The organism is Bacillus cereus group sp. Bce041, from assembly GCF_052646455.1.
Genome location: NZ_JBQXON010000023.1, coordinates 1 through 47,542, shown reverse-complemented (window position 1 = coordinate 47,542; position 47,542 = coordinate 1). Strand labels below are relative to the sequence as shown.

Below are 47,542 nucleotides of genomic sequence, written 5' to 3'. Positions count from 1 at the left end.
TATTCGAAAGGTTATCCACTACTATAACTTCGTAACCGCTATTTAGTAATTCTACACATGTATGACTACCAATATATCCTGCTCCACCTGTTACAAGTATTGCCATAATTATAGTCCTCCATATTTCATTCATTATAAACTTCTCAAAGTATATCACATATTTCTTATCCTATGTTTAACATGCGAACACAGAAACTTACATTTTATCCCATAATAATTTTATAACATATACGATTCTAATCAGGTAATAAAAAAACGCCACATAATTTTTATTATGTGGCGTTTTTTTATTAAATTACATAACAATATACACTTAGAAAATGCGCAAGACTACCTAATAATACAAAAACATGAAAAATTTCATGATGCCCCATATATTTAAACTCTAACCATTTTGGCTTTGTTCCATAAATAAATCCACCAATTGTATAAAAAATGCCCCCAAGTACTAAGAAAATAATGCCTCCTGTACTTAAATTCTCAGCTAACGGTGCAAAGAATAACACAATTAACCAACCCATCGTAATATAAATTGCTGTCGATAACCATCTTGGACAATTAAACCAAAACATTTTAAATACAATGCCACAAATCGCAGTTGCATAGACTAAACAAAATAATAGTAAACCACTTGCTGAATTTAATGTAATTAAGCAAAAGGGTGCATATGTACCTGCAATTAATATAAAAATCATAGAATGATCTAGCTTCCTAAAGAAGTAAATAACACGTGCATTGGCCACAACACTATGATACACAGCTGACGCCGTATAAAGGACCATCATTCCAATACCAAACAAAATAACAGCTGTAATTGCAGCAAATGATGGCATCTTGATAGAAACTTTCACAAGCATAGCTAATAAGGCAATAAATGATAATATCGCTCCACCTAAGTGAGTAAATGCATTAACTGGTTCCCTTACATAAGTATTCATAATAACACCCCTCATATAATTACATGTAGTTTTAATAACTACATGTAATTATATACACATTTCTTTTTAAGGTCAACATTTACAATTCATTTGTTTCGTAATACCATATTTAAAGATATATTAAACATTAAGTTCCACTAAGTTATAAAAGTGAGGGATTCTACGTGGAAAATATAAATGAATTACTTGAGACATTGCATTTAGAAAAAAACATTAAACTTGAGGATATTCCAAATGTTGACTTATATGTAGATCAAGTTGTTCAACTATTTGAGAATACTTATGCAGATACAACGAGAACTGATGATGAAAAAGTATTAACCAAAACGATGATTAATAATTACGCAAAAGGGAAACTATTCATCCCCATCAAAAATAAAAAGTATTCAAAAGAGCATATGATTTTAATTAGCCTAATTTATCAATTAAAGGGAGCTCTCTCCATTAACGACATAAAAAGTTCATTAGAAACTATAAATGACTCCTTATTAAATGATGATTCATTCGAATTAAATACGTTATACAAAAATTATCTTGCTCTTACTGAAAGCAATGTCGAAAGCTTTAAACAAGACGTAAATAACCGTGTTACAGAAGTAAATGAGATTTCTTCCTTAGAAGATACAAAGCTAGAAAAATTTCTACTACTAACATCCTTCGTGACTATGAGTAATATGTATAGACGTTTAGCGGAGCAACTAGTGGATGATTTAAAAGAATCATAAATAAAAAACTATCCACCTATTAAAGTGGATAGTTTTTTATTTACTTAATTGCTTCATGAACTTTTAGTTGTTTCCCTTTAATCGTTGTAGTCTTCATGACTTTCAAGACAAGTGGTCCTTTTCCATTTAATATTTCAACGTAAGAAACATTATCTTGTATCGTAATAATGCCTATATCTTCTGCTGTAACACCTTTAATTTTAGCAATTGTACCGACGAAATCTACCGCCCTAATTTTCTTTTTCTTCCCGCCATTAAAGTACAGCTTCATAATGCCTTTGTTGATGTCTGCATTTTTATCTTTCTTTATAATTGGTTTAGCATGTATCTTTTCTTCAAATGCAGCTTTCTCTTTCATAACTTCTTCTTTTGAAGGTCCAATTGCCTTTGGAATTTCAAATCCAATATACTCCTCAATCTCTTCTAAAAATCTATTTTCATATGGTGTTATAAATGTAATAGCTTTTCCACTATTTCCAGCTCGTCCCGTTCTTCCAGTACGATGTACATAGCTTTCTTTTTCAAGTGGAATATCATAATTAATAACATGTGTAATATTATCAATATCAATTCCTCTCGCAGCTACATCTGTTGCTACTAAATAACGGAATTTTCCTTTTCTAAAATCATCCATGACTTCAAAACGATCTTCTTGTACCATACCACCATGTATTTTGTCACAAGGATAGTTAGCTCGTTTTAATTGTCTATATACATGATCTACATTTTCTTGTGTACGGCAGAAAATAATACAGCTATCAGGATTCTCAATCGTTGTTACATCTTTAAGTAGTGAAAGCTTCTCGTCTTCTATCACCTCAAAAAGAGTATGTTCAATTTTATCCGTCGTAATCCCAGCCGCTTTAATTTCAATATGAGTTGGTGAATTCATATATGTACGAGACAATTTCTCAACATCTTCTGGAAGTGTTGCTGAAAATAACATTGTCATTCTTTTTGTAGGTAATTCATCAATAATTGCCTCTACTTGATCGATAAAGCCCATATTTAGCATCTCATCTGCTTCATCAATAACTAAATACTTCAAACACTCTAAAGAAAGGGTACCCTTCTCAATATGATCCAACACACGACCAGGAGTCCCAACTACAATATGTGTCTTTTGCTTTAATTCTAATTTTTGACGTGCAAATGGAGATTTCCCATAAACTGCCGCAGCCTTAATCCTTTTGAATCGACCTATATTTGTAATATCTTCTTTTACCTGTACCGCAAGCTCTCTCGTTGGTGTTAAAACTAATGCTTGTGGTTTATTCTCTTCCCACTCCACCATTTCACAAAGTGGAATACCAAATGAAGCTGTTTTTCCACTTCCAGTCTGGGATTTCACAACAAGATCCTTCTTTTGTAATGCAACTGGAATAACCTCACCTTGTACTTCCGTTGGATGATCATACCCTAACCCAGTAAGTGCCCTTACAATTTCCTTACATAATTTATAATCAGAAAAACTTTTTTTACTCATATATTAACCTCATTTTATTCTGTATTATTTTCTTTTTTATCTTTTGTATACGTTACTATCACCCTACTTATTATACTTGAAACCTCACATAAAAGGTGAATCATGCCAGATTCATCTTTTTATATAGAAATAAACCTTTTCATTTCATATATTGTTCAACTACTTGATAACATCTTTTGCTCGTATTGTTAGCATTAACCTTTTTATAGTATCCTACATCCACTCAAAAAAATAAAAAGAATACATACAACCTTGTATAATTATCTTAATTTTTCAACCCTTCCCATAAACGAACAATAAAAACAAAAAAACGTTTTAAATTCGTTTTTAACGTTTTTTTTCAGATGTAAAATCTACTTTTTTAAAAAATGTTAAGAAATCCTTTGACTTCTTAATAAAAATAATGTAAATTATCCTATGGACGAACATTTTTGATTAATAAAAATAAAATATTCGTATTTTAGGGGTGTAAATGATGGAAAACGTATTTGACTATGAAGATATTCAATTAATTCCTGCAAAATGCATTGTAAATAGCCGCTCTGAATGTGATACAACTGTCACTTTAGGAAAACATAAATTTAAATTACCTGTCGTGCCTGCAAATATGCAAACGATTATTGATGAAAGAATTGCAACTTATTTAGCTGAGAACAACTACTTTTATATCATGCATCGTTTCCAACCAGAGAAACGAATCTCATTCATTAGAGATATGCAATCACGTGGATTAATCGCTTCTATCAGCGTTGGTGTAAAAGAGGACGAATATGAATTCGTACAACAATTAGCTGCTGAGCAACTTACACCTGAATATATCACGATTGATATCGCACACGGTCATTCTAATGCTGTGATCAACATGATTCAACATATTAAAAAACATTTACCAGAGAGCTTCGTTATCGCTGGAAACGTTGGAACTCCAGAAGCAGTAAGAGAATTAGAAAATGCTGGTGCCGATGCAACAAAAGTTGGTATTGGACCTGGTAAAGTTTGTATTACTAAAATTAAAACAGGCTTCGGAACTGGTGGTTGGCAGCTAGCTGCACTTCGCTGGTGTGCAAAAGCTGCAAGTAAGCCAATTATCGCTGATGGTGGTATTCGTACACACGGCGACGTAGCTAAATCTATTCGATTTGGGGCAACTATGGTCATGATCGGTTCTCTATTCGCTGGTCACGAAGAGTCTCCAGGGGAAACAATTGAAAGAGATGGCAAACTTTATAAAGAATACTTCGGTTCTGCTTCTGAATTCCAAAAGGGTGAGAAGAAAAACGTTGAAGGTAAGAAAATGTTCGTTGAGCATAAAGGTTCTTTAGAAGATACGTTAATCGAAATGGAACAAGATCTTCAATCTTCTATCTCTTACGCTGGCGGAACAAAATTAGACGCTATTCGTACTGTAGATTATGTTGTCGTGAAAAACTCGATTTTCAATGGTGACAAAGTATATTAATTCTTAAATTAACTCGAAGGACAAGCATTTTCATGCTTGTCCTTCTTTTTTGTATATAAAAATGTAAAATATTTTAATTTAACTGAATTTTCTAGTATTATGTGTTTAGATAGTCTTAATAAGGAGGAGATACGACTTGAAAAATGTAATGGAAAATCGCCTTAATCGCGCAGAGGTACCTGCTGAACTAACATGGGATTTATCCGATTTGTATAATTCTGATGCCGAATGGCATGCTGCATTAAACGCATTGGAAAATGATATACAGAAACTTGATTCATTTAAAGGGCATTTACATACTAGCTCCCACACTTTATTAAATTGCCTACTTTTAGAAGAAGAGCTTTTAATGACGTTAACAAAACTATACTCATATGCAAATTTAAAAGAATCTACTGATCGTACAAATCCAAGTATTCAAGCGAACTCTTCCAAAATTTCTGCTTTATGGACGAAAGTACATACTGCACTATCCTTTATTCATAATGAAATCCTCTCATTCGACGAAGGAACAATTGAAAAATATTTAACTGAAGAAACAAAACTCGAACCTTTCCGTAAATCGTTACTAGAAATACTACAAAAAAGACAGCACACACTCTCTCCTGAAACAGAAGAAGCACTTGCTGCACTTGGCGAAGTTCATAGTTCTCCATACAAAATTTACGGCATGACTAAATTGGCCGATATGGATTTCACTTCTATACAAGACGAACAAGGAAACGAACTTCCTGTTTCATTCTCATTAGTTGAAAGCAAATATGAATTTTCTCCAAGCACATATATACGTCGAAAAGCATATTCATCATTTGTTTCCACACTAAAACGATATAAAAATACAATTGCCACAACATATGCTACTGAAGTAAAAAAACAAGTAACACTTTCTTGTTTACGTAAATATGAATCCGTTACCCATATGCTATTAGAACCACAAAAGGTTCCACTTGAAATGTATAACAACCAACTTGATATTATTTATAAAGAACTAGCACCTCATATGCGCCGTTTTGCAGATTTAAAAAGGAAAGTATTAGGACTCGATCAAATGCTTTTCTGTGACTTACATGCACCTTTAGATCCCGAATTTAATCCGTCGATTACTTATGAAGACGCAGGCACGCTCATTCAAGATTCTTTAAAAATATTAGGCGATGAATATAGTTCCATAATCGAAAAAGGATTCAAAGAAAGATGGGTAGATCTTGCAGATAACGTAGGTAAATCAACAGGAGCATTTTGCTCAAGTCCATACGGCTCTCATCCCTATATTTTAATTACATGGCAAAATACGATGCGCGGATGCTTTACATTAGCACATGAATTTGGACATGCTGGTCATTTTTATTTAGCAAATAAAAATCAACGTATTATGAACGTACGCCCATCTATGTACTTTGTTGAAGCACCATCAACTATGAATGAATTACTATTAGCTCAGCATTTACTAGCGACTACTGACGATAAGAGAATGCGCAGATGGGTTATTCTGCAACTACTTGGCACATATTATCACAACTTTGTTACTCACTTACTTGAGGGTGAATATCAACGTAGAGTATATGCTCTAGCAGAAGAAGGACAGGCCCTTACAGCTACAACTTTAACTGAAATCAAAACGAATGTCCTATCGACATTCTGGGGAGATTCTGTAGAAATCGATGAAGGTGCAGGCTTAACTTGGATGCGTCAACCTCATTATTATATGGGTCTATATGCTTATACATATTCCGCAGGCCTCACTGCATCCACTGCAGTAGCTCAAATGATTAAAGAGGAAAGACAACCTGCTATTGATCGCTGGTTAGATGTGCTTCGTGCTGGTGGTACAATGAAACCACTTGAACTAATGAAACATGCCGGAGTAGATATGTCAAAACCAGATGCAATCCGTAAAGCTGTTTCTTACGTTGGTTCATTAATTGATGAATTAGAGCATTCTTATCAAGAATAAAAAAATAAGCCCTCGCTTTAATGAGGGCTTATTTCATATTTACTTCCCAAACCGTTTGCGATATCCACATTTCCTGCAAAGTTCTTCAACCGCAACTCTTTTCGAAAATCCATCGACAATGTTTGTTGCTCTTTCACCTTCAATAATGTTAGAAAATGAATCATTATTAATATTCCCAAGGTTAATAATCCCTTCACCATCTAAACAACAAGGAATAACTGTTCCATTCGCTAAAATACCCGCTTGATTACGAAGTCCATGACAGAATCCTTTCCCATCATCCTCTTCCTCATGTAATGCTGGCCACTGGAATTCATAGTCTTGATTAATAAAGACACGTTCTGCAATTTTTATACCTTTTCCTGGTGTAAGCTTCTCTTCAATTTGATAAGATAGATTAAATTCATTTTCAATTATAGATAATAACTCTCTATTTTTCTGGATTTCAGCATTTGTTTTATTATCCTGAGTTAAATTCCATAACCTTAACGATACAATTAAATCTGATTGACTTGTCGCTTCCCTAATGAAGGAAAGTATACTCCTTACATAGCCCTCTTTATCTTGCGAACCTGGATGTCCATCAAAACTATGCAGTGAAAAATTCATTTGTCTTAACGCAGGCTTATTTAACAGCCTATGTCTTCTCTTATTAATTAACGTTCCGTTCGTTGTAATATTAACTTTAAACCCTTTTTCATGACTTAAGTCTAATAGTTGATCTATTTTCGGATGGAGCAACGGCTCACCCTTCACGTGCAAATAAATGTAGTCTGTGTGAGGTTTAATTTGGTCTAATCTTTTAGCAAAATCCTCCACAGAAATGAATTGCTTCTGCCTTTCCGTCGGCGGACAAAAGCTACACGCAAGATTACATACACTCGTAATCTCCAAGTAAAACTTCTTAAACTTCTTCACCTTTAATTCCTCACTTCTCTAACTACTTATACTTTTTCCTCTTCATATTACAGCATATTTTTATGGAAATAGAAACATACTTATTTTAGGAAATCTATATACCATCTAATAATATTTAAAAGACCATCGGTAATTTTTGTCCAATGGTCTTTTTATCCTTTTATATACAAAGAATAAATTTATTTATGATACGGTTCATCGTAACTATTCTAAATAAGGTTATTTTTTATTATTTTCATAATTAAATTTAACAAAAAAGGTAGTGCCTTCCGATCCTGTTTGAATTTCTATTTTTGCATTATGGCGGGCAGCAATGGCATAACATACACCTAACCCCAATCCAGTTCCATTATCTTTGGTCGTGTAAAACGGCGTACCCAGTTTCTCTAATACTTCAGGCCTGATACCTTTTCCTTGATCCCGCACTGCAAGCACCACACAATTTTGACCTTCCTTGTAAGTGCTAATGGTTAGAACTTTCCCTGTATTCATCGCTTCTAAGCCATTACGATATAGATTCATTAATAATTGCCGTATCTCATTACGATTTAAAAGTAATTCTGGAATGTCATTTGTATCGACTTGAATATATTTATTTTGATTGTACGTATCAATCTTTATTAAAGGAATAATATCGCGGATAATTGAATTTAAATCTAACATCTGCAAATCCAATTTCCTTGTATTACCCATTGAGAGAAATTCAGTAATAATAGAATTGGCACGGTTAAGTTCTTCAATCATTAAATGAAAGTACTTATTATGTTTCTCATAGGTATTCTCTTCTTTTAATAACTGTAAAAATCCCAGTACTGTTGTCATTGGATTTCTAATTTCATGGCTGATACCTGCTGCCATTTGCCCTATTAAATCTATATTGGATAATCTTTTCAATTCCTGTTCATATTTCTTTTTTTCCGTTATATTTTTAAAAATACAACAAATACCATCATCATATGGGTATGCAATAACTTCGTGCCAATATTCATCTGCAGTAGAAAGAAATTCGAAATGAACTGTAGTTCGCTCTGACATCGCACGATGAAATTCCTTATACATAACTGTGTCAATTTCACTCGGGAAAACATTCCATATATTCTTTCCTAATACATCTTTTGCTGTTTTTCTTTGCGGAAAATATTGGTGCTTATTTACGTACGTAAATTCCCATTTATTATTTAAAATAAAAAATCCATCCGTAATACATTCAATCACACTTGTAACTTTTTCATTAGCAGCAGCTAGCTCTCTCGTTCGCTCTTCCACTATGCTCTCTAGTTGATCCATATACAACAAATTCGAAAACGTAGGGGCTGTGGCATCAACGATAGATTTTGCTAGTTGAAGTTGGGAATCATCATAATTGTGAGCTTTTCCTTCTTTGCCAACGACGATTACCCCTAATACTTCTCCCATTGAAACCAATGGAATCATCAATAGACCCTTACTATCTATATTTTTTGTTTGAATAACCTCTTGGATCTTGGCTTCATAGCTTTTCTCTGTCCAATCCGCTTCTGTCCAATGACAGTCCTTACTTAATTTCGTTGTTTTAATTGTTGTTTTGTCTAGCGGATCTAGAAGATGAGCAGTCATATTTTTACTCTCTAAAATCTGTTCTAGGTAAAAAAAGCATTTATCAAAACTCTCCTGTATCGAGGAACACATCGATAAATCACGTGTAACATTTAGTAACAGTTGTTTCTCAGCAATAAGGTTTTCCTTTTGTTTTAAATTATTTGCGTTTTGAATTGCAACCGCAGCCATATTTACATAAGCTTCAACACTTTGAATTTCTGAATCTGTTAAGTTCATCGGAATTCCATAATCAAATAAAAAAACCAGACCAAATAACTCTTGCCCAAATGAGATAGGCAGAGCTAATAAGGACTTAATTTTGAATGCATTAACCGGTCTCGGATCTGGTCGATGATCCTTTGAGGTATCAGGAATATAGATGGTTCTTTTCGTTTCAATAACTTCTTTTGCCAGTAAGTCTATTTCAGGATCAATTACTTGCGTATCGAGCGTTACACCATTTATAGTCTCTGGTTTTCCTGCAAACCCTCTAAATGTTCCATCTTCCTGGGGTAAATAAATTCCAACAGCGTCGCACCTAACAATCTCCTCTGATATCGCCATTGTCACACGCTGCAATACGTCACGTAGTTCTAATTTCGTATTTATTATTTTTGTTATATTCGCGAGCCTAGAATATCTCGTCTGATCACTTACCATTCACATAGCCTCCAGTTATAGGCATAATAAAATAAATATGATAATATCAGTGTTTTATATAGAATACATCACTTATGATACGGCTCACCACGATTAATCCGAAACGCTCTATACACTTGCTCAAGCAACACTAATCGCATTAATTGGTGTGGTAATGTCATCTTTGAAAAAGAAAGTGATTCATTTGAACGCTTCATCACTTCTGAGCTTAGTCCAAGTGATCCACCAATTACAAATGCGACTTTACTCTTTCCGTATGTAGCAAGGCGATCTAGACTTATCGCGAATTCTTCTGATGACTTTTGCTTTCCTTCTATAGCTAATGCAATCACATGCGTGTCATCAGAAATTTTATCCAGTATACGTATACCTTCTTTTTCCTTTACAATTAACATTTCTGCTTCACTTAAATTTTCTGGCGCCTTTTCATCAGGCAATTCAATTACTTCTACTTTTGCGTATGCAGATAATCGTTTTAAGTATTCTGCTATACCTTGTTTCAAATATTTTTCTTTTAATTTCCCAATTGAAATAATCGAGATATTCACACGTATCCTCCACCTTACAAACATGTTATCCACAAAACTTATCCACATATCCACAAACACTACCCACATATTGTGTGAGAATCTGTGTTCGATACAACATATGTCGCCTCATTTTGACAAAATTCACATGTTTTTTTCTCTTTTTCCGAGTTATCCACACTGTTGATAACTGGCGCAACTTCACACTCATCCACAATAATATCTAACGCTAATTCAACATGCTCTAAACAACAAGGTAAATTCATTTTCTTCACCTCACTTTTCTACAATAGAAAACAGGAGGTAGGCCCTCCTGTTTTTAATACTTTTGAATGCCTAATTTCACTGTTGTTGTTACTCTTTTTGTGCCACGATAAAACGTAAGAGTCATTTTATCATTAATTTCCTTATCATATAAGGCCGTACGGAATCCAATAATATCGCGAATCGGTTTTCCATCTACCGCCACAATAACATCATGTTCTCTTAAACCAGCATCCGCACCTGGCGAAGGACTTTTCACATCCAAAATACAAACTCCCTCTGTTACAGTACCTGGTAAATGTAATGTTTTTGACCAATAATAGTTTGGAATTTCATTTAATGACCTAAGTTCAATCCCAACATATGGTCTTCTTACTTTTCCATACTTCTCAAGTTCATTCATAATCGGAACAGCTCTAGTCACCGGAATAGCAAGGCCGATTCCTTCTACTTCTTTTGCAGCAATTTTCATTGAATTAATACCAATTAATTGTCCTGCTGCATTTACAAGCGCACCGCCACTATTCCCGGGATTAATCGCTGCATCTGTTTGTAACACTTCTACTTGCCAATCATAATGTCCATCTTGATCTAAATCTACAGGGACAATACGTTCATTAGCTGAAATAATGCCTTGTGTAACTGTTCCAGAAAATTGCAGTCCAAGCGGGTTTCCAATCGCAATAACTGGCTCTCCTCTGCGAACAGTATTAGAATCGCCAATTTCAATTATTTTTTTCACATGCTTTGCATCTATTTCTAATACAGCTAAGTCTGTGACTACATCGGTTCCTAATACTTTTCCAGGAACCTTCTTACCGTCACTTAGACTTACTTCAATACGATTCGCTCCAGCTACAACATGATTATTCGTTACAATATAAGCTTGACCATCTGTCTTTTTATAAATTACTCCTGATCCTGTACCGGCCTCTGAATCTGCCTCTGAAAAGTTATCTCGTTGAATGTTAATAACACCCACAACAGCTTCAGATGCACGATCAACAGCATCTACAAAGCTAATCTGTTTAATCCCTTGAGCTTCGGCCATATTACTTCCGCTTGCTTCAGCTTGCGGAAGCGTATCAGCAGAATTTGAAAATAAAGGCGCTCCAAACGCGAATAAAGAAGCTCCTACAATTGTTCCCGCTATACTAGAAAGAACTATACCTTTGTGCTTCTTTTTTCCTGCACGTTTCATACGATAATTTTCTTCATCAATAAAGGACATATTTGTTCACCTATCTTCCTGAAAACAACTATATTCACCTTTATTGTTTACTAAAATGAAGAATTATACGTATTGAATTTTTGTAGGCATTTTTGGATCTGTATCGTGAATTTCAAAGGATTCACCCACTCCAAATCCTTTTTCCTCTAGTACTTGTGATACTGACATACGCGCTAGTTCTTTCATGTTATTATCTAAGCTTAAATGGGCTAAATAAATATGCTTTGTCTCATCTGTAATTACATCTGCCATCGCTAATGCAGCATCCTCATTACAAACATGCCCAACGTCACTTAAAATACGTCGTTTAATGCTCCATGGATAACGTCCCATACGAAGCATTTCTACATCATGATTACTTTCAAATACGAAAGCATTAGCTCCCTTAATAACGCCTTTCATACGGTCACTTACGTATCCCGTATCTGTAATAAGCGCTAACTTCCTATTATTGTTATGGAAAGCATAAAACATCGGTTCTGCCGCATCATGAGAAACTCCAAATGACTCGACTTCAATATCACCAAAGGTTTTCACATCACCAACTGAGAAAATAAACTTTTGTTCAGTTGGGATATTTCCTATTAAATGTTCCATTGCATTCCATGTTTTCTCATTCGCATAAACAGGTAAATCATATTTACGTGCCAGTACACCTAAACCTTTAATATGATCACTATGCTCATGCGTTACAAGAATACCTGATACATCATTTATATTCAGTTCTGCTTGTTTAAATAAAGCCTCTGTTGCTTTACCACTTAAACCTGCGTCGACTAGTAATTTTTTTTCATCGGTTCCTACGTATAGCATATTTCCTGTACTTCCACTTGCAAGTACGCTAAAATGCAACCCCATTCTTTCTCACTCCAGTATGTTCATCAACCACTTGATTTTCCTTTTCTCCTAATTCCATAACTTGTCCTTCAATTGCATTCACAAAGAAGTCCTGCTTCTGCTCCGTTTTCAAATTCCACGTTGGAGCCAGTACTTGGTTATTAGAAGTAGATGCGGTAAGAGTGGCATAACCAATTTGCGCTTCTTTAACATGCGTATTTCCATGAATTTTATTTTTTAAATACAAATTTTCTAAAGCTGTTTGAGCCGTAATAATTTCTTGCTCTTTCGTTTTTTCACCTTCGCCCATTTCTTTTAAATCAGTTAGCATTGTCTGCGTATATGAAACAAGTTCATTTTTTTCATTTAATTCCACAACAATCATCGCCTGATTATTATAGAAAATAGGCTTATCTTTATATTTTTGGAAGAAATAAATTTTAGAGTCTTTCACCGCTCCAAATTCATACTTTTGTCCATCCAATACATAGTTCTTCAAAAATTCATTATACTTATCTTTTGATAATGATTTCGTATTTAAAAAAGGCTCTTTTAGCTTACTTTCTATCTTGTACATATTTTGTATATGCACTGTTTGATTTTTCAAAGACTGTATATCTTCTTCTTTAAAAGCTTTATTTTCTGCTCTAATAAATGACTCTTTTTTCGGTTCTTTAGGGATATTTCCCATCGTAATTTTGTTTGCTTTTAATTCTTGATCTATCTTTGTTTCTGCAATAAGCTCCAATTGATTACTATCTTGCTTTTGAATGAATTGGAAAATGAGAAAGAGGTCCAAAACAAAAAAGGTCACAATAAATATGGTTTTAATCCGATCCCAATCCATTTAGTCCTCCCTCACTCCACTCATAGATTTTCTGTTTACCTGTTTCATCTTCAACAAGCTTTACATACCAAATTGGTTGTAATCGAACTACTTGTCCATCTAGTGATAACTTGTATCCAATACCAATATCCTTAATTACTTGTTTCTTTATCTCTGGATTATTTTCTAGAGATGCTATTACAACATGCCCTGACGGAAGAGTAACCTTCTGTTCTATACCTTTAGTATTTAAAGACAGCAACGGTCTTTCATATTCCATTACTTCTTCTGATCCCCATATTTGTCTCAATTCAGCTAATCCATCTTCATTGAATACTGAATATCCATCTTCATTTAAACGAAATACTGTCTCTCCTTTATTCATATAGTCCAAACGATATGAATCCAAACTTCCACTGTGACCACTTACGAATTCAAAGCTTTTTTGTAAAAGCATTAAATTATCTATCGTTTTCTCAGTTAAGACAGAAGAGTTTTTATACTTTAGCATGTGACGATCGTTTTCAATTTCCATGGATCTAATACCATCTGTAAATGTTTCTTTCGACATCTCGGTAATCGGACTTAAATAACGAGGATCACTAAACAGAGCATTCTTAAACGTATCAACTGCTAAATTAGATGAAATATATGTTATATTGTTTAACTCTGTCGTTCCATCTGGTAAAAATAACTTTTTCATATCATTAAGTTGATAATCAAAATAAGGCTTTGCTGATACTATAAATTGATTTTGGGCATTTACAATATCTTTTAAATACACGCCACTTAATTTTGCCTCGTATATTTTAAAGTTATCACCATCAGAAACAAAGTTAATTTTAATTTCTTGATCCTTACTTCGAGAAGGATCGAGGAGAATACGATTAAAATGTTTAGGCTTATCTGTACTCTTCTCTTTCATGTTAAACATGGACTTTACTGCATCAAATGGGATATCGGTAGGGAAAACAAGTTCAACTTTCCCTTCACCATGCACATATGAAAGGAAATCACCCTTAGTGATTGATATCTCTTTAAAATCATGTAGTTCCCCTACTTCCAGAGGCTTATAGATTGATTCTATATCTGCCTCTCTTCTGCTCCCATAATGATTTTTATCTTTATGCACGATGATAGAAGTAGGACGGACAACATCGGAAATTTTAGTTTGGTTCATTCCTTCATTTCCCTGCACAAATTTCGCGTTTTGCATGGATGTAGAATCTGGCACATACGTCCATAGGTTAAAAGTAAGAAATAGGCTAATTACAACTAGGTTAATTAAAACTATTGTTTTAAAGTTTTCCATACTCATTCCCAATCGTCCTCTTCATCTGCTGCCATTGGTAACGTGAAATAAATAGTTGTCCCTTTTCCTTCTTCACTCTTCGCCCAAATAGAGCCACCATGTGCCTCAATCATTTCTTTTGCAATTGCTAATCCAAGCCCAGTACCACCCATTTGTCTTGAACGAGCTTTATCTACGCGATAAAAACGTTCAAAGATTTTATCAACGTTTTCTTTTGGAATACCCATTCCTTGGTCACTTACACTAATTTCTAATAAATCACCGCGATCACGTAAACGATATGTTACTGTTCCACCTTCTGGTGAATACTTTAATGCGTTAGAAATAATGTTATACAGCACTTGAGTAATTTTGTCAGTATCCATATCAATAAATCTAGATTTCTTAGAGAAAGATCGTTTGAAACTTACATTTTGCTCTTTAGACATTTCAAAGCGATCAATAATATTATTAAAGAAATCAGTAAAGTCGACCCATTCTTTCATTAAACGATGCTCTGTACTATCAAGTTTAGATAGCTGTAACAACGCATTTACAAGTCTAATCATTCTTTCTGTTTCTTCTTGTGTAACCGTTAAAAATTGTGGTGCAATATTTGGATCCTGCCATGCTCCATCTGTAAGTGCCTCTAAATAACTGCGCATCGTCGTTAATGGCGTCCTTAATTCATGAGAGACATTCGCCACAAACTCACGGCGTTCCCGTTCTATACGCTCCTGCTCTGTTACATCATATAGTACAGCAATTAAGCCGTTTGCCTTCCCTGTTTCTTTTTGAATAACAGAGAAACTAGCACGTAAAATATATGGTTCGTTTCTCGTACTAAAATCTAATAAAACAGAATCTGGCTCTTCATATAAATGATCGAGCGTAAATTCTTCCTGTATCCCTAATACCTCTAAAACAGATTGATCGAGCGCTGTTTCACGAGAAACATTTAACATCTTTTCCGCAGGATCATTTAGTAAAATAATATCCCCTTTTCGGTCAGTAGCAATTACTCCATCTGTCATATGTGATAAAACAGATGATAATTTACGCCTTTCACTTTCTGTAGAAGAACGAGCTTGTTGTAATTTTTTTGATAAATTATTGAAGGATAATGCCAGTTGTCCAATTTCATCATGGCTATGCACTTTTACTTTTCTCGAATAATTTCCTTTTGCCATTTCGATTGCTTGTCTCCGCATATCTGAAATTGGTCTTGTAATTGTTTGAGCCAATAAAATCCCAAGTACGGCCGTTACTAATAAAGCAATTACTGTTCCCGTAGCAAAAATTTGATTTATATCCTTCATTTGTTTATATACATCTTCCATAGATGCCACAATGTAAATAACACCAAGCGCATCCTTACCGTTATCATCTAGAATCGGAGTAAGCATAACTTGAACACGATGACCTGTACTACCATCCTTCTCAATTTTCACTTCCGGCTTTTTTTGTACTAACACTCGCTGAACAGCTATATCAGTTGATGTTCGATTCACCTTATTCTGCTTTGATTCATCTGAAATAGCCAGTAACTTTCTGTGCGAATCAAATACACTTACCTCTTGTATAACTTTCTTCTGATCAGAGGCAAATTTTCGAATTGAAGTTTTAATCGTTTCATCTGTTGACTCTGTTTCTGCTTTTGTATAACTTTTTTTAAACTCTTGCTTCAAATTATATGATAATAAGTTTGTTTGCTGCGTTAAAGAATCCCTAAAACCTTGTACTAAGCTCTTCTCTAATTCCCTTACGAAATATACTCCAATAACTTGCATCGCTATTAATATTAATAGCATATATATAAGCACAAATTTTAAATGAATAGATTGAAAAAAACCAACTTTCTTCATATACTATTCCTGCTCTGGGTCACGCAAGTAATACCCTACTCCACGTCTAGTTACAATTAAAGTAGGATGGCTTGGATTATCTTCAATTTTTTCACGCAAACGACGTACTGTAACGTCTACTGTGCGCACATCTCCAAAATAGTCATAACCCCAAACTGTTTGTAATAAATGTTCGCGTGTCATAACTTGTCCTAAATGTTTCGCTAAATAATGTAGCAACTCAAATTCACGATGTGTAAGCTCGATATTTTCCTCGCGCTTCGTTACACTATATGCATTTGGATTAATCACAATTGGTCCAATAACCATTTCTGTATTTTCTTCTTTTTCCGCAGCACCACCTTGTTGATGGCGGCGTAAATTCGCCTTCACACGAGCAAGTAATTCCCTCGTACTAAATGGCTTCGTTACATAATCATCTGCCCCAAGCTCGAGCCCTAATACTTTATCAATCTCAGAGTCCTTTGCTGTAAGCATAATAATCGGCATTTCTGAGCTTTTACGTATTTCACGGCAAACCTCTAAGCCATCTTTACCTGGTAGCATAATATCTAATAAAACCATATCTGGTTGCTCTTCATTAGCCTTTTCAATTGCTTCATCACCATCATGCGCCATTACTATTTCAAAACCTTCTTTTTCTAGGTTAAACTTCAAAATATCTGCAATCGGCTTTTCATCATCAACTACTAAAATTTTCTTTCCCATCATCGTCTATTTCCTCCTTATAAAAATATGGTCAATAATCCCTAAACATATTGATGTTTACATAGTATGTCCTATATGACCGCATCCTTTGTTTAAGTATTTTCTCCTCTATTCTCATAGACTCATGTATGATCCACTTTTACACGGCATCCTATACGATCTATAGAAAAACCTCTAGCTTCAACTGCTAGAGGCTCCTCGTTCTATTTTAAAATAACTACTCAGTTTTGTAAAATTACATAAATAAAAAGGATATTAAGTGGGCCCACTTAATATCCTGAGAGTGGCTCGGGACGGAATCGAACCGCCGACACGAGGATTTTCAGTCCTCTGCTCTACCGACTGAGCTACCGAGCCAAAACTATATATAAAACCACTAATGGTGGTATAAACAAAAGTGGCGGTCCCGACCGGGGTCGAACCGGCGATCTCCTGCGTGACAGGCAGGCATGTTAACCACTACACCACGGGACCAAAAATAAGCAAAAAAAAACATGACCCGTACGGGATTCGAACCCGTGTTACCGCCGTGAAAGGGCGGTGTCTTAACCACTTGACCAACGGGCCACGAAAAATAAAATGGTGAGCCATGAAGGACTCGAACCTTCGACCCTCTGATTAAAAGTCAGATGCTCTACCAACTGAGCTAATGGCTCATACTCACCAACGTCATATTTTCGTGACGACAAGATGTATCATAACATGTATTCTGTATTTATTGCAATACTTTTTTTGTTTTTTTATAAAGGAATAAGAAAAAAACTCATGCAGACATGAGTTTTTTTCAAAAAATGTTAATTAAGCTTCGTATACGTTACGTACAATATTTGTTTGGTTACGATCTGGTCCAACTGAGAACATAGATATTTGAATTCCTGTTAACTCAGAAACACGTTCTACGTATTTTCGTGCATTTTCAGGAAGTTCATCTAATGATTTTACACCAGTAATATCTTCTTCCCAACCTGGAAGCTCTTCATATACAGGCTCACATTTCGCTAAAATGTTTAAGTTAGCTGGAACTTCATCAATAACTTCGCCATTGTATTTGTAAGCTACACAAATTTTAAGAGTTGGAATACCTGTTAAAACGTCGATAGAATTTAATGATAGATCCGTTAAACCACTAACACGACGTGCATGTCTTACAACAACGCTATCGAACCAACCTACGCGGCGTGGACGACCAGTTGTCGTTCCATACTCGCGACCAACTTCGCGAATTTGATGACCAATTTCATCATGAAGCTCAGTAGGGAATGGACCATCACCAACGCGGCTTGTATATGCTTTACATACACCTACAACGCGAGTAACTTTCGCAGGACCAACTCCAGTTCCAACTGTTACACCACCAGCAATTGGGTTAGAAGATGTAACGAACGGGTACGTACCGTGGTCAATATCAAGCATAACACCTTGCGCACCTTCAAATAATACACGGTGATTATTATCTAATGCATCATTTAATACAACAGACGTATCACATACATATTGCGCGATTTGTTGCCCGTACTCGAAGTACTCTTCGAAAATTTCTTCTACAGTGAAACCTTCTGTATCGTACATTTTTTCAAATAAACGATTTTTTTCTACTAAATTGCGCTCAAGCTTCTCTTTAAATGCTTCACGGTCTAAAAGATCAGCCATACGAATACCAATACGAGCAGCTTTATCCATATATGCAGGACCGATACCTTTTTTCGTTGTACCGATTTTGTTATCACCTTTACTTGCTTCTTCTAACTCATCTTGTTTTAAGTGGTAAGGTAAAATAACATGTGCACGGTTACTTACACGTAAATTATCAGTACTTACACCACGATCGTGTAAGTATTTTAACTCTTCAAGTAATGCTTTTGGATCTACTACTAATCCGTTTCCGATTACACAAATTTTCTCTTTATAGAAAATACCAGATGGAATTAAGTGTAATTTATATTTAACTCCGCCGAAAACAATTGTATGTCCCGCGTTATTTCCACCTTGATATCTTGCAACTACTTCCGCATGCTCAGAAAGAAAATCAGTGATTTTACCTTTTCCTTCGTCGCCCCATTGTGTTCCTACAACTACTACTGAAGACATTATTAAAGCACCTCCGCAATTTTCAAACGATCTATTCAAACAATATAATTGTACCAAAACCGAAAGAGAAGTCAACCGAAAAGCGAACATTTTTTCACAAAAAAACATTTTCGTTCGTAAGAATTATATATTTAACTTATGAAAGCCTTATCTTTCTTATAAAAAAAAAGAAACACATCTTATTATAAGAAATGTGTTTCTTTTTTATACTGCCTTTATGCCGGTGGAGCATGTCCATCCTCAAAACGACGTTCTAAGTTAACGAACTTATTGAACTCTTTGACGAATGCAAGTTCCACTGAACCTACTGGACCGTTACGTTGTTTTGCAATAATAATTTCAATTGTATTTTTGTTTTCCGTTTCTCGATCATAGTAGTCTTCACGATATAGGAAAGCTACAATATCAGCATCCTGCTCAATACTTCCAGATTCACGAATATCAGACATCATCGGGCGTTTATCTTGACGAGATTCTACACCACGAGATAACTGTGATAAAGCAATAACAGGCACTTGCAATTCACGCGCAATCCCTTTTAAGGTACGAGAAATCTCAGATACTTCCTGCTGACGGTTTTCTCCTGATTTCCCACTTCCTTGAATAAGCTGCAAATAGTCAATCAAAATCATACCAAGACCTTGTTCTTGCTTTAATCTACGGCATTTTGCTCGAATCTCATTTACTTTAATACCTGGCGTATCATCAATATATATACCAGCATTTGAGAGACTCCCCATTGCCATTGTTAATTTTGCCCAATCATCGGAAGTTAATGAACCAGTACGAAGTCTTTGTGCATCAATATTCCCTTCTGCACAAAGCATACGCACAACAAGCTGATCAGCACCCATCTCCAAACTAAAAATCGCTACATTTTCATCCGTTTTCGTCGCTACGTTTTGTGCAATATTTAATGAAAATGCCGTTTTCCCTACTGATGGACGTGCTGCCACGATAATTAAATCATTTCGTTGGAAACCTGCTGTCATCTTATCTAATTCAGTAAACCCAGTTGGTATCCCAGTAACTTCACCCTTTTGATTATGCAAAAGTTCAATTTTGTCATAAGCATCTACAAGAACATCTTTAATGTTTTGGAATGCTTTTGCATTCGTTTGATGGGATACTTCTAATATTTTTTTCTCAGCCTCGTTTAAAAGACCATCCACATCATCTTCTCTCTCGTATCCATCCGATACAATATGAGTCGCCGTGCGAATTAAACGACGTAAAAGCGCCTTTTCAGCGATGATGCGTGCGTAATATTCTACGTTAGCTGCAGTTGGCACAACTTCTGCTAACTCTGCTAAGTAAGAAACCCCACCAACCTCTTCTAGTAATCCTTGATCAGCCATTGCTGATGTCATCATTACTAAGTCAATCGGCTCTCCCTTATCAGATAGCCCAAGCATGACTTCAAAAATCTTTTGATGTTTCGTTCGATAGAACGAATCAGGTACCAATAACTCTGATGCTGAAGTTAACGCATCTTGATCAATCAATATGGCCCCTAAAACCGCCTGCTCAGCCTCTATATTATGCGGAGGGGTACGATCAGCAAGTACATCACTCATACGCAATCCTCCTTGCTTAATTTATTTTTATTGTTCACTAACATGAACTTTTACTGTTGCTGTTACTTGTGGATGCAATTTCACAGTAACGTTTGTATAACCTAACGCGCGGATTGCATCGTCCATTTCAAATTTACGTTTATCAAGTTTAATCTTGTGTGATTTTTGCATTGCATCTACGATTTGTTTGCTTGTGATAGAACCAAATAAACGGCCACCTTCTCCAGATTTCGCCTTTAATTCTACAGTTAATTTCTCTAAAGTCTCTTTTAACTCTTTTGCATTTTCAAGCTCTGCTGCTGCATCTTTTTCTTCTTTACGCTTTTGAGCTTCTAAAGTTTTCATACTGCTATTTGTTGCTTCAGCAGCTAATCCTTGTTTTAGTAAGAAGTTATTTGCATAGCCATCTGGTACGTTTTTTACTTCTCCTTTTTTACCTTTACCTTTTACGTCTTTTAGAAAAATTACTTTCATGATTGTGTGCCTCCCTGTAAATAGTCATCAATAACAAATCGAAGCTTCTCCTCAGCTTCATCTACTGTAACATTTTTCATCTGTGTGGCTGCATTCGTCAAATGCCCGCCACCGCCTAAGTTTTCCATAATTAGCTGCACATTCACTTCACCTAAAGACCTGCTGCTAATTCCAATGAGATTCTCGCCACGTTTCGCAACAACAAATGATGCAATAATCCCTGTCATCGTTAATAACGTGTCTGCCGATTGCGCAATAAGCACTTGATCGTAGTAATCATCACTATCAACTTTAGCAATCGCAATTCCATTTTTATAAATGTACGCATTTTTTATAGCTTTTGCAACCCGTAAATACTGATCCATATCTTCCTTTAAAAGTTCTTGTACAAGTACAGTATCTGCACCATGTGAGCGTAAATAAGAAGCAGCATCAAATGTACGAGCCCCTGTCCGGAATGTGAAACTTTTCGTGTCGACAATAATACCCGCTAACAATGCCGTCGCTTCTAACATTGTCATCTTTAAATTTTTAGGTTGATACTCAAGTAATTCTGTAACCAATTCTGCCGTTGAAGAAGCATATGGTTCCATATAAACTAGCAATGGGTCTTCAATAAAATCTTCTCCACGGCGATGATGATCAATAACTACCACATTTTCAATTTTATGTAACAGTTTTTGCTCCATCACCATAGAAGGTTTATGCGTATCGACAACAACAAGTAACGACTCATCATTTGCAAATTCCATCGCTTGCTCTGGAGTAATAAAATGAGACCATAACTCCTCATTTTGTTTCACTTTGTCCATCAAACGCTTAATTCCTTTATCGGAATCATTTTCATCTAACACAATATATCCTTTACGCTCATTTAATTGAGCCACTTTTAAAATACCAATCGCAGCACCAATTGCGTCCATATCGGGAGCCCTATGCCCCATAATAATGACATTACTACTTTCTAATACTAAATCCTTTAACGCATGCGAAATGACCCTGGCGCGTACACGGGTACGTTTTTCAACCGGATTTGTCTTACCTCCATAGAACTTAACTTTACCTGTCGCTTGTTTAATAGCTACTTGGTCTCCCCCACGCCCAAGCGCAAGATCTAAACCAGATTGAGCCATTGCTCCAAGCTCTGATAAAGGTAAATCACCTGATCCGACACCCACACTTAATGTAAGTGGTATATTCCTTTTAGATGTTTCTTCACGCACCTGATCTAAAATGCTAAATTTCCCTTTCTCCATCTGCGTCAAAATACTTTCATTTAGCACAACGAAGAATCTTTCTGAAGATGCACGTTTTAAATAAGCACCATACTTAAGTGCCCATTCATTTAGTCGCGATGTCACAAGACTTGTTATATTCGTACGTAATTGATCATCTAATCCTTGTGTAACTTCATCATAATTATCCAAATAGATGACAGCTAAAACAGTCCTTTGATCCTCGTACATCTTTTCAATTTCTGTTTGTTCCGTTACATCAAAGAAATAAATTAACTTTTCTTCTTTCCTTACAAAAACGCGAAACTTTCGATTATTTAAAGAGACTATATCATCAGAAGTTTCTCCTTTAATGAAAAGAAGTAATGTTTCTGATACATCGTAAAGGTGCCATCCAGCTAATGCGTGCTGTCCCAGACATGAAGATAAATAAGGATTTGCCCAATCAATCCCATAATCCTTATTGTATAACAAAATACCAATCGGCATTTGGTTAAATGCTTCATTACTTACTTTCTTTACTCTTGTAATCATATCTGTCGTATGCTTTTCGAAATTCCTTTGAAAATTAAGTTCAAATCGTATAACGATAAAGAATACGATACAAAAAATGACAAAAGCAGCTATACCCATAATTAAATGAAAATAACAGAGAATTAAAATGAGCACAAACACAAAAAATGCCAATACATAAACAGGATATAAAAACCACTGTTTCTTATCAAATTCAGGCATGTATACAACTCCTATAAAGTAAAACTAACTTACCTTCCAGTTAGTTAAACAGATTAAAATAGTATAAGGAATATTATTTTATCCCCCTATTTTAGAACGCAATGAAATCCCTAAGTCAATTATACCTAAGATTGTCACAAGAGGAAACAGCATCGGAATAAACATGCATGCAATAAAACTAATAATAGGAACCCCTTTAGTAAAACCTTTTCTATACGCTAAAAAGGCGATAAATGTCAGACCTTGCAGTACAAGCAATAGTGCAAATATGACATTTAGGTTAGAAAATACCATATGTAAATATGATGTTGGTTCTACTTTTATAAAAGTTGCTAACAAAATAAATATAACGTAATACCAAATGATACTCTTTGGTAATTGTATATCTTTAAATTTAGGCCAAGATATAACTTCATGTTTTAACTTTTTCAAAACACTACCTGATATTATCACTGTAATCCAAGAAAAACATACTGAAACTAGCACAAGTATACTTGGAAGTAACGATTGTAATATATCATTCATTTGTGCAAGTAACTCTTTTTGTTCCTTACTAATCGGCATGCCAGTAGCACTTACTATCTTTTCGCTTTTCGCCATACTTTCACTAAACATACTTTGCATTTGCTTCATTATATCTATGTTGAAAAACTTTATACTCGCAACATAAATAATTACAAAACCAATTAAGTATGCAAGCGTCCCCGCTATTAAGATTTCCACTGGCTTTTTTCTTGTTTTATACATATATCCTAAAACAATCCCTATCAATCCAAACATAATTGTCTTCACTAAATTCAGCGGTTGACTCACAATAATAGTAACAAAAAGTGCTGCTACAAAAACCACGAGCACATTAGATAGTTTATGTCTTATCATTAATAGTATAAATGGTAACGGCAACGCAAAAGTTACAACTGTACCCAAAATCGGAACATACATAGATATAAGCAATAAAATTGCATATATAGCTAATAATGCTGCACCTTCTGTAATAAACTTTGTTTGTTTCACATTTTAACCTCTCTTTCAAAAAGAAAAGCATAGCAAAATGCACAGTAGAGTCCCACTCTACTGTGCATTTCATACGCTATTATTCACCAACATATGGTAAAAGTGCCATTTGACGAGCACGTTTAATTGCAACTGTAAGTTTGCGTTGGTATTTTGCGCTTGTTCCTGTTACACGACGAGGTAAAATTTTACCACGCTCAGAAACGAAACGTTTTAATAAATCAACATCTTTATAGTCAATGCGAGTGATGCCGTTAGCTGTGAAGAAACACACCTTACGACGTTTCGCACGTCCACCTTTGCGTCCTGCCATGTCTATTTCCCTCCATTCTTTGTTAAAACTAACAAATTTACTGTATTAGAACGGTAAATCGTCGTCGGAAATGTCGATCGGTTGACCTACATTTGAAAATGGATCGTCATTCTTCGTAAATCCAGAGTTACCTTGGTTACCTGAATTACTAGATTGACCAAATGGGTTAGAGCCTTGGTTACCGAAACCAGCTCCTGATGGTTGCTGATTAAATGAACCACGTTGCTCCCCACCGCCATTACGCGGCTCTAAAAATTGCACGCTTTCCGCAAGAACTTCTGTTACGTATACACGTTTACCATCTTGTCCCTCGTAATTACGAGTTTGAAGACGTCCATCTACGCCTGCTAAGCTACCTTTTTTCAAATAATTTGCTACGTTTTCTGCTTGTTTACGCCATATTACACAATTAATAAAGTCAGCTTCACGCTCACCTTGCTGATTGGCAAATGCGCGATTCACAGCTAACGTAAAAGTAGCTACTGCGACACCATTGGGCGTGTAACGTAAGTCAGGGTCCTTAGTTAAACGACCAACGAGGATAACACGATTCATCAATCGAACCACTCTCCCTTATATATCAATTATTTTTCTTCTTCTTTAACAACGATATGACGAAGGATGTCTTCGTTGATCTTAGCTAAACGGTCGAATTCGTTAATCGCTTCTGCGTTAGATTTCACGTTTAAGATCATGTAGAAACCTTCACGTAAGTCGTTGATTTCGTAAGCTAAACGACGCTTACCCCACTCTTTCGTGTTAATGATTTCTGCACCATTGTTTGTTAAAACACCTGCAAAACGTTCAACTAAAGCTTTTTGAGCTTCTTCTTCAACGCCAGGACGAATGATGTACATAATTTCGTACTTTCTCATTACACTTTCACCTCCTTTTGGTCTAAACGGCCCGTAATGGGCAAGGAGCAATTAATTTATAGTAATTACTCACGAGTTTAGATTATATCATAGTAAGTTATATGAATCAACTCACCAATACATAAAAAACTTGGCAAACATATAATATATTTGCCAAGTTCATATCTTTATTTTTCCTAGGAAATATTAAATTAAACGTTAAAACGGAAGTGCATAACATCTCCGTCTTTTACGATATATTCTTTTCCTTCTAAACGTACTTTTCCAGCTTCTTTTGCAGCTGTCATAGAACCGTTTGTCATTAAATCATCGTAAGAAACTGTTTCTGCACGAATAAATCCACGCTCAAAGTCTGTATGAATAACACCAGCACATTGTGGTGCCTTCATTCCTTGTTTAAATGTCCAAGCACGTACTTCTTGAACGCCAGCTGTAAAGTACGTAGCAAGTCCTAATAGGTCATATGCTGCACGAATTAATTGATCTAAACCAGACTCTTCAATTCCTAATTCTTCAAGGAATACTTTTTTCTCTTCTTCGTCTAATTCAGCGATTTCTGATTCAATTTTTGCACATACAACGATTACTTGAGAATTTTCATTTGTTGCAAATTCTTTTACCATTTGTACGTATTTATTTTCCGAAGGATCGATAATATCGTCTTCACTTACATTCGCTACGTATAACATTTCTTTTGTTGTAAGTAAATGAAGGCCTTTAACAATCTTCATCTGCTCTTCTGTAAATTCAACAGTACGAGCTGGTTTTCCCTCTTCAAAAGCTTCTTTTAAACGAACTAAAATTTCATGCTCATATACCGCTTCTTTATCTTTTTGTCTTGCTAATTTCGCAACACGCTCGATACGCTTATCAACAGACTCTAAATCCGCTAAAATTAGCTCTAAATTGATTGTTTCAATATCATCAATTGGATCTACTTTCCCTGAAACGTGCGTAATATTTTCGTCTTCAAAACAACGAACAACTTGGCAAATTGCATCTACTTGACGAATGTGAGATAAGAATTTATTTCCTAAACCTTCACCTTTACTAGCACCTTTTACGATACCTGCAATATCAGTAAACTCGAATACAGTCGGAACAGTCTTTTTCGGTTCTACTAATTCCGTTAATTTATTTAAACGCTCATCTGGTACTTCTACAATCCCTACGTTTGGATCAATTGTACAGAATGGATAGTTCGCAGATTCTGCTCCTGCTTGTGTAATTGCATTAAATAAAGTGGACTTCCCTACGTTAGGTAATCCAACAATCCCAGCCGTTAATCCCATATTTTTCACTCCTATGTCTCAATCTTTCATCATTATAGATAGTAACGAAAAAAATGACAAGTTTCCGCCAAACGAAAAAAAGTAACAGTTACCTACTGTAACTGTTACTCTCCCTCTATTCTTCGTGCTTCACAAGTATTTTTTTCACCTTACGATCAAACTCTCTTCGAGGAATCATTACTGAATGGTCACACCCCTCGCACTTAATGCGGATATCCATTCCCATACGAATAATTTTCCAACGATTCTCGCCACATGGATGGGCTTTCTTCATTTCCACAACATCATACAAGTTATATTCCTTTTGCTCCATTCTCCAAACTCCTCTCCATACTAAATTGCTTTTCCACTAACTAATTCTTCACGATTATATAAAACCATACGTGGATATGGAATTTCAATTCCATGTAAATCAAGACGATTTTTAATCTCTTTACGAAGTGCCCTTGCAATAACTGCATGTTGCATCGGTTCTACTTCAGCAATAACACGTAATATAACTTCTGATGCAGCTAATGTTTGCACACCTAATAATTGAGGCGTTGTTACCATTTTTTCGTACTTTGAAGGTAATTCTACTAATAAATCTTCAATAACTTGCTCTGCTTTCGCAATATCAGCCTCATATGAAATAGATACATCAACAAACGCTACACTATTACTAACTGAGTAGTTAGTAACTTGAATAATACTTCCATTTGGTAAAGTATGAATTTCACCTGTCCAACTCTTTACTTTCGTTGTACGAAGTCCAATTTCTAAAACGACTCCTTCAAATTGACCGATTTTAACATAATCGCCAACTGAAAACTGATCCTCTAACAAAATAAATAAACCTGTAATAACGTCTTTCACTAAACTTTGAGCACCAAATCCGACTGCTAAACCAATTACCCCAGCACCCGCTAATAAACCTGATGCATTAATATCAAACACACCTAAAATCGCAATTAGCATAATGAACATAACAACGTACGCTACAATATTTTCAAGTAATTTCGCTACTGTAACTGTACGACGTTCTGAAATTTGAATTGGAGAACGACTCCCCATACGAAACGCATTTCGTACAACCGCCCTTGCAATTCGCACAACAACTGCACCAATTGTTAAAATAATACATATTTTTAATGTCGCAACTCCAATATGAGCCCAACGATCAGCATCTAATAAATACTGTTTCATAGAATTAAACCACTTCGCTAATAAATCCATGTACCTCTACCTCTCTAGCTAAAATTTCTTTTTAGTTACCCTTATTATTGTATCAGAAGTCCCCTAATTGCTGAAAAAATTTTATGATTTTAATCCTATTTTATCCCCGACATCCAGGTATAAAATGGAACGAATATATATATACTAGTACTATTATTTCCGTTTTCATTCACATTTTGCAAAAATTACGCACTTATAACTTTCCATTTTCCTCACCATATAACATATATTGAAAATTTATTAAAAGGATGGGTGCTTCATGAATATTGGAAGTTTTCGCTTACCATTTTTTGAGAAAGAAACTCAAAACGTTATGCACCAAGATCTAGAAGCCTCTGAGATAATCAGTAATTTCTTACTTACCCATATTCCTATTAAAACTAATATACCACTCATTCTCGTTTGTATCGGCACAGATCGCTCTACAGGTGACGCACTCGGCCCATTAGTTGGTACAAAACTTGAACAAATAGACATCCAAAACCTCCAAGTATTCGGTACACTAGATGAGCCAGTACATGCGCTAAATTTAGAGGAGAAAATTCAGAATATACAGAAAGAATATCCTACTGCATTTATAATTGCTGTTGATGCATGTTTAGGAAAGTCCCAAAATATCGGATCAATCACTACTGGAAAGGGACCTAGTAAACCTGGAGCTGCTATGAATAAGAAATTACCTGCAGTTGGTGATTTGCACATACACGGTATCGTCAATCTAAATGGGTTTATGGAGTTTTTCGTTCTTCAAAATACAAGATTAAGTTTAGTCATGAAAATGGCTGATGTAATCGCAAAAAGTATAAAAGAGACGGATCAAAAATTATCCGCATTAAAAAAAGCAAACCATCTATAAATAATAAGATGGTTTGCTTTTTAATTTTTCTGTGCTAATAGTTCTAAAATACGATTTAAATCTTCTTTATTAAAAAATTCAATTTCGATTTTACCTTTTTCTTTTTTCGTCTCTTTAATTTTCACATCTGTGCCAAACTTTTCTCTTAAGAACGTTTCACGTTCTACGAAAAATATATTTCGCTCTTTTTTCACTTTTTTTGTTTCACGTGAAACGTGTTGATTAATCTCTTGGACGATTTTCTCTAATTGACGAACATTTAATCCTTCTTTTTCAATGCGTTTCAATAAGGACTTCAATTGTTCTTCATCTTTTATCGTAAGTAAAGTTCTCCCATGAGCCATTGAAAGTTGACCATTTGCAATCATATCTTGTACGAAAGAAGGTAGGCTTAATAACCGAGTATAATTTGCAATGTAAGGTCTGCTTTTACCAAGACGCTTCGCTAATTGTTCTTGCGTTACATTTAGCTCATTCATTAACATCTGGTATGCCATTGCCTCTTCCATAGGATTTAAATCTTCTCGTTGTAAGTTTTCTAACAAAGCAAATTCCATCATTTGCTGTTCAGTTAATTGTCTTACAACCGCAGGTACTTTTTCTAAACCAGCCTCTTTTGCAGCACGAAATCGTCTTTCACCTGCAACAATTTCATATCCTTTAATACTCTTCCTAGCAATTAATGGTTGTAGAATACCGTGTTCCTTAATCGAAATTGCTAATTCCTGAATCGCCTCTTTATTAAAGTGTTTACGCGGTTGATATGGATTCGGCCTTAATTCAGTTACAAGAATCTCCTGAATTGTTTCCTCTTCTTTCACATCTAAATCAGGAAAAAACACATTAATTCCTCTTCCTAATCCTTTAGCCACCTGCAATCACTTCCTCTGCTAAATCTATATACACTTCTGCTCCTCTTGATTTAGCGTCATACTGCATAATAGGTTTCCCATGACTTGGAGCCTCGCTCAAGCGTACATTACGCGGAATAATCGAGCGATATACTTTATCCCTAAAATACTTTTTCACTTCATCTATAACTTGAATCCCTAAATTTGTACGGGCATCCAACATTGTTAACAATACACCTTGAATTGCTAAATTTTTATTTAAATGTTTTTGTACAAGTCTAACTGTATTTAATAGCTGACTTAACCCTTCTAGTGCGTAATATTCACACTGTACAGGAATAATAACAGAATCTGCTGCTGTTAATGCATTAATCGTTAATAACCCTAAAGATGGGGGACAGTCGATAATAATATAGTCATATTCATCACGAACTGGCTGTAATGCTCTTTGCAAACGTACTTCCCGGGAAATAGTCGGTACCAATTCAATTTCAGCACCAGCCAATTGAATTGTAGCGGGTAGAACATCTAAGTTTTCAGTTGCGGTTTTCTGTATAACCCCTTGAACATCTGCATCTTCCACAAGAACGTTGTAAATACATTGATCTAATTCAGATTTTTCAATTCCCACACCAGTCGTTGCATTTCCTTGAGCATCAATATCTACAAGAAGGACTTTTTTACCTACTTGCGCCAATCCAGCCCCTAAATTAACAGATGTTGTTGTTTTTCCAACACCGCCTTTTTGATTAGCAATAGCAATGATTTTTCCCATGATGTCACCTACTTTCAACCTTTCTATCTTATTCTAGTAACAATTACGTTTATTGTAACATGAAATAAAACTTTTTCTTTTACGTCCTTTATTAAACTTCAAAATTTATTTCTAAACTCCTTCTTCATTTAACAAGAAAATATAGTAAAAGAGACCTCTCCAATAGGATAAGGTCTCTAGCACGTCATTATTATTTTTTCTTTGGAATTTTAATTGTAATTTGATAGTACTCATCAAATTCTTCTTCCTCAGAATTAACATTCAAACCACTTTCAGTAACCATTTGTAAAGATTGTCTAATTGTATTCATAGCAATCCTCGTATCTCGACTTACTGCTTTTTGCTTTGCCTTACGCTTCGGTTTCGCTTCCTCTAGTAACTTCGCAATTCGTTCTTCTGTTTGCTTTACATTTAGTTGTTTCTCAACAATTTCCTGTAAAACCTTCAGTTGTAATTCCTCATTTTTTAAAGGAATGAGAGCGCGGGCATGACGTTCTGTAATGCTTTTTTCTAATAATGCACTTTTTATTTCTTCAGGCAACTTTAACAAGCGCAACTTATTTGCGATTGTAGATTGTCCTTTTCCAAGTCGTTGTGCCAATGCTTCTTGTGTTAAATTATGTAACTCAATCAGCTTTTGATATGCCACAGCTTCCTCGATTGCCGTTAGTTCCTCACGTTGCAAGTTTTCAATTAAAGCTACAGAAGCTGTCTCTGTATCATTTAAATTCTTTATAATTGCAGGAACCTTTTCCCAACCTAACTTTGTTGCCGCGCGAAAACGTCTTTCTCCAGCAATAATCTCGTACTTATCATCCTCATATTGCCTTACAACAATCGGTTGAATAAGTCCATGTGTACGAATTGTTAATGCTAGCTCATCAATACGCGCATCATCAAAAACTGTTCTTGGTTGATAACGGTTAGGGGTAATATTTATTATCGGAATTTCTTGTATTTCTTCATATACCTTTTTATCTATCTCTTCATGGCTTTCGTCTTGTAATTCGAATTCGCTCTCTTTATCTCCAAAGCCAAATAAACGAGAAAACGTATTTTTCATACATATTCCACCACCTTTTAGGCCTATTGACTATTCTCCATAAAATGTTTCCTATGAAACATTTACGTTTTCATTTATATAATTTAATCTTACGTCTAATAAGATTTATTTTTCAATAGGTAATTTATTGGGTGTTCCCGGTTTGCGTGGATATTTCTTTGGTGTCTTGCGCTTTTTCTCGATTAATAAAATATTACGTTCACTCTCTTCAAACGGCAATTGGAACGTAGACATCTCTTTTAACTCTCCGCCTAGCACCTCTAAAGCATACTTGCCATTTTCAATTTCTTCGTTTGCTGCTGCACCTTTCATTGCAATGAATGTTCCTCCAACTTTTACAAGTGGTAAACATAGCTCACTTAATACAGAAAGACGCGCAACTGCACGTGCCATTACAATATCGTATGATTCACGTACACCTTCTTTTTTCCCAAATGTTTCAGCACGATCGTGACAAAATGCAACATCACTTAATTCTAACTTTTGGGCTAAGTGATTTAAGAAATTAATACGTTTTTGCAATGAATCTACAATTGTTACTTTTAAGTGCGGGAAACAGATTTTTAAAGGAATACTTGGGAATCCAGCCCCTGCACCAACATCACAAATTGAGAATGGTTTTGAAAAATCATAATAAAAAGCAGCTGTAATGGAATCAAAAAAGTGTTTTAAATATACTTCTTCTTTTTCTGTAATAGCCGTTAAGTTCATTTTTTCATTCCACTCTACTAATGTTTCAAAGTAGATTTTGAACTGCTCTAACTGTCTAGAAGAGAGGGTGATTCCCTTCTCTTCTAGCATAGATTGAAATTGTTCTATGTTCATCTAGCAATATCTCCTTACTATTTATTGGTTCGATACGCGTGCAATTTTTCCTTGTTCTATATACACAAGTAAAATGGAAATATCCGCTGGATTTACGCCAGAAATACGTGAAGCCTGCCCCATTGAAAGTGGACGAACATCTTTCAATTTCTGTCTAGCTTCTGAAGCAAGGCTAGAAATCGCATCATAATCAATATCTACAGGGATTTTTTTACTCTCCATTTTCTTCATACGCTCTACTTGCTGTAAAGATTTTTCAATATACCCTTCATACTTAATCTGAATTTCAACTTGTTCTTTAACTTCATCACTTAATTCTACTTCACTTGGTACTAAAAGATGAATATGCTCATATGTCATCTCTGGACGACGTAATAAGTCACTTGCACGTATTCCATCTTTCAATTCACTTCCGCCAATATTGCGAATTAATTCTTGAACTTCAGGACGTGGTTTAATAATAATGCTGCTTAAACGTTCCTTTTCCTGTTCAATTTGTAATTTTTTATTTGTAAATCGCTCATAGCGCTCTTCTTTAATTAATCCAATTTCACGACCAACTTCAGTTAAACGAAGATCAGCATTATCGTGGCGTAATAATAGACGGTATTCTGCACGAGACGTTAATAAACGATATGGTTCATTTGTACCTTTCGTTACAAGATCATCAATTAAGACGCCAATATAAGCATCCTCGCGACCTAAAACAACTTCTTTTTTACCTAAAGAACGGCATGCTGCATTAATTCCAGCCATAAGCCCTTGTCCGGCCGCCTCTTCGTAACCAGAAGTTCCATTAATTTGTCCTGCTGTATATAAATTTTTAATCTTTTTCGTTTCAAGTGTTGGCCATAGTTGTGTTGGCACAATTGCATCATATTCAATTGCATAACCTGTACGCATCATTTCAACATTTTCTAGGCCTGGAATTGTTCTAAGCATGTCACGTTGTACATCTTCTGGTAAGCTTGTGGATAAACCTTGTACATATACTTCTTGTGTATTACGCCCTTCTGGCTCTAAGAAAATTTGATGGCGTGGTTTATCATTAAATCTTACTACTTTGTCTTCAATAGAAGGACAGTATCTAGGGCCTGTTCCTTTAATCATACCAGAATACATAGCTGAACGATGTAAATTTTCATCTATTAAACGGTGTGTTTCTGTACTTGTATATGTCAACCAACATGGAATTTGATCCATAATAAATTTCGTTGTTTCAAAAGAGAACGCACGTGGCTTATCATCACCTGGTTGAATTTCTGTTTTACTGTAGTCAATTGTATTACTGTTTACACGCGGAGGTGTCCCTGTTTTAAATCTAACAAGATCAAATCCAAGTTCCTCTAAATGCTCAGATAATGTAATAGACGGTTGCTGATTATTTGGACCGCTTGAATATTTTAAGTCGCCCATGATAATCTCGCCGCGTAAAAATGTTCCAGTTGTAATTACAACAGTTTTTGCTGTATATTCTGCACCAGCTTGTGTAACTACCCCTTTACATACACCTTCTTCAACGATTAAACGCTCTACCATTCCTTGGAACAACGTTAAGTTTGGTGTTTCTTCAATTGTTTTCTTTAATTCATGTTGGTAAGCGAATTTATCAGCTTGCGCTCGAAGTGCACGTACGGCTGGTCCCTTACCTGTATTTAGCATACGCATTTGAATATGAGTTTTATCAATATTACGTCCCATTTCTCCGCCTAATGCATCAATTTCACGAACAACAATCCCTTTTGCTGGTCCACCAACAGAAGGGTTACATGGCATGAATGCTACCATATCCAAATTAATTGTTAACATTAATGTTTTTGAGCCCATTCGTGCTGCCGCAAGACCAGCTTCACATCCTGCATGACCTGCACCGATTACTATGACATCGTATGAACCGGCATTGTATCCCATTGTTTATTCCTCCTAATAATCTCTATCTTTCTACAACTTCACTATATTATTTTCCTAAACAAAATTGAGAGAACAACTGGTCAATTAAGCTTTCATGCACTGTGTCCCCAGTAATTTCACCAAGTATTTCCCACGTTCTTGTTAAATCAATTTGTACCATATCAATTGGTACACCATTTTCAATCGCCTCAACTGCATCACCGATTGTTTTTCCTGCTTGTGTTAATAATCCAATATGTCTCGCATTAGAAACATATGTCATATCTGCAGAATCGATTGTTCCTTCAAAGAATAAATCAGCTATTGCCTTTTCTAGTTCATCTATTCCTTGTTCCTCAATTAAGGATGTTGTAATAACACGATTTCCCGCGGCTAACTCTGTAACACGTTCCATATCAATCGCTTGCGGTAAATCAGTCTTATTCACAATAACAATAAAGTCTTTTTCTTGTACCGCACGGAATAGATCTTCATCCTCATTTGTTAAAGCCTCGCTATAGTTGACAACAACTAATACTAAATCCGCTTGGCTCATCATTTCTTTTGAACGTTCCACACCAATTCGTTCAACAACATCTTCTGTCTCCCGAATACCGGCTGTATCTATAAGTTTAAGAGGTACACCACGCACGTTAACGTACTCTTCAATAACATCACGAGTTGTTCCTGCAATATCAGTTACAATTGCCTTTTTCTCCTGAACAAGACTATTTAATAACGATGATTTCCCAACGTTAGGTCTACCGATAATTGCTGTAGCAATACCTTCACGTAAAATTTTCCCCTGTTTTGATGTTTCTAATATTTTTTCGATTTCCGAACGAACATGCGTCGCTTTCTCAATTAAAATATTATGTGTCATCTCTTCTACATCATCGTATTCTGGATAATCTATATTTACCTCAACATGAGCTAATGTTTCTAATATTTCTTGACGCAAAAGACCAATTAATTTAGATAATCGCCCTTCCATTTGATTAATTGCTACATTCATCGCACGATCTGTTTTTGCTCGAATCAAATCCATAACAGCTTCTGCTTGTGATAAGTCGATACGTCCATTTAAAAAAGCACGTTTTGTAAATTCGCCCGGTTCTGCCAATCGTACTCCTTGTGCTAGAATAAGTTGCAATACTTTATTTACTGAAACAAGTCCACCGTGACAGTTAATTTCCACTATATTTTCACGTGTAAAAGTCCTTGGTGCGCGCATAATAGACACCATAACTTCTTCAATAACTTGATTTGTATCTAAATCAACAATATGACCATAATGAATAGTGTGAGAAGGAACCTCTGTTAAATCCTTCCCCTTAAAAATACGATCAACTTTCTCAACCGCATCATCCCCACTTACTCGAACAATGGCAATTGCACCCTCTCCAAGCGCTGTGGAAATCGCAGCAATTGTATCAAATTCCATGTCCTTTCACCTCACTTGCTTATTTATCTCTATTTCAACATGATTATTTCTTTCACTAAATTATTAGGATACCATAACGAACCTATCTACAAAAGAAGAATAACTCATTTTATTATATCCCCATGTAAAAAACACTAAACTTATTCACAGTGGATAAGTTTAGTGTTTTTTAGTTATCCACATCTATTTTCCGCTCAAAAAAACCGGCACTCATTTGAGCAACCGGTCATTTAGGAGATATTACAACATGCCGATGTGGTTCATTTCCTTCAGAAGTTGTATTGATACCTTGATGATTTGATAATGCCTGATGAATAATTTTTCGTTCAAAAGATGGCATCGGTTCTAAAATAACTCTTTTTTTCGTATTAAATACTTGTTTCGCTAATCGATAAGAAAGTGATTCTAACGTACTTTTTCTTTTACTACGATAATTTTCAGCATCTAGTGTAATACCGATATACTGCTTCGTGTTACGATTCGCGACAAGTTTTGTTAAATACTGTAAAGAGTTCAATGTATTACCTCTTTTCCCAATTAAAACACCTACATTATCACCAGAAATTGTAAATTCGATTTCGCGTCCTTTTACAATTTTACTAATCTCGACTTCCACACCCATATCGTGAATAACATTTCTTAAATATTCTTCACATTCTTGAATTGGATCTTTCTTCAATACAACTTCTACTACTGCAGGGCGATTCCCAAATAAACCTAAGAATCCCCTTTTACCCTCATCGACAATATTTATATCTACTCGATCTTTTGATGTATTTAATTGCCTTAAAGCATCCTCTACTGCCAGCTCGACTGTTTGTCCTTTAGCAGTAATTACACTCACTTGCTTGAGCCTCCAGCCTTACCAGCCTTACTAGCCTTAATCTCTGGCCCTTTAATAAAGTACATTTGAGCAATACCAAAGATATTACCAACAACCCAGTAAAGTGATAATGCAGCTGGGAAGTTAATTGCAAAGATTAAAATCATAATCGGCATAAGCCAAAGCATCATTGCCATTTGTGGATTTTGACCAGCTGTTCCTGCCATTGCAAGCTTTTGCTGAATAAATGTCGTAATTGCTGCAACGACTGGTAAGATATAGAACGGGTCTGCATGTCCTAAATCGAACCATAAGAAACTATGTTGTTTAATTTCAGCTGTTCTCATAATCGCATGATAAAACGCGAATAAAATAGGCATCTGAACAAATATCGGTAAACATCCTGCCAATGGATTTACACCATTCTTTTGATATAACTGCATCATTTCTTGTTGTAGTTTTTGCTGTGTTGCTTGATCTTTAGAACTATATTTCTCTTTTAACTTCACCATTTCTGGTTGTAACGCTTGCATTGCCTTTGTACTCTTTGTTTGTTTAATCATTAATGGTAATAATGCAAAACGAATGATAAGAGTTGTAATAACAATTGCTAAACCGTAATTACTGTTAAATAAGTCGGCAAAATACGTGATTAACTGAGAAAGCGGATATACGAAATATTCATTCCAAATCCCAGTACTTTTCGATGTAATCGGCTGACCCGTTTCACTACAACCGGTGGCAATCGCCATTAATGCAACGACCATGGCTAGTAAACCTAATTTCTTTTTCAAAGCCTACTCCTCCTTGTATCGGTATGTATATAGTGTAATTCATTTCCTTACGCTACTTTTTTATTCTTTTCATACCAGAGCGTTTAAAGACATGAATTAAGCTTTTCTTTACTTCTTCATATGTCATCTCTGCACAAGGCTTCCTTGCTATTATAACAAAATCTTTTCCAGAAGCTATCTCATCTTTTAACTCTGTAATAGCCTGACGGACCATGCGCTTAATTCGATTACGAACTACTGCATTTCCTATTTTCTTGCTAACAGAAAGGCCGATGCGAAAGTTTGGCTGTTCTTCTTTATCTAATTGGTATACAACAAACTGACGATTTGCATTTGATTTTCCTTTTTGAAAAACCGCCTGGAATTCATCATTCTTCTTTATACGATGTTTTTTCTTCATATCAATTGACACTCCTGTATTTCATCAGCGGAAATTCACTATTATTAGAAAAAAAGACCACTGAACGATCAGTGGTCTACGCAGATAATACTTTTCTTCCTTTACGACGACGAGCTGCTAGCACTTTACGTCCGTTCGCTGTGCTCATACGGCTGCGGAAACCATGTACTTTGCTGCGCTTACGTTTATTTGGTTGGTAAGTTCTTTTCATTATATGACACCTCCCTGAGGAATATCTGTTAAAGACAGTCCTATAAATTATAGTTAATTAACTAGGAAAATGTCAATGGTTCTAGAAATTTTCATCAAATATTCATTTTGAACCTATTCACATACTTTTTCACAGCACCTATATTTCCTTGTGGATAAATATTTTTTCGCGCTTTTTATATCCACAAACTTTTTTCGCACTTTTACACAGTATATCGTGTTGTGGACAAGTTTATTCCACAAGGTATTGATTTTGTGGATAACTTTCTTAAATTCATTGCTATAGCCACTTTTTTTTGATATTATAGTTGTGTTTTCACTTTGAATAAGTTTTCCACATCTTTATCTTATCCACAATTTGTGTATAACATGTGGACAGTTTTAATCACATGTGGGTAAATAGTTGTCCACATTTGCTTTTTTTGTCGAAAACCCTATCTCATATACAAACGACGTTTTTAGGTTTTAAAATACGTTTCGTATAAATATACATTTTATATTTATTAGGTTGTACATTTGTTGCACAACCTTATTCTTTTACCAACTTAGTAAAGGAGGGACACCTTTGGAAAATATCTCTGATTTATGGAATAGTGCCTTAAAAGAATTAGAAAAAAAGGTAAGCAAGCCTAGTTATGAGACATGGTTAAAATCCACAACGGCTCATAACTTGAAGAAAGACGTATTAACGATTACAGCTCCGAATGAATTTGCTCGTGACTGGCTAGAATCTCATTACTCCGAACTAATTTCAGAAACACTATACGATTTAACAGGGGCAAAATTAGCAATTCGCTTTATTATTCCCCAAAGTCAAGCTGAAGAGGACATTGATCTGCCTCCAGTTAAGCCGAATCCAGCACAAGATGATTCAGCTCATTTACCACAGAGCATGTTAAATCCAAAATATACATTCGATACATTTGTTATTGGCTCTGGTAACCGTTTTGCCCATGCAGCTTCATTAGCTGTAGCTGAGGCGCCAGCTAAAGCGTATAATCCACTCTTTATTTACGGGGGAGTTGGACTTGGAAAGACACATTTAATGCACGCAATTGGTCATTATGTAATTGAACATAATCCAAATGCAAAAGTTGTATATTTATCATCAGAAAAATTTACAAATGAATTTATTAACTCTATTCGTGATAATAAAGCTGTTGATTTTCGTAATAAATATCGTAACGTAGATGTTTTATTGATAGATGATATTCAATTTCTTGCTGGAAAAGAACAGACTCAAGAAGAGTTTTTCCATACATTTAACGCATTACACGAAGAAAGTAAACAAATTGTAATTTCTAGTGACCGACCACCAAAAGAAATTCCAACTTTAGAAGATCGTCTTCGTTCCCGCTTTGAATGGGGACTTATTACAGACATTACGCCGCCAGATTTAGAGACACGAATTGCGATTTTACGCAAAAAAGCAAAAGCTGAAGGGCTTGATATACCAAATGAAGTTATGCTTTATATCGCAAATCAAATTGATTCAAATATTCGTGAATTAGAAGGTGCACTTATCCGAGTTGTAGCTTATTCATCTTTAATTAATAAAGATATTAATGCTGATTTAGCAGCTGAAGCACTTAAAGATATTATTCCAAATTCTAAGCCGAAAATTATCTCTATTTATGATATTCAAAAAGCTGTCGGGGACGTTTATCAAGTGAAATTAGAAGATTTTAAAGCGAAAAAACGTACAAAATCAGTTGCGTTTCCTCGCCAAATTGCAATGTATTTATCGCGCGAGCTTACAGATTCCTCTTTACCAAAAATAGGTGAAGAATTTGGTGGACGTGATCATACAACAGTTATCCATGCCCATGAAAAAATCTCTAAACTACTAAAAACCGATACGCAATTACAAAAGCAAGTTGAAGAAATTAATGGTATTTTAAAGTAGTAGCTGAATAGTGTGAATAACTTACCTTGTTTTACGCACAGTCTATCCACATGTAGATAGACTGTTTTTACATCCTTTAGCGGGGTTATCCACATATCCACAAGCCCTATTACTATTACTACTATTTTTTATCTTTATTAATTAAATAAAATCTTATACTTACCGGAGGTTTTTCTTTATGCGTTTTACAATACAAAAAGACTATCTTGTAAGAGGTGTACAAGATGTAATGAAGGCAGTTTCTTCTCGTACAACAATCCCAATTCTTACGGGAATTAAAGTTGTAGCAACTGAAGAAGGAGTTACATTAACAGGAAGCGATGCTGATATTTCTATTGAATCGTTTATTCCAGTCGAAGAAGATGGAAAAGAAATCGTAGAAATAGCTCAATCAGGAAGCATTGTTTTACAGGCAAAATATTTTAGTGAGATTGTAAAAAAACTACCTAAAGACACTGTCGAAATTTCTGTAGAAAATCATTTTATGACAAAAATAAAATCTGGAAAATCAGAGTTTAACCTAAATGGTTTAGATTCTGCAGAATATCCGTTATTGCCACAGATTGAAGAACATCATGTATTTAAGATACCAACAGATTTACTTAAACATATGATCAGACAAACTGTATTTGCAGTTTCTACTTCTGAAACAAGACCAATCTTGACAGGTGTAAACTGGAAGGTATATAACAGCGAGTTAACTTGTATTGCAACAGATAGTCATAGGTTGGCACTTCGAAAAGCAAAAATTGAAGGACATAATATTGCAGATGAATTCCAAGCTAATGTTGTTATCCCAGGTAAGAGCTTAAATGAATTAAGTAAAATTTTAGATGAGTCTGAAGAAATGGTAGATATCGTTATTACGGAGTATCAAGTATTATTCCGTACAAAACATTTATTATTCTTCTCAAGATTGTTAGAAGGGAATTATCCTGATACGACACGTTTAATTCCGGCAGAGAGTAAAACGGATATTTTTGTGAATACAAAAGAATTCCTACAAGCAATTGATCGCGCTTCACTATTAGCAAGAGATGGCCGCAATAACGTTGTTAAATTATCAACTTTAGAGCAAGAAATGCTAGAGATTTCTTCGAATTCACCAGAAATCGGAAAAGTTGTCGAAGAAGTACAATGCGAAAAAGTAGATGGAGAAGAGTTAAAAATATCTTTTAGTGCAAAATATATGATGGATGCATTGAAAGCTTTGGATAGTACAGAGATTAAAGTTAGCTTTACTGGGGCGATGAGACCGTTCTTAATTCGTACAGTAAATGATGATTCAATTATTCAATTAATTTTACCGGTTCGTACTTACTAGGTAAGGAATAAGGGTTGCTAGTTTAAAGATGCTAGTGGCCCTTATTTGATTTTTGGGTATTACTTTCCTAATGCTAGTTTATTTAGTACAATGAAAGAATGAACACTTTCAGAAAGTGAGCGATTTTATGAAACGTATTAAAATTTCAACAGAGTATATTACACTAGGACAATTTTTAAAGTTAGCTGATGTAATTGATACAGGTGGCGCTGTAAAATGGTTTTTACAAGAATATGAAGTGTACGTGAACAACGAACTTGAAAATAGAAGAGGTCGCAAACTATATGCGAATGATGTTATTGAAATTCCAGGAAGCGGAACTTTCCAAGTTCAGGCATAAAGGGGGAGCCCTTTGTTTATTTCAGAAATACAATTAAAAAACTATCGCAATTATGAAAAATTAGAGCTTTCCTTTGAAGATAAGGTAAATGTAATTATCGGCGAAAATGCGCAAGGGAAAACAAATTTGATGGAAGCTATTTATGTTTTAGCGATGGCGAAATCTCATAGAACCTCTAATGATCGCGAACTTATCCGCTGGGATGAAGATTTTGGTCAAATAAAAGGGAGATTACAAAAAAGAAACAGTTCTTTGTCTTTGGAATTAAATATTTCGAAAAAAGGTAAAAAGGCAAAATTAAATCAACTTGAACAACAAAAGTTAAGTCAATATATTGGCGTGATGAACGTTGTCATGTTTGCCCCAGAAGATTTAAATCTTGTAAAAGGAAGCCCTCAAGTAAGAAGACGCTTTTTAGATATGGAATTAGGACAAATAGCTCCTGTATATTTGTATGAATTAAGTCAATATCAAAAGGTGCTCACGCAACGAAATCACTTGTTGAAAAAAATGCAAGGGAATAGTAAGAATGAGGAAACGATGTTGGATGTATTTACACTTCAACTAATTGAGCATGGTGCGAAAATACTGCAAAAACGTTTTGAGTTTTTGCATTTGCTACAGGAATGGGCAGCTCCAATTCATCGAGGTATAAGCCGTGGATTAGAAGAGTTAGAAATTGTCTATAAACCAAGTGTAGATGTATCAGAATCAATGGATTTGTCGAAAATAAAAGAAGTATACTATGAAAGTTTTCAATCTGTGAAACAACGTGAAATTTTCCGTGGTACGACTTTAATTGGTCCTCATCGTGACGATTTACAATTCTTCGTTAATAGTAAAAATGTTCAAGTCTTTGGTTCGCAAGGACAACAACGAACGACCGCACTATCCCTAAAATTAGCTGAAATTGAATTGATTTATTCAGAGGTTAAAGAATATCCAATCCTTTTGTTGGATGATGTTTTATCAGAATTAGATGATTATCGTCAATCACATCTTTTAAATACAATTCAAGGAAAAGTGCAAACATTTGTTACAACGACGAGTGTCGACGGAATTGAACACGAAACATTAAAAGAAGCGAAAACAATTCATGTAACGAACGGCACTGTAGATTGTGAAATAGATAGGGAATAACCCCTGTTTAAATGGAAAAGTAGGTGATCTTTGTGTCAATGGAACAAAAGCAAATGCAAGAAAATGCATATGATGAAAGTCAGATACAGGTGCTTGAAGGACTAGAGGCAGTTCGGAAACGCCCTGGTATGTATATTGGATCTACAAGTGGAAAAGGGCTTCACCATCTTGTTTGGGAAATCGTAGATAATAGTATTGATGAAGCACTTGCAGGTTATTGTGATGAAATTAATGTTAGTATCGAAGAAGATAATAGTATTCGTGTAACGGATAATGGGCGTGGTATTCCGGTTGGTATACAAGAAAAAATGGGACGTCCAGCTGTAGAAGTTATTATGACTGTTCTCCACGCCGGTGGTAAATTTGGCGGTGGCGGTTATAAAGTTTCTGGTGGTTTACATGGTGTTGGGGCATCGGTTGTAAATGCTCTATCAACAGAATTAGAAGTATTTGTACATCGTGAAGGTAAAATCCATTACCAAAAATACGAAAGAGGTATTCCGGTTGCGGATTTAAAAGTCATTGGTGACACCGATCAAACAGGAACAATAACTCGATTTAAACCAGATCCGGAAATTTTCCAAGAAACAACAGTATACGATTTTGATACGCTAGCAACTCGTATGCGTGAATTAGCGTTTTTAAATCGTAATATTAAATTAACAATTGAAGATAAACGTGAACATAAGCAAAAGAAAGAATTCCATTACGAAGGTGGAATTAAATCATACGTTGAGCATTTAAATCGCTCAAAACAACCGATTCATGAAGAGCCTGTGTACGTAGAAGGTTCAAAAGATGGTATTCAGGTTGAGGTTTCTCTTCAATATAACGAAGGATACACAAATAATATTTACTCATTTACGAATAACATCCATACGTATGAAGGTGGTACACATGAGGTAGGTTTTAAAACAGCTTTAACTCGTGTAATCAACGACTATGGTCGTAAAAATAGCATTTTAAAAGATGCGGACAGTAATTTAACTGGTGAGGATGTTCGTGAAGGTTTAACAGCAATTGTATCAATCAAGCATCCAAATCCACAATTTGAAGGACAAACGAAGACAAAACTTGGGAATAGTGAAGCGAGAACAATTACAGAGTCTGTATTCTCAGAGGCATTTGAAAAGTTCTTACTAGAAAATCCTAATGTAGCGCGAAAAATTGTAGAAAAAGGTACGATGGCTGCACGTGCACGTGTAGCTGCGAAAAAAGCGCGTGAATTGACACGTCGAAAGAGTGCGTTAGAAGTTTCAAGTTTACCTGGTAAATTAGCTGATTGCTCTTCGAAAGATCCAGCAATTAGTGAAATTTACATCGTAGAGGGTGACTCTGCGGGTGGATCTGCAAAACAAGGACGCGATCGTCATTTCCAAGCAATTTTACCGCTGAAGGGTAAAATTATTAATGTGGAAAAGGCGCGCTTAGATAAGATTTTATCAAATGATGAAGTTCGTACAATTATTACGGCAATCGGTACAAATATTGGTGGAGACTTCGATATTGAAAAAGCACGCTATCATAAAGTTATTATTATGACCGATGCCGATGTTGATGGTGCACATATTCGTACCCTATTATTAACGTTCTTCTATCGTTATATGCGTCAAATAATTGAGTGTGGTTATATCTATATTGCACAGCCGCCATTGTTTAAAATACAACAAGGTAAAAAAATTCAATATGCTTACAACGATAAGGAACTTGAAAAAATCTTAGCTGAGCTACCAGCCCAGCCGAAACCAGGAATTCAACGTTATAAAGGTCTTGGGGAGATGAATCCAACTCAGCTATGGGAGACGACAATGGATCCAGAAGTACGTTCGTTACTTCAAGTTTCTCTTCAAGATGCAATAGAAGCAGACGAAACGTTTGAAATTTTAATGGGTGATAAAGTAGAACCGCGTCGTAACTTTATCCAAGAAAATGCAAAATACGTGAAGAACCTTGATATTTAAATGAGTAATGACAGGAATCTAAGTATTCCTGTCTTCTACATATAAATCAATGTATGTGTAACGGAAATGTAAGAGGAGGTGCTCGTTGATGTCAGACAATCAACAACAAGCACGAATTCGAGAAATTAATATTAGTCATGAAATGCGTACCTCATTTTTAGATTACGCAATGAGTGTTATCGTATCTCGTGCATTACCAGATGTTCGTGATGGATTAAAACCTGTGCATCGTAGGGTTTTATATGCGATGAATGATTTAGGAATTACAGCTGATAAAGCGTATAAGAAATCAGCACGTATTGTCGGTGAAGTAATCGGTAAGTATCACCCTCATGGTGATTCAGCCGTTTATGAAACAATGGTACGTATGGCGCAAGATTTTAGTCAACGTTATATGCTTGTAGATGGGCATGGTAACTTCGGTTCTGTAGATGGAGATTCAGCAGCAGCAATGCGTTATACAGAGGCAAGAATGTCTAAGATTTCTATGGAATTAATACGTGATATTTCAAAAAATACAATTGATTATCAAGATAACTATGATGGTTCCGAAAGAGAACCGATAGTACTACCAGCGCGTTTCCCTAATTTATTAGTAAACGGTACAACAGGTATTGCTGTTGGTATGGCAACAAATATACCGCCGCATCAGCTTGGCGAAGTAATTGATGGTGTGCTGGCATTAAGTCATAATCCTGATATTACTATCGCAGAATTGATGGAATATATTCCTGGTCCAGACTTTCCGACGGCAGGTTTAATTTTAGGAAGAAGTGGAATTCGAAGAGCTTATGAAACAGGTCGCGGTTCCATTATGCTTCGTGCTAAGGTTGAAATTGAAGAGAAGTCAAACGGTAAACAATCTATTATCGTAACTGAACTACCTTATCAAGTTAATAAGGCGAGATTAATTGAAAAAATCGCAGAATTAGTTCGCGATAAGAAAATTGAAGGTATTACAGATTTACGTGATGAATCAGATCGTAATGGTATGCGTATTGTCATGGAAGTACGTCGTGATGCTAATGCAAACGTACTATTAAACAATCTATATAAACATACAGCGCTTCAAACAAGTTTCGGTATTAATATGTTGTCTCTTGTAAATGGGGAGCCACAAGTACTAAATTTAAAACAAAATCTATATCATTATTTAGAGCATCAGAAGGTAGTAATTCGTAGACGTACTGCTTATGAATTAGAAAAAGCAGAAGCACGTGCTCATATTTTAGAAGGATTACGAATTGCTTTAGATCATCTTGATGAAGTTATTACGTTAATTCGTAGTTCAAAAACAGCAGATATTGCAAAGCAAGGCTTAATGGAACGTTTTGGTTTAAGTGAGAAACAAGCGCAAGCGATTTTAGATATGCGTCTGCAACGCTTAACTGGATTAGAACGTGAAAAAATTGAGCAAGAATATCAAGACTTAATGAAGTTAATTGCTGAATTAAAAGCGATTTTAGCAGATGAAGAAAAAGTTCTTGAGATTATTCGTGAAGAATTAACAGAAGTAAAAGAGCGTTTCAATGATAAGAGACGAACAGAAATTACAATTGGCGGTATGGAATTTATTGAAGATGAAGATTTAATTCCTGAACAAAACATTGCGATTACGTTAACTCATAACGGTTATATTAAGAGGTTACCAGCTTCTACGTACAAAACACAGAACCGTGGGGGACGTGGTGTGCAAGGAATGGGTACGAATGATGATGACTTTGTTGAACATTTATTAACAACGTCTACTCATGATCATATTTTATTCTTTACAAACAAGGGTAAAGTATACCGTACGAAAGGATATGAAATTCCAGAGTATAGTCGTACTGCAAAAGGACTACCAATTATTAACCTATTAGGGGTAGATAAGGGTGAGTGGATTAACGCTATTATTCCGATTCGTGAATTTGGTGACGATCAGTTCTTATTCTTTACGACAAAACAAGGGGTTTCTAAGAGAACGCCACTTTCATCATTTGCAAATATACGTACAAATGGTTTAATTGCAATTTCTCTTCGTGAAGAGGATGAAGTAATATCTGTACGTTTAACATCGGGTGATAAGGATATTATTGTCGGGACAAGTAACGGTATGCTAATTCGTTTCAATGAACAAGATGTTCGTTCTATGGGACGTAATGCTGCAGGTGTTAAAGCTATTACGTTGGGCGATGAAGACCAAGTTGTAGGTATGGAAATTGTCGAAGAGGATGTAAATGTTCTAATTGTAACGAAAAATGGTTACGGAAAGCGTACACCGATTGATGAATACCGTCTGCAAAGTCGCGGTGGTAAAGGTCTGAAAACTTGTAACATTACAGATAAGAACGGTAAATTAGTAGCTGTTAAGTCTGTTACAGGTGAAGAAGATATTATGTTAATTACAGCGGCAGGCGTTATTATTCGTATGCCAGTTGATCAAATCTCTCAAATGGGACGTAATACACAAGGTGTTCGTCTAATTCGATTAGAGGAAGACCAAGAGGTAGCGACGGTAGCAAAAGCACAAAAAGATGAAGAGGAAGAAACGAGTGAAGAGGTTTCTTCAGAAGAATAAGAGAGGGGATTTTCCCTCTCTTTATTTTTTTATAATAATACTTGCATAGGGAAGAGAAAGCCTATATAATAGGCAGAGTCAGCAAATGAGAGATACAACTTATCAAAAAAACTTGTTGACGAAAATAATATAGTATGATATATTATAAAAGTCGCTGAAACGCGATGTTGAACTTTGAAAACTAAACGAAACAAACAACGTGAAACGTCAATTTTTATTTTAGATGCTAGACAAACTAACTTTATTGGAGAGTTTGATCCTGGCTCAGGATGAACGCTGGCGGCGTGCCTAATAC

Annotated in this window: 44 protein-coding genes and 4 tRNA genes; 10 read left to right on the top strand and 38 right to left on the bottom strand. The window is 35.4% G+C overall.

From position 1 onward, the window contains the following. Together ACUN13_RS30135 and trhA are read right to left on the bottom strand one after the other, a co-directional pair. A partial coding sequence (locus ACUN13_RS30135; protein ID WP_113623475.1) for an NAD-dependent epimerase/dehydratase family protein occupies nucleotides 1–106 on the bottom strand: 106 nt, incomplete at its 3' end. A 184-nt stretch (nucleotides 107–290) separates the two neighbouring features. Next, nucleotides 291–938 carry a PAQR family membrane homeostasis protein TrhA gene (trhA, locus tag ACUN13_RS30130; protein ID WP_445424150.1) on the bottom strand — a complete coding sequence of 216 codons (648 nt, stop codon included), beginning with the start codon at nucleotides 936–938 and terminating at the stop codon, nucleotides 291–293. Nucleotides 939–1,102: 164 nt separating this feature from the next. On the opposite strand from trhA, the gene ACUN13_RS30125 reads away from it, so the two are divergent. Beyond that, a complete protein-coding gene (locus ACUN13_RS30125; protein WP_000427879.1) occupies nucleotides 1,103–1,663 on the top strand; it encodes a DUF1836 domain-containing protein in 561 nt (186 codons plus the stop codon). A 40-nt stretch (nucleotides 1,664–1,703) separates the two neighbouring features. Here ACUN13_RS30125 and ACUN13_RS30120 read toward each other — a convergent pair whose 3' ends face one another. Beyond that, complete coding sequence (locus ACUN13_RS30120; protein ID WP_445424149.1) at nucleotides 1,704–3,149, bottom strand: DEAD/DEAH box helicase; 1,446 nt, start codon at nucleotides 3,147–3,149, stop codon at nucleotides 1,704–1,706. A gap of 475 nt (nucleotides 3,150–3,624) precedes the next feature. Here ACUN13_RS30120 and guaC point away from each other — a divergent pair, with 475 nt between their 5' ends. Then, nucleotides 3,625–4,608, top strand: coding sequence for a GMP reductase (guaC, locus tag ACUN13_RS30115; RefSeq protein ID WP_000432447.1), 984 nt, complete (start codon nucleotides 3,625–3,627; stop codon nucleotides 4,606–4,608). 136 nt (nucleotides 4,609–4,744) lie between these two features. Then, complete coding sequence (gene pepF / locus ACUN13_RS30110; protein WP_342761616.1) at nucleotides 4,745–6,562, top strand: oligoendopeptidase F; 1,818 nt, start codon at nucleotides 4,745–4,747, stop codon at nucleotides 6,560–6,562. Nucleotides 6,563–6,601: 39 nt separating this feature from the next. On the opposite strand, the gene ACUN13_RS30105 is transcribed toward pepF, so the two are convergent. The 25 genes from ACUN13_RS30105 to ACUN13_RS29985 form a co-directional block, all read right to left on the bottom strand. Then, complete coding sequence (locus ACUN13_RS30105; RefSeq protein ID WP_342761617.1) at nucleotides 6,602–7,480, bottom strand: radical SAM/SPASM domain-containing protein; 879 nt, start codon at nucleotides 7,478–7,480, stop codon at nucleotides 6,602–6,604. 219 nt (nucleotides 7,481–7,699) lie between these two features. Then, complete coding sequence (locus tag ACUN13_RS30100) at nucleotides 7,700–9,718, bottom strand: GAF domain-containing sensor histidine kinase (protein ID WP_000253113.1); 2,019 nt, start codon at nucleotides 9,716–9,718, stop codon at nucleotides 7,700–7,702. Nucleotides 9,719–9,786: 68 nt separating this feature from the next. Then, nucleotides 9,787–10,266 carry a 23S rRNA (pseudouridine(1915)-N(3))-methyltransferase RlmH gene (rlmH, locus tag ACUN13_RS30095; protein WP_001027000.1) on the bottom strand — a complete coding sequence of 160 codons (480 nt, stop codon included), beginning with the start codon at nucleotides 10,264–10,266 and terminating at the stop codon, nucleotides 9,787–9,789. Between the two features lie 59 nt (nucleotides 10,267–10,325). Continuing rightward, on the bottom strand, nucleotides 10,326–10,511 hold the full coding sequence (locus ACUN13_RS30090; RefSeq protein ID WP_001052833.1) for a CxxH/CxxC protein: 186 nt from the start codon (nucleotides 10,509–10,511) through the stop codon (nucleotides 10,326–10,328). Between the two features lie 53 nt (nucleotides 10,512–10,564). Next, nucleotides 10,565–11,740, bottom strand: a complete 1,176-nt coding sequence (locus ACUN13_RS30085; protein ID WP_000008031.1) for a S1C family serine protease — start codon at nucleotides 11,738–11,740, stop codon at nucleotides 10,565–10,567. A gap of 63 nt (nucleotides 11,741–11,803) precedes the next feature. Next, nucleotides 11,804–12,598, bottom strand: coding sequence for an MBL fold metallo-hydrolase (locus ACUN13_RS30080; RefSeq protein ID WP_000522837.1), 795 nt, complete (start codon nucleotides 12,596–12,598; stop codon nucleotides 11,804–11,806). Continuing rightward, nucleotides 12,582–13,424: a two-component system regulatory protein YycI gene (locus ACUN13_RS30075; protein WP_000383740.1), complete on the bottom strand. Its 843-nt coding sequence runs from the start codon at nucleotides 13,422–13,424 to the stop codon at nucleotides 12,582–12,584. Before ACUN13_RS30075 ends, ACUN13_RS30080 begins: the two co-directional genes overlap by 17 nt. Further along, on the bottom strand, nucleotides 13,405–14,721 hold the full coding sequence (locus ACUN13_RS30070) for a YycH family regulatory protein (RefSeq protein ID WP_000061560.1): 1,317 nt from the start codon (nucleotides 14,719–14,721) through the stop codon (nucleotides 13,405–13,407). Before ACUN13_RS30070 ends, ACUN13_RS30075 begins: the two co-directional genes overlap by 20 nt. After that, entirely contained in the window at nucleotides 14,718–16,559 is a 1,842-nt protein-coding gene (gene walK / locus ACUN13_RS30065; RefSeq protein WP_000755367.1) for a cell wall metabolism sensor histidine kinase WalK, read from the bottom strand. Before walK ends, ACUN13_RS30070 begins: the two co-directional genes overlap by 4 nt. A gap of 3 nt (nucleotides 16,560–16,562) precedes the next feature. Beyond that, nucleotides 16,563–17,270: a cell wall metabolism DNA-binding response regulator WalR gene (gene walR, locus ACUN13_RS30060; RefSeq protein WP_000971865.1), complete on the bottom strand. Its 708-nt coding sequence runs from the start codon at nucleotides 17,268–17,270 to the stop codon at nucleotides 16,563–16,565. A 281-nt stretch (nucleotides 17,271–17,551) separates the two neighbouring features. Next, a tRNA-Phe gene (locus ACUN13_RS30055) sits at nucleotides 17,552–17,624 on the bottom strand. Nucleotides 17,625–17,665: 41 nt separating this feature from the next. Further along, nucleotides 17,666–17,741, bottom strand: a tRNA-Asp gene (locus ACUN13_RS30050). Between the two features lie 21 nt (nucleotides 17,742–17,762). Continuing rightward, nucleotides 17,763–17,834, bottom strand: a tRNA-Glu gene (locus ACUN13_RS30045). A gap of 13 nt (nucleotides 17,835–17,847) precedes the next feature. Further along, nucleotides 17,848–17,923, bottom strand: a tRNA-Lys gene (locus ACUN13_RS30040). Nucleotides 17,924–18,065: 142 nt separating this feature from the next. Then, nucleotides 18,066–19,355, bottom strand: coding sequence for an adenylosuccinate synthase (locus tag ACUN13_RS30035; RefSeq protein ID WP_000100238.1), 1,290 nt, complete (start codon nucleotides 19,353–19,355; stop codon nucleotides 18,066–18,068). 215 nt (nucleotides 19,356–19,570) lie between these two features. Beyond that, complete coding sequence (gene dnaB / locus ACUN13_RS30030; RefSeq protein ID WP_445424148.1) at nucleotides 19,571–20,932, bottom strand: replicative DNA helicase; 1,362 nt, start codon at nucleotides 20,930–20,932, stop codon at nucleotides 19,571–19,573. 27 nt (nucleotides 20,933–20,959) lie between these two features. After that, nucleotides 20,960–21,406: a 50S ribosomal protein L9 gene (gene rplI, locus ACUN13_RS30025; protein WP_000864228.1), complete on the bottom strand. Its 447-nt coding sequence runs from the start codon at nucleotides 21,404–21,406 to the stop codon at nucleotides 20,960–20,962. Continuing rightward, complete coding sequence (locus ACUN13_RS30020; protein ID WP_001113778.1) at nucleotides 21,403–23,376, bottom strand: DHH family phosphoesterase; 1,974 nt, start codon at nucleotides 23,374–23,376, stop codon at nucleotides 21,403–21,405. The genes rplI and ACUN13_RS30020 overlap by 4 nt, the downstream gene beginning before the upstream one ends. A 78-nt stretch (nucleotides 23,377–23,454) precedes the next feature. Beyond that, a complete protein-coding gene (locus ACUN13_RS30015) occupies nucleotides 23,455–24,390 on the bottom strand; it encodes a YybS family protein (protein WP_074555684.1) in 936 nt (311 codons plus the stop codon). 79 nt (nucleotides 24,391–24,469) lie between these two features. Beyond that, nucleotides 24,470–24,703, bottom strand: a complete 234-nt coding sequence (rpsR, locus tag ACUN13_RS30010) for a 30S ribosomal protein S18 (RefSeq protein WP_000918873.1) — start codon at nucleotides 24,701–24,703, stop codon at nucleotides 24,470–24,472. Nucleotides 24,704–24,748: 45 nt separating this feature from the next. Further along, a complete protein-coding gene (gene ssb, locus ACUN13_RS30005) occupies nucleotides 24,749–25,261 on the bottom strand; it encodes a single-stranded DNA-binding protein (protein WP_000981966.1) in 513 nt (170 codons plus the stop codon). 26 nt (nucleotides 25,262–25,287) lie between these two features. Further along, nucleotides 25,288–25,578 (bottom strand): 30S ribosomal protein S6, encoded by a 291-nt coding sequence (gene rpsF, locus ACUN13_RS30000; protein ID WP_001233778.1) that lies wholly within the window; start codon nucleotides 25,576–25,578, stop codon nucleotides 25,288–25,290. Nucleotides 25,579–25,769: 191 nt separating this feature from the next. Beyond that, nucleotides 25,770–26,870 carry a redox-regulated ATPase YchF gene (gene ychF / locus ACUN13_RS29995; protein WP_342761621.1) on the bottom strand — a complete coding sequence of 367 codons (1,101 nt, stop codon included), beginning with the start codon at nucleotides 26,868–26,870 and terminating at the stop codon, nucleotides 25,770–25,772. A gap of 115 nt (nucleotides 26,871–26,985) precedes the next feature. Further along, nucleotides 26,986–27,183: a DUF951 domain-containing protein gene (locus tag ACUN13_RS29990; RefSeq protein WP_000435485.1), complete on the bottom strand. Its 198-nt coding sequence runs from the start codon at nucleotides 27,181–27,183 to the stop codon at nucleotides 26,986–26,988. 20 nt (nucleotides 27,184–27,203) lie between these two features. After that, entirely contained in the window at nucleotides 27,204–28,085 is an 882-nt protein-coding gene (locus ACUN13_RS29985; RefSeq protein WP_000364814.1) for a mechanosensitive ion channel family protein, read from the bottom strand. Nucleotides 28,086–28,344: 259 nt separating this feature from the next. Here ACUN13_RS29985 and yyaC point away from each other — a divergent pair, with 259 nt between their 5' ends. After that, entirely contained in the window at nucleotides 28,345–28,941 is a 597-nt protein-coding gene (gene yyaC / locus ACUN13_RS29980) for a spore protease YyaC (protein WP_001020714.1), read from the top strand. 20 nt (nucleotides 28,942–28,961) lie between these two features. Here the strand turns inward: yyaC and spo0J are convergent, their stop codons facing one another. The 10 genes from spo0J to rpmH form a co-directional block, all read right to left on the bottom strand. Beyond that, nucleotides 28,962–29,813 carry a stage 0 sporulation protein Spo0J gene (spo0J, locus tag ACUN13_RS29975; RefSeq protein ID WP_001051832.1) on the bottom strand — a complete coding sequence of 284 codons (852 nt, stop codon included), beginning with the start codon at nucleotides 29,811–29,813 and terminating at the stop codon, nucleotides 28,962–28,964. After that, a complete protein-coding gene (gene soj, locus ACUN13_RS29970; protein ID WP_000516114.1) occupies nucleotides 29,806–30,567 on the bottom strand; it encodes a sporulation initiation inhibitor protein Soj in 762 nt (253 codons plus the stop codon). Before soj ends, spo0J begins: the two co-directional genes overlap by 8 nt. A 190-nt stretch (nucleotides 30,568–30,757) precedes the next feature. After that, complete coding sequence (gene noc, locus ACUN13_RS29965) at nucleotides 30,758–31,630, bottom strand: nucleoid occlusion protein (RefSeq protein WP_445424147.1); 873 nt, start codon at nucleotides 31,628–31,630, stop codon at nucleotides 30,758–30,760. A 105-nt stretch (nucleotides 31,631–31,735) separates the two neighbouring features. Beyond that, nucleotides 31,736–32,455 carry a 16S rRNA (guanine(527)-N(7))-methyltransferase RsmG gene (gene rsmG, locus ACUN13_RS29960; RefSeq protein ID WP_001019628.1) on the bottom strand — a complete coding sequence of 240 codons (720 nt, stop codon included), beginning with the start codon at nucleotides 32,453–32,455 and terminating at the stop codon, nucleotides 31,736–31,738. 21 nt (nucleotides 32,456–32,476) lie between these two features. After that, nucleotides 32,477–34,366, bottom strand: a complete 1,890-nt coding sequence (mnmG, locus tag ACUN13_RS29955; RefSeq protein ID WP_000541031.1) for a tRNA uridine-5-carboxymethylaminomethyl(34) synthesis enzyme MnmG — start codon at nucleotides 34,364–34,366, stop codon at nucleotides 32,477–32,479. A gap of 46 nt (nucleotides 34,367–34,412) precedes the next feature. Beyond that, nucleotides 34,413–35,789, bottom strand: a complete 1,377-nt coding sequence (gene mnmE / locus ACUN13_RS29950; protein WP_342761622.1) for a tRNA uridine-5-carboxymethylaminomethyl(34) synthesis GTPase MnmE — start codon at nucleotides 35,787–35,789, stop codon at nucleotides 34,413–34,415. 226 nt (nucleotides 35,790–36,015) lie between these two features. Further along, nucleotides 36,016–36,633, bottom strand: coding sequence for an RNA-binding cell elongation regulator Jag/EloR (gene jag, locus ACUN13_RS29945; protein ID WP_000111516.1), 618 nt, complete (start codon nucleotides 36,631–36,633; stop codon nucleotides 36,016–36,018). After that, entirely contained in the window at nucleotides 36,630–37,406 is a 777-nt protein-coding gene (gene spoIIIJ / locus ACUN13_RS29940) for a YidC family membrane integrase SpoIIIJ (protein ID WP_000727738.1), read from the bottom strand. The genes jag and spoIIIJ overlap by 4 nt, the downstream gene beginning before the upstream one ends. 52 nt (nucleotides 37,407–37,458) lie before the next feature. After that, nucleotides 37,459–37,806: a ribonuclease P protein component gene (gene rnpA / locus ACUN13_RS29935; RefSeq protein WP_000726619.1), complete on the bottom strand. Its 348-nt coding sequence runs from the start codon at nucleotides 37,804–37,806 to the stop codon at nucleotides 37,459–37,461. 76 nt (nucleotides 37,807–37,882) lie between these two features. Further along, nucleotides 37,883–38,017: a 50S ribosomal protein L34 gene (rpmH, locus tag ACUN13_RS29930; protein WP_000831901.1), complete on the bottom strand. Its 135-nt coding sequence runs from the start codon at nucleotides 38,015–38,017 to the stop codon at nucleotides 37,883–37,885. A 564-nt stretch (nucleotides 38,018–38,581) separates the two neighbouring features. Between rpmH and dnaA the strand changes: the two genes are divergently transcribed. The 6 genes from dnaA to gyrA all read left to right on the top strand — a co-directional run bounded on the left by dnaA (nucleotide 38,582) and on the right by gyrA (nucleotide 47,247). Then, nucleotides 38,582–39,922, top strand: a complete 1,341-nt coding sequence (gene dnaA, locus ACUN13_RS29925) for a chromosomal replication initiator protein DnaA (RefSeq protein WP_000428017.1) — start codon at nucleotides 38,582–38,584, stop codon at nucleotides 39,920–39,922. A gap of 178 nt (nucleotides 39,923–40,100) precedes the next feature. Next, a complete protein-coding gene (gene dnaN, locus ACUN13_RS29920) occupies nucleotides 40,101–41,246 on the top strand; it encodes a DNA polymerase III subunit beta (RefSeq protein WP_001212884.1) in 1,146 nt (381 codons plus the stop codon). 127 nt (nucleotides 41,247–41,373) lie between these two features. Further along, the gene (gene yaaA / locus ACUN13_RS29915) at nucleotides 41,374–41,586 is read left to right on the top strand and encodes a S4 domain-containing protein YaaA (protein ID WP_000821364.1); all 213 of its coding nucleotides are present in this window, start codon (nucleotides 41,374–41,376) and stop codon (nucleotides 41,584–41,586) included. A 12-nt stretch (nucleotides 41,587–41,598) separates the two neighbouring features. After that, nucleotides 41,599–42,726 (top strand): DNA replication/repair protein RecF, encoded by a 1,128-nt coding sequence (gene recF, locus ACUN13_RS29910; protein ID WP_342761623.1) that lies wholly within the window; start codon nucleotides 41,599–41,601, stop codon nucleotides 42,724–42,726. Nucleotides 42,727–42,764: 38 nt separating this feature from the next. Continuing rightward, complete coding sequence (gene gyrB, locus ACUN13_RS29905) at nucleotides 42,765–44,687, top strand: DNA topoisomerase (ATP-hydrolyzing) subunit B (RefSeq protein WP_000435982.1); 1,923 nt, start codon at nucleotides 42,765–42,767, stop codon at nucleotides 44,685–44,687. An 88-nt stretch (nucleotides 44,688–44,775) separates the two neighbouring features. Then, on the top strand, nucleotides 44,776–47,247 hold the full coding sequence (gyrA, locus tag ACUN13_RS29900) for a DNA gyrase subunit A (protein ID WP_001282864.1): 2,472 nt from the start codon (nucleotides 44,776–44,778) through the stop codon (nucleotides 47,245–47,247). Nucleotides 47,248–47,542: the final 295 nt, after the last annotated feature.

Coding starts and splice junctions, on each gene's coding strand:
- trhA (WP_445424150.1), bottom strand. CDS start 938: ATGAATACTTATGTAAGGGAACCAGTTAATGCATTTACTCACTTAGGT.
- ACUN13_RS30120 (WP_445424149.1), bottom strand. CDS start 3,149: ATGAGTAAAAAAAGTTTTTCTGATTATAAATTATGTAAGGAAATTGTA.
- guaC (WP_000432447.1), top strand. CDS start 3,625: ATGGAAAACGTATTTGACTATGAAGATATTCAATTAATTCCTGCAAAA.
- ACUN13_RS30100 (WP_000253113.1), bottom strand. CDS start 9,718: ATGGTAAGTGATCAGACGAGATATTCTAGGCTCGCGAATATAACAAAA.
- ACUN13_RS30090 (WP_001052833.1), bottom strand. CDS start 10,511: ATGAATTTACCTTGTTGTTTAGAGCATGTTGAATTAGCGTTAGATATT.
- ACUN13_RS30085 (WP_000008031.1), bottom strand. CDS start 11,740: ATGTCCTTTATTGATGAAGAAAATTATCGTATGAAACGTGCAGGAAAA.
- ACUN13_RS30080 (WP_000522837.1), bottom strand. CDS start 12,598: ATGGGGTTGCATTTTAGCGTACTTGCAAGTGGAAGTACAGGAAATATG.
- ACUN13_RS30075 (WP_000383740.1), bottom strand. CDS start 13,424: ATGGATTGGGATCGGATTAAAACCATATTTATTGTGACCTTTTTTGTT.
- ACUN13_RS30070 (WP_000061560.1), bottom strand. CDS start 14,721: ATGAGTATGGAAAACTTTAAAACAATAGTTTTAATTAACCTAGTTGTA.
- walK (WP_000755367.1), bottom strand. CDS start 16,559: ATGAAGAAAGTTGGTTTTTTTCAATCTATTCATTTAAAATTTGTGCTT.
- walR (WP_000971865.1), bottom strand. CDS start 17,270: ATGATGGGAAAGAAAATTTTAGTAGTTGATGATGAAAAGCCGATTGCA.
- ACUN13_RS30035 (WP_000100238.1), bottom strand. CDS start 19,355: ATGTCTTCAGTAGTAGTTGTAGGAACACAATGGGGCGACGAAGGAAAA.
- dnaB (WP_445424148.1), bottom strand. CDS start 20,932: ATGAGTGATGTACTTGCTGATCGTACCCCTCCGCATAATATAGAGGCT.
- rplI (WP_000864228.1), bottom strand. CDS start 21,406: ATGAAAGTAATTTTTCTAAAAGACGTAAAAGGTAAAGGTAAAAAAGGA.
- ACUN13_RS30020 (WP_001113778.1), bottom strand. CDS start 23,376: ATGCCTGAATTTGATAAGAAACAGTGGTTTTTATATCCTGTTTATGTA.
- rpsR (WP_000918873.1), bottom strand. CDS start 24,703: ATGGCAGGACGCAAAGGTGGACGTGCGAAACGTCGTAAGGTGTGTTTC.
- rpsF (WP_001233778.1), bottom strand. CDS start 25,578: ATGAGAAAGTACGAAATTATGTACATCATTCGTCCTGGCGTTGAAGAA.
- ychF (WP_342761621.1), bottom strand. CDS start 26,870: ATGGGATTAACGGCTGGGATTGTTGGATTACCTAACGTAGGGAAGTCC.
- ACUN13_RS29990 (WP_000435485.1), bottom strand. CDS start 27,183: ATGGAGCAAAAGGAATATAACTTGTATGATGTTGTGGAAATGAAGAAA.
- ACUN13_RS29985 (WP_000364814.1), bottom strand. CDS start 28,085: ATGGATTTATTAGCGAAGTGGTTTAATTCTATGAAACAGTATTTATTA.
- yyaC (WP_001020714.1), top strand. CDS start 28,345: ATGAATATTGGAAGTTTTCGCTTACCATTTTTTGAGAAAGAAACTCAA.
- soj (WP_000516114.1), bottom strand. CDS start 30,567: ATGGGAAAAATCATTGCTATTGCTAATCAAAAAGGCGGTGTTGGAAAA.
- noc (WP_445424147.1), bottom strand. CDS start 31,630: ATGAAAAATACGTTTTCTCGTTTATTTGGCTTTGGAGATAAAGAGAGC.
- rsmG (WP_001019628.1), bottom strand. CDS start 32,455: ATGAACATAGAACAATTTCAATCTATGCTAGAAGAGAAGGGAATCACC.
- mnmG (WP_000541031.1), bottom strand. CDS start 34,366: ATGGGATACAATGCCGGTTCATACGATGTCATAGTAATCGGTGCAGGT.
- mnmE (WP_342761622.1), bottom strand. CDS start 35,789: ATGGAATTTGATACAATTGCTGCGATTTCCACAGCGCTTGGAGAGGGT.
- rnpA (WP_000726619.1), bottom strand. CDS start 37,806: ATGAAGAAAAAACATCGTATAAAGAAGAATGATGAATTCCAGGCGGTT.
- rpmH (WP_000831901.1), bottom strand. CDS start 38,017: ATGAAAAGAACTTACCAACCAAATAAACGTAAGCGCAGCAAAGTACAT.
- dnaN (WP_001212884.1), top strand. CDS start 40,101: ATGCGTTTTACAATACAAAAAGACTATCTTGTAAGAGGTGTACAAGAT.
- yaaA (WP_000821364.1), top strand. CDS start 41,374: ATGAAACGTATTAAAATTTCAACAGAGTATATTACACTAGGACAATTT.
- gyrB (WP_000435982.1), top strand. CDS start 42,765: ATGGAACAAAAGCAAATGCAAGAAAATGCATATGATGAAAGTCAGATA.
- gyrA (WP_001282864.1), top strand. CDS start 44,776: ATGTCAGACAATCAACAACAAGCACGAATTCGAGAAATTAATATTAGT.